The sequence below is a fragment of the Protaetiibacter intestinalis genome, from assembly GCF_003627075.1.
Classification (GTDB): domain Bacteria; phylum Actinomycetota; class Actinomycetes; order Actinomycetales; family Microbacteriaceae; genus Homoserinibacter; species Homoserinibacter intestinalis.
The window spans coordinates 1,583,352-1,638,940 of sequence record NZ_CP032630.1 but is presented as its reverse complement, the minus strand read 5'-3'; the positions used below and the strand labels follow the sequence as shown (position 1 = coordinate 1,638,940).

Below are 55,589 nucleotides of genomic sequence, written 5' to 3'. Positions count from 1 at the left end.
CGGTGGAGCCGGTCTAGAGCTTCGTGACCTGGTCGAACGACAGCTCGACCGGGGTCTCGCGCTCGAAGAGCGAGACGAGCACGGTGAGCTTGCCCGACTCCGGCTTGATCTCGGAGATCGTGCCGGGAAGGCCCGCGAACGAGCCCTCCTTGATGGTGATGGTCTCGCCCACCTCGAAGTCGATCTCGGCCGGGATGACGCGCGGGGCCGCCTTGCCGCCCTTCGCCGCAGCGCCGCCCTTGACGGGGGCCTCCACGACCTGCACGAGGCTCTTCAGCATGTTGAAGGCCTCCTCGAACCGCAGCGGGGTCGGATTGTGCGAGTTGCCGACGAAGCCGGTGACGCCCGGCGTGTGACGCACGACCGACCAGCTGTCCTCGTTGAGGTCCATGCGCACGAGCACGTAGCCGGGGATGCGCACGCGGTTGACGAGCTTGCGCTGGCCGTTCTTGATCTCGACGACGTCCTCCATCGGCACCTGGACCTCGAAGACGTAGTCCTCCATGGCCATCGAGGTGCGACGGGACTCGATGTTCTGCTTGACGCGCTTCTCGAACCCGGCATAGGAGTGGATCACGTACCACTTGCCGAGCTTGGCGCGCAGCTCCGCACGGAACTCGGCGTAGGGGTCGACCTCGACCTCCTCGGGCTCCTCGTCGACCTCCTCGGCGGAGGTGGCGGCGAAGGCGGCCTCGGCCTCCTCCGCGGAGTCGATGTCGAGCGCGTCGTCGACGATGGCATCCGCCTCGGGGTCGGATGCGGCCTCGAGGGCGTCGAGGGCGCTCTCGAGACCCGACTCGATGTCCTCGGACTCGTCCACGATGTGCAGGGCGCGGTGCTCGGCGGACTCGCTGGCGCGCTCCTCCTCGGCGAGCACGTTGCCCTCCTGGGCCTCGTCCTCCTCGGAGGACTGCTCGGCTGCGGTCGCGAGGTCGATGTCGCGCTCTTCTTCGGTCACAGTGCTTTCTTTCCTTGCGTGGGGGGTCGTCGCGTCGCTATCAGCCGAGGGTGTCGCTACCGAACATCCAGTTCACCAGCGCCGCGAAGCCCTGGTCGAGGCCCCACACGAGCGCCATCATGATGATCACGAACACCAGCACGACACCGGTGAAGCTGAACAGTTCGCGGCGGGTCGGGGTGACGACCTTCTTCAGTTCGGCGATGACCTGCCGCACGAAGAGGGCGATCCGGGCGAACGGGTTCTTCCGCTCCGCGCGCTCGCGCTTGGCGGTCGCGACGACATCCTCACTGGGCTCGTCGATCACCTTGCGTGCCACTCTCACTACCCTTTCGGCCGACGATCCTGCGCACTCGCGTACGCAGGACTTGCAGGGCGGACAGGACTCGAACCTGCAACCTGCGGTTTTGGAGACCGCTGCTCTACCAATTGAGCCACCGCCCTATGTCGCTCGCCTCCCGTTTCCGCCCTCCCGCATCCGGGCATGACGAAGTATGGGGTTCGAGGCAACCTGCACAAGCATACGGCATCCGCCGGTACCCGCTGTCAGCGCCTCCACCCAGGTCGCTGAGTGGTCGGTTTCTGGCCCCATCGGATGGCTTTGGGGCCAGAAACCGACCGGTCAGCGATGGGGGCGCGGGATCAGCGGGGGCGCAGGGAGGCGCGGGCGGATGCGATGACCGCCTCGGCGACGGCGTCGAGCGTCGGAGAGTGCAGCTTCCACTGCTGCCAGAACAGCGGCACCGCGACGCCCGGGCCCGCGGGATCGAGCTCGACGAAGGCGCCGGGCGCGGCATCCGCGAGCTGGGAGTCGAGCAGCATGCCCCAGCCGAGGCCGAGCGCGATCGCCTGCAGGAAGTCGCCCGAGCCCGAGACGTAGTGCCGCGGAGGGTCGAGGGCGCGCCTGCTCGCGCGGCGCAGGTAGCGCGACTGCAGCTCGTCGTCGTGGTCGAAGTCGACGAGCGGGGCGCGCGCGAGGGAGGCCGCATCCGCCCCCCCGGGGAACCACCGCGCCGCGAACTCGCGGGATGCCGCGGGCCGGTAGACGAGCACGCCGAGCGGGGTCGAGGTGCAGCCCGGCACCGGCTCGCGCTGCGAGGTGACGGCCGCCATGACCCGGCCCGAGACGAGCAGCTCGGCGGTGCGGTCCTGGTCTTCGCGATGCAGGTCGAGCACGATGCGGTGCGCGGCGCAGACGGGCGCGAGCGCCGGCAGGAACCAGCTCGTGAGCGAGTCGGCGTTGACCGCGAGCGGCACGGTCGTCCAGCCCGCCTCGGCGCCGTCGAGCCGCAGGGCGGATGCGGCATCCGCCTCGAGCAGCGCGACCTCGCGTGCGAGCCGCAGCAGCACCTCGCCCGACTCGGTGGCGCGCACCGGCTTGCTGCGCTCGACGAGCACCCGGCCGAGCTGCTGCTCGAGCGCCTTGATGCGCTGGCTCACGGCCGAGGGGGTGATGTTGAGGGCGCCGGCGGCCGCGTCGAAGGTGCCCGCGTCGACGACGGCGCGGAGCGTGGCGAGCTGTTCACGGTCGAGATTCATCTGAAGCGATGCTAATGCTGGTGAAGAATCCTGAGCTGGATTGATGTCTATGGTGCGCTTAGCGTCGTCACCGTGACCGCATCCGCCGCCCTCGCCGCCGCCCTCGCCGGGCTCGGCCTCGGCTTCGCCACCATCGTCGCCATCGGCGCGCAGAACACCTTCGTGCTGCGGCAGGGGCTGCGGCGCGAGCACGTCGTGGCGATCGTGGCGATCTGCGCGCTCTCGGATGTGGCGCTCATCGCGCTCGGGATCGCCGGCACCGGCGCCGTCCTGCAGGCCGCACCGTGGCTCGTGACCGCCGTGCGGATCGGCGGGGCCGTGTTCCTCGCGAGCTACGGGGTGCTCGCGGCCCGGCGGGCGCTGCGGCGCACCGCGCAGGCGCTCGAGGTGACGGACGCGCCGGATGCCGCCGCCCGCCGCCGCTCGCTGCTCACCGCGGTCGCGACGTGCCTCGCGGTGACGTGGCTGAATCCGCACGTCTACCTCGACATCGCGATCATCGGCACTATCGCGAACGGGCACGGCGACGGCCGCTGGCTGTTCGGGGCGGGCATCGTGGCGGCGTCCGTGCTGTGGTTCACGACGCTCGGCTTCGGCGCCCGGGCGCTGGCGCCGGTGTTCGCCCGCCCGCTCGCCTGGCGCATCCTCGACGGCGCGATCGCGGCCGTGATGCTGACCCTCGCGGTGCTCGTGGCCCTCCCGCTGCTGGCCCCCCGCTGACTGGTCGGTTTTTGGCCCCAAACCGGCGGTTTGGGGCCAAAAACCGACCCATCAGCGATGTGGGCTAGAGGAGGCGGCGCTCGAGGGCCCAGGCGGTGAGCTCGTGGCGGGAGGAGAGCTGGAGTTTCCGCAGCACCGAGGAGACGTGCGTCTCGACCGTCTTGATCGAGATGTAGAGGTGCGACGCCACCTCCTTGTAGGCGTAGCCGCGCGCGATCAGCCGCATCACCTCCTGCTCGCGCGCCGACAGCCGGTCGAGCTCGTCGTCGGATGCCGCGACGGCGGGCGCGCCGGCCGCGGTCCCGAAGGCGTCGAGCACGAAACCCGCCAGGCGCGGCGAGAACACCGCATCCCCCGCCGCCACCGTCGCGACCGCGGAGGCCACCTCGGCCCCCGAGGACGCCTTCGTGATGTAGCCGCGGGCGCCCGCACGGATGACGCCCACGACATCCTCGGCCGAGTCCGACACCGAGAGAGCCAGGAAGCGCACCTCGCCCAGCAGCGCAGCCGAGCGCCGCACCACCTCGGCGCCCCCGCCGCCGGCGCCACCCGGCAGGTGCACGTCGAGCAGCACCACCTCGGGTCGCAGGGTCTCGATCGCGCGCACCGCGGCATCCACGTCGCCCGCCTCGCCGACCACCTCCACGGCATCGCCCAGGTCGGTGCGCAGCCCGGTGCGGAAGATCGAGTGGTCGTCGACGATGATGACGCGCGTCATGCTGTGCCCCCCTTCGCGCCGAGCGCGCGCCGCGGCATCCGCAGCTGCACCTCCGTGCCGTCCGGCCCCGACACGACGACGGCCGTGCCGCCGGCCCGCGCCATGCGCCCCACGATCGACTCGCGGATGCCGAGCCGCCCGGCCGGGACCGCATCCGCGTCGAACCCCGCACCCCGGTCGCGCACGAACACCTCCACCGCATCCGGGGTCGCCTCCGCGTAGACGGTGACATCGCCGCCCGCGTGCCGCGCCGCATTCACGAGCGCCTCGCGCGCGGCCGCCGCCAACGCGTGCGACTCGACGGCCGCGACCTCGCCGACCGTCACCACCTCGATGCGCACCGCATGCTCCAGCTCGAGCTCGCGCGCCATGGTGCGCAGCGCCGTCGCCAGGTCGCCCGCGAACGGGTCGGTACCGGCGAACAGCCAGTCGCGCAGCTCGCGCTCCTGCGCACGGGCGATGCGGGCCACCTCGGATCCGGCCCCCGCGCGGTTCTGGATGATGGCGAGCGTCTGCAGCACCGAGTCGTGCAGGTGGGCGGCGATCTCGGCGCGCTGCTCCTCGCGGGCGTGGGCGGCGCGCTCGGCGCTGCGCGCGCTCCAGCGCGCAACGATCGCCGGCACCACGAAGCCCGCCACCCCGAGCAGCACGAGCAGGGCCGCGACGACCACCGCGAGGCTGTGCGAGGAGCGGAAGGCGGCGAACATCAGCACCGCCCCGAACAGGATGACGAAACCGGCGACGAGGGAGCGCACGAGCGGGGCGCGCACTGCACGCACCGGGTCGCGCGCGTCGACCGTCGCGGCCCAGAGGAACGCCGCCAGCAGCAGCGCGACGCTCTCGACCAGACCGATCGGCAGCGGCCGGGCGCTGGGCGCCCAGCTGAGCGGGGTGAGCAGGGCGAGCAGCACGCCGCCCGAGAACAGCAGCACCGCGACGGGCGCGCGGCGCGTGCGGGCGGCATCCGGGGTGGCTGCGGTGCGCGGCACGAGCACCCACAGCCACCCGTAGAGCAGTACCGGCACGAAGCCGAGAAGGGTGAGCGAGGGAGCGCCGATGAGCCAGAGGGTGACGACCGCCCACACGGTCCCGATCACCGCCGGCACGGCGAACAGGATGCGGATGAGCGCGAGCGGCGCACCGAGGTGGGTGGCGAGCGCGAGGCTCACCCCGCCGAGCAGCACGGCCCGCGGCCGCACGAGCGGCGGGCGCCGCCGCGGCTCACGCGCCGCGCCCGGGGCGGCTTGCGGCGCGGCGGGCGCGGATGCGGTCGTCATGCGACGATCCAAGCACGCGGGGGCGACGCTGTGTCCAGGGTTCAGGGGACGATCAGGGCATCCCCCCATAGAGCGGTCGCCGCCCGCCGGGCGACGATCGAGGCATGGCTCGACGCACCACCGCATCCACACCGCCGCCCGAGGAGACCCCGGACGAGGCACCCGCCGCATCCGCGACGACCACCGCGACCACTGAAGACGAGGCCGCGCCCGAGGTCACGCCCGGGACGCCGCCTGTCGAGAGCCGTTTCTTCGCCTGGATGCGCGGGCTCGCGCTGCCGCGCCGCGCCGGCTGGCTCGGCGGGGTGTGCGCGGGCGTCGCCGACCGTCTCGGCATCGACCCGCTCATCGTGCGCGGCATCGCCGTCGTGCTCGCCGTGGTCGGAGCGCCCGTGGCGCTGCTCTACGCGATCGCCTGGTTCCTGCTGCCCGACGAGCAGGGCGTCATCCACGCCCAGCAGCTCGGCCACGGGCGCGTCACGCGGGCGCTGCCCGGCATCCTGGGTGTGTTCCTGCTGTCGTTCCTGCCGCTCACGCAGAGCTTCTGGTACGCGGGGGCGCTGTACTGGAACGACCTCGGATGGGGCGGCGCCTTCGGACGGATCGCCTGGACCGGGGTGCTGCTGATCGGCGCGATCGTGGTGGTCGTGTGGCTGGCGAAGCGGTCCACGAGCGCGGTTCCGGTGCCGCGGGTCGCGCCCGAGACGGTGCCGGCGGATGCCGCCCTGGCATCCGCGGCCGCCCCGGCGAGCGCCCCCGTGACCGACCCGGGCGAGCCGCCCGCGCCGCCGGCCGACGTCTCCGACGAGGAGCTCGCGGCGTGGCGGGAGCGCCAGGACGCCTGGCAGACTCAGCGCGCCGCCTGGGCCGCCGAGCAGCGCCGCAGCGAGCGCGAACGGCGGCAGGCGGAGGCGAGCGCGCGCGCCGCCGAAGCGCTCGCGGCCTCCCGCGAGCGCACCCGGATCCGCACGCTCACCCGCCCGCGCGCGAGCGCCGGGGTGGTGTTCCTCTCGCTGGGTGTCGCCCTCGTGGGCGGCGCCCTCGCCGCGTTCGCGGCGTCCGGCGACCCGGCGACCGCCGACTCCGCCTGGGTGATCGGCGCGGGAGTGCTCGTGCTCGTGCTGGGGGTCGCCACGGTCGCCGTGGGGATCGCGCGGCGCCGGAGCGGCGCCCTCGCGTTCTTCTCGATCCTCGCCGTGCTCGCGCTGCTCGTCGCGGTGGTGCTGCCGAGCGATCGTGTCGTCATCCCGCCGGGCGCCTCCATGGGGATCAGCGGCGCGGAGGACGGGCGCTTCGCGCAGCTCGCGGGGAGCACCAGCCTCTACGTGCCCGACCGCGACGGCGACACCGCCACAGTCGACCTCTGGCAGCTCGCCGGCTCGGTGTACCTCGAGCTGCAGGAGGGCGCGACGGTGCGCCTCGAGATCGCGAGCGACGACGGCGTGCGGTACGTGACCGTGGACGAGCTGAACTACGACGGTTCCGGGCGCACCTCGCAGTTCCGGATCACGGACCGCGCGTGGAAGCTCACGCTGGGCGAGGGAACACCCGACCTCGTGCTGCGACTCTGGGCGGGGCGATCGACGAGCGTCTACGTGAACAGCTGGAGCGAGAACGCGTCGAACCTGCTGTTCAGCATCCCCCCGGACGAGACCTGGTCGACGACGACCGACGGTTCCGTGATCGAGGGCGAGCCGACCCCCACCGCGACGCCCATGCCGGGCGCCGACACCGACTCGACCGAGACCGGAGGCAACTGATGACCGACACGACACCGCTCGACGCGCCCGCGGCATCCGAGACGGAGCCCGCCGCTGCCGCGCTGCCGCGCCCCCGCATCCGCGTCGGAGCCGTGCTGTGGGGCCTCGTGCTCGTGGCGCTCGCCGCGTTCGCCCTCTGGCTCGGCGCGGGCCCTGACCGCCGCCTCGAGCTGCTGCAGAGCCTGCTGGCCCTCTCCCCCCTCGGCTGGACGGTCGTCGTCCTGGTGGCCCTCGGCTCCCTCACCACCCTCCTCGCCCTCGCCGCCGTGCTCCGCCGCCTCCAGCACCGCCCTCGCTGACCGGTCGGTTTCTGGCCCCATTTCCGGGTTTTGGGGCCAGAATCCGACCACTCAGCGTTGTGCACAGGGGGAGTTGTCCACGGATCCCGGGCACGGCGCGAGGGGCGGATGCGGGAGGCGCTTGGGTGGGGGCATGTCACGAGCCGCCGCACCCCTGCCCGAGGAGTGGGCCACCGAGCCGTTCCGGGTCCGCGACGCACTCCGCCGCGGCCTGCCACCCGGGCGGATGGCGGGCCCCGACCTCATCCGCCCCTTCAACTCGGTGCGCACCCTCACCCCCGTGCGCGCCCCGCGGGAGATCGTCGAGGCCTACGCGCTCCGCCAGCACCCCGGCCAGGTGATCAGCCACACCACGGCGCTCCTGCTGTGGGGTGCGCCTCTCCCCCGCTCGGTCGAGACCGAGGAGGCGATCCACGTCTCCTCGGTCGGCGCCGCGCGCCCGCGAACCGCCCACACCATCCCGCACCGCCTCTACCCGCAACGCACCCCGGTGACGATGCTCGGCGACATCCACCTCACCTCGCCCGAGGTCAGCTGGGTGATGAGCGCGCCGCTGCTCGGGCTCGACGCGCTCATCGCGGCGGGCGACTTCCTGGTCACCGGCAGCGAGCCCTACGACGGCGCCCCGCCGCTCACCACCATCGACGCGCTCGCGGCGACGGTCGCGCGCCGCCCCGGCGACCGCGGCATCCGGCGGGCCCGCGAGGCTCTCGAGCAGGTGCGCTACGGGTCGCTCTCGAACGGCGAGACGCGGATGCGGTTGATGGTCGTGCGGGCGGGCCTCCCCGAACCGGAGCTCAACTACTGGGTGCTCGGCCCGCTCGGCGACCGGGTGGCGATGCTCGACGGCGCCTACCCCGAGTTCCAGCAGGCGCTCGAGTACGAGAGCCTGCTGCACCAGAGCCCCGAGAAGTTCCGCCGCGACATCCGCAAGCAGCAGGAGCTCGCGGCGATCGACTGGAACCTCCACCGCCTCACCTCCGAGGAGGTCGACCCTCGTCTGCGCACCCCCGCGTCCCGCGCCGCCGTCGCCCGCATCCGGGCAGCCCTCCGCGCCCGCGGCTGGACACCCCCGCGCTGAGTGGTCGGTTTCTGGCCCCAAAACCCGGAAATGGGGCCAGAAACCGACCGGTCAGCGCGGGATCAGTGGAGGCGGACGGTGGTCAGGGTGGGGAGGAGGGACTCGAGGCCCGCCACGCCGGGGGATGCGGCGATGTCGCGGCCGATGGCGGCGCTGCGCTCGCGGAAGGTGGGGTCGGAGAGGAGGCGGCGGACGGCGGAACGCACGGATGCGGCATCCGCGCGGTCGGTGCGCAGGTTGATGCCGGCGCCGCTCCAGGCGACACGCGCCGTGACCTCCGCCTTGTCCTCGGTGAGGCCCGCGGTGACGAGCGGCACCCCGTGCTCCATCGCGAAGTGCACCCCGCCGTAGCCGCCGTTGGTGACCATCACGTCGGTGAGCGGCAGCAGCTTGTCGTACGGCAGGTAGGAGGCGATGCGCACGTTGGCCGGGTACGCGCGCTCGGGCACCTCGCGGCCCCCCATGCTCACGACGACGAGCACGTCGTCGTCGGCGAGCGCCTCGATCGTGGGGTCGATGAGCGCACCCAGGTCGGTGTTCGCGACGGTGCCCTGGGTGACGTGCACGACGGGCCTCGAACCGTCGAGGTCGCCCCACCACTCCGGCAGCGGCATCGTCGAGGGCGTCGTACGCGAGACCGGGCCGACGAAGTGCACGCTCGCGGGCAGGTCGCTGCGCGGGTACTCGAACGACGGCACGGTGAACTGCACGATCGCGTCGGCGAGCGCGGCGCTGCCCATGAAGTCGCGCGTGAGGGTGCCACCCGCCCGCTCCACCAGCTCGCGCGCGTAGCGCTGCACCGATCCGAACACGATCCGCTCCGCGACGAAGCGCAGCATCCGGTTGCGGATGCGGCCGGCGAGCCCCGGCTTCGGCGGGATGCCGAGGCCGAAGGGCGCGGTGTCGCGGCTCGCGAGGCCGAGCGGAACGATGCCGAGGTTGACGACCGGCGGCCGCTCGCCGGGGCGGCACAGCAGCAGCAGGGCGCCCATGAACATGCTCTCGACGAGCACCGCATCCGGGCGCTCCTCGGCGATCGCGGCGTCGACGGCGGCGAGCTGGGCGGGTCCGGGGCGCAGGAAGATCTCGCGCAGGTCGTAGCGGATGCCGGCGGGGCCCGACAGGCCCTCGCGCCCCGGGAAGGCGGCCGTGATGTCGCGGTCGTCGTAGTCGGCCTCGGCGGGCAGTGGCACCCAGCCGGCACCGGCGGCCTCGACGGCGTCGCGATAGCGCGTGCCGGTGAGGAAGCGCACCCGGTGACCGGATGCGATGAGGTGCCGGGTGACGGCGAGCAGCGGCGTGACGTGGCCGTGCACGGGGGTCGAGCAGATGAGCAGGTTCAGGGAGGCGGTGGTCATGGCGTCGTTCTCAGCGGATAGGGTATTGGTGGACTCGTCAGAGTATTCACCACCCTGTTAGGAAAGTCAAATGACATCCCGCGCCTACAGCTCCCCCCTGCGCGCCGCCCAGGCCGCCCAGACCCGCCGCCGCATCCTCGAGGCCGCCGCCGAGCTCTTCGCCCGCGACGGCTACGCCGCCACCTCGCTCGCCCGGCTCGCCGAGGCATCCGGGGTATCGCTCGAGACGGTGAAGGCCAACGGTCCCAAGAGCGCCCTCATCCTCGCCGCCTTCGACGTCACCTTCACCGGCGAGGACGGCGGCGCCACCACGATCGGCGAACGCGAGATCGGCGCGCGGCTGCTCGCCACGCCCGCCGAGGAGCTGCTGCCCGCGTGGGTCGAGTTCATCACGGGCGCCAACGAGCGCATCGCACGGCTCTGGATCGCCCTGCTCGACGCATCCATGGGAGACCCCGCCGTCGCGGAGGGGCTCGAACGGCTGCAGGAGCGCCGCCGCAAGGACTTCCGCGACTCGATGGCGGGCTTCCGCGCCAGGGGCCTCGCCCGCCGCCCGGGCGATGACGAGGAGTTCGCCGCCGCGCTGCAGTTCCTCGTCTCCCCGAGCGGCTACGTGCAACTCGTGCTCGACTCCGGCTGGAGCATGACCCGCTATCGCGACTGGCTCGTCGACACGATCGAGCGCACCGTCTTCACCCCCTGACTCCGCCCCGCATCCGCTGACCGGTCGGTTTCTGGCCCCAAACAACGCGAATGGGGCCAGAAACCGACCGGTCAGCGTCATGGGTGGAGGGGATCCACCGAACGGTGGAGGGCGAACCCACCGGGATGCGGGTGGTGCGGGGCGCGCGGCGGGCGCACGATGGGCACATGACCACCCAGAACGTCGTCGAGGTGCGCGGGCTCACCAAGAGCTACAAGGGGTTCGAGGCCGTGCGCGGCATCGACCTCGACATCCGCCGCGGCGAGACCTTCGCCCTGCTCGGCCCCAACGGCGCCGGCAAGTCCACCACGATCGAGATCCTCGAGGGGTACCGCGCCCGCACGGGCGGCGAGGTGCGCGTGCTCGGGGTCGACCCCGCCCACGGCGGCCTCGCCTGGAAGGCCCGGCTCGGCATCGTGCTGCAGTCGACCGGCGAGCAGGGCACCGCCACCGTGCGCGAACAGCTGCGGCATTTCGCGGGCTTCTACCCGAACCCGCGCGACGTCGACGAGGTGATCGCCGCCGTCGGCCTCGACGAGAAGGCGAACACCCGCATCGCGAAGCTCTCCGGCGGCCAGAAGCGCCGCGTCGACGTCGCCCTCGGCATCATCGGCCGCCCCGAGCTGCTGTTCCTCGACGAGCCGACGACGGGCTTCGACCCCGAGGCCCGCCGCCAGTTCTGGCGCCTCATCCGGCAGCTCGCCGACGAGGGCACGAGCATCCTGCTCACCACCCACTACCTCGACGAGGCCGCCCAGCTCGCCGACCGCGCCGGCATCATCGCCCGCGGCGAGCTCGTGGCGCTCGGCGCCGTGGACGAGCTCGGCGGGGCGGATGCGCGCACGCCGATCGTGCGCTGGGTCGAGCGGGGCGTCGTGCGCGAGGAGCGCACCCACGAGCCCGGCGCGCTCGTCGCCCGGCTCGCCGCCGCCGGCGAGCCCGAGCGGCTCGAGGTGATCCGCCCGAGCCTGGAGGACATCTACCTGGAGCTCGTCGGCGACAGCGCCGACGCATCCGCCACCGCCGAAGGGACCCTCGTATGACCGCCACCGCCCCCGCCCCCGCCCCGGCCGCCTTCGGCCTCGGGCACGCCCTCCGCCTCGGGATCTCGCGCGTCGGGTACGAGGTGCGCTCCTACTTCCGGCAGGGCGACACGGTGTTCTTCACCTTCCTGTTCCCGCTGCTCATGCTCTCGATCTTCTCGGTCGCGTTCAGTTCGATCGAGTTCGGGCAGACCCCCGACGGCGAACCGCTCACCGCCGCCCAGTACTACCTGCCGGCGATGCTCGCGGCCGGTGTGCTGCTCTCGGGGCTGCAGAACCTCGCGACCGACATCGCCATGGAGAAGGGCGACGGCACCCTCAAACGCCTCGCCGGCACCCCGCTGCCGGTGGTCGGCTACTTCATCGGCAAGATCGGCCAGGTGCTCGTCACCGCGACCCTGCAGGCGGCGCTCATCATCGTCGTCGCGTGGCTCGCCTTCGGGGTGACGCTGCCGACCGACCCGGAGGCCTGGCTCACCTTCGCCTGGGTGTTCCTGCTCGGCGTGACCACGTGCGCGATCCTCGGCATCGGCCTCTCGGCCCTGCCGCGCACCGGCAAGAGCGCGACGGCCGTCGTCATCCCGATCGTGCTCGTGCTGCAGTTCATCTCGGGCGTCTACATCCAGTTCTCGATGCTGCCCGAGTGGCTGCAGAACATCGCGAACGTCTTCCCGCTGGCCTGGCTCGCGCACGGGATGCGGGCGGTGTTCCTGCCCGACAGCTACGCGGCGATGGAGGCGGGTGGCGAGTGGAACCTGACCGGCATCCTGCTCGTGTGCGGCATCTGGCTCGTCGCGGGGCTCGTGCTGACCCGGCTCACCTTCCGTTGGATCCGCAAGGATGGCTGAATGCTGAGGTCGCGTTGGTGGCTGGCGGTGCTCGCCACCGCCACGATCGCCCCCGTCGTGTTCCTCCTCGTCGGGGGCGCCCCCGCCGCGTCGATCGCGACGGGGGCCGGCGTGGGTGCGGGCTATGCGATCGCCTTCCTGCTGCTGTTCCGCCACACGAGCGAGGGCAACGCCCCGGCGATCGCCCTGACCGCCCTGACCGTGCTGTTCGCCGGGGCGCTCACCGCGCTCGAGCCGATGTTCGCGATCTCGCAGGCCCTCGCCTACCCGCTCGCCTGGGTGCTCGCCCGCGGCCGGGGGCCGGCGATCGTCGCGAGCGCGGCGGTCGCGGTCGCGGTGGGTGCGGGGTTCTTCGTGAGCATCCCGGGCCCGGATGCCTGGCAGGCGGTGCTCGTGAGCCAGGTGGTGTCGTTCGGGTTCGCGATCATCATGGGCACCTGGATCTCGCGCATCGCCTCCCTCGGCGAGGAGAAGGCGCGGCTGCTCGACGAGCTCACCGCCGCGCAGGACGAGCTCGGCCGACTGCACCGGGATGCCGGGGTCACCTCGGAGCGGGCGCGCATGTCGCGCGAGGTGCACGACACGGTCGCGCAGTCGCTCACCGGCCTCGTGCTGCTGGCCCAGCGCGCCCGACGCGAGGCGGCATCCGGCGCGGTCGACGACGAGACGCTCGAGCTCATCGAGACGGGGGCCCGGGATGCGCTCGCCGAGACGCGCGCGCTCGTCGCGGCGGCCGCGCCCGTGGAGCTCGCCACCGGCGGCATCGGCGAGGCGCTCGAGCGCCTGGCGGAGCGCTTCGAGCGCGAGACGCGCATCCGCGTGACGGCGGCGACCTCGCTCGCCGCGCCGCTCGACCGCGACGCCGAGGTGGTGCTGCTGCGGTGCGCGCAGGAGGGGCTCGCGAACGTGCGCAAGCATTCGCGTGCGGGCTCGGCGCGGCTCGAGCTCGTGGCGGATGCGCGCGAGGCGCGGCTGCGGGTGGCGGACGACGGCCGCGGCTTCGCGTCGGATGCGGAACCCGGCGGCTTCGGGCTCGCGGGCCTGCGCGAGCGGCTGGCGCTCGCGGGCGGCACCCTCGAGGTCGACGGCACGCCGGGCGCGACGGCGATCGTGGCGACGCTGCCGATCGGGGGTGCCGCGTGATCCGCATCCTCGTGGTCGACGACCACCCGGTCGTGCGCGCGGGCATCGTGGCGCTGCTCGAGGCGGCGCCCGACGTGGAGATCGCGGGCACCGCGGCGAGCGGCGAGGAGGCGCTCGCACTCGTCGCGTCGACGGCGCCCGACCTCGTCGTGATGGATCTGCGGATGCCGGGGATCGACGGCGACGAGGCGACCGCCCGCATCCTGGCCGCGCATCCGGGGGTGCGGGTGCTGATCCTCACGACCTACGAGTCGGATGACGCGATCCTGTCGGCGATCGCCGCGGGGGCGAGCGGCTACCTGCTGAAGGCGGCGCCCGAGGAGGAGCTGCTCGCGGGGGTGCGCGCGGTGGCGGCGGGCGAGGTGGCGCTCGCGCCGAGCGTCAGCCGGATGCTCGTGGCGCGCACGCGGGCACCCGAGCCGCCGCGCGGTCCGGAGCTGAGCCCCCGGGAGCTGGAGGTGCTGCGGCTCGTGGCGGAGGGGCTCTCGAACCGCGAGATCGGCGCCCGCATCCACCTCGGCGAGGCCACGGTGAAGACGCACCTGCTGCACGCCTTCGCGAAGCTCGACGTGAACGACCGCACCCGCGCCGTGACGCGCGCGATGGAGCTGAAGCTCCTCTAGCCGAGGAGCGGCGCCACCTCGGACCAGGTGGGCATCGAGGGGGATGCGCCGGGGCGGGTGGTCGCGAGGGCGGCGGCGACGGATGCGGCGCGCAGGGCCGCGGGCTCGGTGTCGCCGAGCGCGAGGCGGGCGACGAGCACGCCCGTGAAGGTGTCGCCCGCGCCGGTCGTGTCGACGGGGGTCACCGGGTGCGCCGGCACCTCGGTGACGAGCTCGCCGCCGCGTGCGACGAGCGCCCCGCGGGCGCCGCGCGTGACGACGACGGTGCCGGCGCGGCGCGAGAGCGCGCGGGCGGCATCCGCCTCGTCGTCGACGCCCGCGAGCGCGCGCGCCTCGGCCGCGTTCGGCACGAGCACGTCGACCTGCTCGAGGAAGCCCTCCGGCAGCTCGAGCACGGGCGCCGGGGTCACCACGGTCGTCACCCCGACGGACCGCGCGAACGCGACGGCCTCGGCGACGAGCTCGAGGGGCCGCTCGAACTGCACCGCGAGGTAACGCGCCGCGCGGATCGCGGCCCGCTGCACGTCGTCGAGCGGCAGCCGCACGCCGTTCGCATCCGGCACCACGACGATCGCGTTCTCGCCGCCGTCGAGCACCGAGATGTGCGCGGTGCCGGTGGGACGCTCGACGAGCGCGATCCCGGCGGTGTCGATGCCGTCCGCCTCGAGGGTGGCCCGCAGGGTCGCCCCGAACTCGTCTCCCCCGAGCGCGCCGAGGAACGCGACCGACGCCCCGGCCCGCGCCGCCGCGACGGCCTGGTTGAGCCCCTTGCCGCCCGCGACGGTCGCGAACGACGAGCCGAACATCGTCTCGCCGGGCTCCGGCAGGCGCGGCTGGCGCACCACGAGGTCCATGTTGGCGCTGCCGAGCACGACGATGTCGGTCACAACGAGACCCCGACGAACACCGGCTCGGGCTGCAGCCGCACGCCGAACTCGGCGAGCACCCGGGTCTGCACGTAGCCCGCGAGCTGCACGATCTCGGATGCCGTCGCGCCCCCGCAGTTCACGATCGCGAGCGTGTGCTTGGAGGAGATCGCCGCGCGCGAACCGGGCAGCGCGAAGCCGCGCGCGATGCCCGAGCGCTCGATGAGCCAGGCGGCCGAGAGCTTCACCCGGTACTCGGCGGATGCCAGGGGCGGCACGTCCTCGCCCGGCGCGAGCACGCGATCCGCCTCCTCGTCGGCGACGGGCCAGCGCGGCGCCTCCGCGGGCAGCGCGCGGGCGAACGACTCGGAGACGATCGGGTTGGTGAAGAAGGAGCCGGCGCTCACCGAGTCGGGGTCGGCGGCATCGAGCACCATGCCCTTCGAGGCCCGCAGCGCGAGCACGGCGCGGCGCGCGTCCGCGAGCGGCACGCGGTCGCCGAGCGCCACCCCGAGCGCGGTCGAGAGCTGCGCGTAGGCGACGGGGCCGGAGTGCCCGCCCGCGTCGAGGTCGAGCTCGACCGCGAGCACGATGCCCGCGCGGCCGCGCTTGAGCGCGCTCGTGCGGTAGCCGAGGCCCAGCTCGCGGGCGTCGAGCCGCAGCACCTCACCCGTCGCGTAGTCGAGGAAGTCGATGCCGACGAGCCGCTCGCCGAGCTCCTGCCCGTAGGCGCCGATGTTCTGCACGGGCGCCGCGCCCACCGTGCCGGGGATGCCGGAGAGCGCCTCGACGCCCGCGAGCCCCGCCTGCACGGTCGCCGCGACGAGCCCGTCCCAGCTCTCCCCCGCGGCGGCGCGCACGCGCGCGTGGCGCCCGTCGGCGTCCACCGCGATGTCGATGCCGCGCGTCGCCACCCGGATCACGGTGCCGTCGAAGCCCTCGTCGGCGATGACGACATTGGAGCCGCCGCCGAGCAGCAGCCAGTCCTCGCCCGTCTCCCACACCTCGCGCGCGGTCGCGACGAGCTCGTCGCGGGTGCCCGGGGCGCGCAGCTCGCGCGCCGGGCCGCCGACCCGCAGCGTCGTGACGTCGGCGAGTTCGACCACGGTCACGCGTCCAGCCGCACGACCGCCTGCGCCTTGCCGAGCACGGTCTCGCCGTTGAAGCTCACCGTCAGGTCGATGCGCGCGCCGGCCTCGTCGATGCGGCCTACCTTGGCGACGACGGTGACGACGGCGCCGTCGACGGGGTCGACCACGACGGGGCGTGTGAACCGCACCTGGTAGTCGAGCACGCGGCCGGGGTCGCCCACCCAGTCGACGACCGGCTGCACGGCGAGGCCCATGGTCAGCATCCCGTGCGCGAGCACGCCGGGCAGGCCCACGGATGCGGCAACGTCGTCGCGGTAGTGGATGGGGTTGAAGTCGCCGGATGCACCCGCGTAGCGCACGAGGGAGTCGCGGTGGAGCAGGAACTCCGCCTCGGCGACGACCTCGCCGAGGGCGAGCGCGGAGACGGCGGGGGCGCTCATTCGTCGCCCCGCACGACGAGGCTGGAGGTGGCGGTGACGACGTGCTCGCCCGCCGCGTCGGCGATGAGCGCGTCGGCGGTGACCATCGAGTGGCCGCCGAGCGTCTTGACGCTCGTGACGGTGAGGGTGGCGGTGAGCTCGTCGCCCGCGACGATGGGGCGGCTGAACGCGAAGCGCTGGTCGCCGTGCACGACGCGCGAGAAGTCGATGCCCGCCTCGGGGTCGGCGAGCAGCACCGCGAGCGCGTGCTCCTGCACGACGACGCCGAACGTCGGCGGCGCCACGACGTCCGCGTAGCCGGCGGCGCGCGCCGCCTCGGGGTCGTGGTGGAGGGGGCTGGTCGCGTAGACGGCCCGCGCGAACTCGCGCACCTTCTCGCGGCCCACGAGGTAGGGGGCGGTCGGCGGGTAGCTGCGGCCCTGCAGTTCGGGGTTGACGCTCACCCGACGAGCCTATCGGCGCACCCCGGCGCGCGACCCCCGGACAGACGGAACCCCGGCGACCGTCGCGGTCAGCCGGGGCTCCGGGGGGTACTTGGTGGCGCTGCCTACTGGCAGGACTCGCACATGAGGTCGTCCATCGGGTCGACCGGAACTGCGTAGCCACCGACGGTGTCGACGTCGTTCATGGCAACCTCCCTCGAAGTTCTCAACTGGTGGTTCCGGGGACGGGCCCCGGATGGGTTCTCACTATATAACGGGAACTTCACGGATGTCATTCCCCTAGATGTTGTGTTCTCGGCGTGTCGCGAATTCTCGTCCATTCAACCGCGCACCACTGACATCCGGGCCGTCGAGGGCCCTACCATCGAGCGAGGAGGACACCGATGACCGACCCCGCGAACACCGCATCCGCCGCCGCACCCGGCTGGTACCCCGACGCCTCGGGTGCCCAGCGCTGGTGGGACGGCCGGGGCTGGACCGACCACGTCGCGGCGCCCGCGACGCCCACCGGTTACGCGCAGGCTCAGCCGCTCGTGCGACCGGCGCTGCCGGAGGGCACCCGCGTCGACACCGTGTGGGTGTGGCTCGTCGCGACCGTCTCGCTGCTCGCGTCGAGCGCGGTCTTCCTGTTCGACTTCTCCGGCTACATGCGCGTCGTCATCGGCCTCTCGTACGGCCTGGGCGGCACCGAGGCGCTCACCCGCTTCTTCGCCGTCTACTTCCTGATCATGGGCCTCTCGGTGCTCGCCTATGCGCTCACCGTGATCGCCGCATACCGCGACTACCGACACCTCACGGCGGTGGGCGTCGTGCGCCCGTTCCATTGGGCGTTCGCCTTCATCCCGATGCCGCTCGTCTACCTCATCGGTCGCCTCGTCGTGCTGCGCAAGGTGATCCGCACCGCGGGCTGGCCGCTGTGGGTGCACGTCGCGCTCTACGCCGCGCTGCTCATCGGCTCGATCGTCTGGTCGGTCGCGCTGACCATGCAGATGCTGAACGAGTTCCCCGGCTACTTCGGCGTCTACTCCTCCAGCTGAGCGGGCGCGCTCAGCCGTCGAACTCGAGCTCGACGACCCGCGACGTCAGGTGCATCCGCGCGCCGGGGAAGATGCTGCGCACCATCGCCTGCAGCTCCGGCCCGATGCGGCCCGGGCCGCCGCGCTCCCAGCGCAGGGTGAGCAGGATGCGGTCGCCCGACCTCCCGACGACGGCGCTCGGCCGCCGGCGGGCGAGCGCCGCGCAGACCGCCTCGAGGGCCGCGCGTTCGGTGTCGTCCATGCGCGTCGCGAGGCCGTCGGGGTCGTCGAGCGAGACGACGAGGTCGTCGAGCCAGACGCCGTCGGCCTCGCGCACGAGGGCACCGCGCAGCGCCTCGCCGAGCTCGCGCGCCCGGATCGCGCTCGCCGCATCCGTCTCGCCGCGGGCCAACAGCTCGCGCAGGAAGGGCGCCACCTCGCCCTCGATGAGGGTGAGCCGTTCCACCCGCAGGTCGGCGCGCACGCGGCTGCGCAGCCGGGCGGCGTTCTCGGCGCGCAGCCCGCTGGTGTGCTCGCGCCAGCTCAGCAGTCGGCTCACGAGGGTGGCCGAGAACGCGGCGGCACCCGCGCCGGCCGCGAGCAGCGGACCCGCGGTGAGCCCCCCGTAGACGCCGGGCGGCAGCGTCGCCTGGGCCGCGATCGACCCCGCCATCGTCGTGCCCGCGACGAGCACCGAGCTCACCGCGGTCATGGCGAGGATCTCGACCGCGGGGCGGAAGCATCCGGTGGCCATCACGAGCAGCGCGAAGGCGATGGGGCCCCAGTCGGAGCGAACCGTCGCGTTCGCACCCCACTGCGACGCGGCCTCGAACCCGACCGCCGCGAGGCACAGCAGGTGCAGGGCGAGCGCGCTGCGCCAGGTGAACGGCGCCCGCCGCGGCGCGCTCGACATGACCAGCACAAGGCCCGCCGCCACGAGCGCCGCGAACGCCGCGACGAGAGGAGCGGCCTGCCGGTACTCCTCGCGGTGGATGATCGTGAGGGCGATCGAGGTGGCGAACGCGCCGAGGGTGAGCACCCAGGTGAACGCCTGCGCGGTGACGCCGCCGAGCGGGTCGAGCAGTTGCGGGGAGAGGCGATGCGGCATCCCTCAGCCCTCCGTCGGCACGACGATGTTGACGGAGGTGCCGGCTCCGGGGCTGCTCCACACCCGCACGCTGCCGCCGCAGCGCTCGACGCGCCCGCGCACCGACTCGCTGAGGCCCAGACGGTCCGCGGGCACCGTGTCGGGGTCGAAGCCGACGCCCTCGTCGACGACCGTCACGCTCAACTGCCCGGCGGATGCGGTGACGGCGACCCAGGCCTCGGAGACCCCCGCGTGACGGGCGACGTTGACGATGCACTGCTCGAGGGAGGAGCGCAGCGCACCGGCCGCGGGCTCCGTCAGCTCGTCGAGCGCCGCGATGTCGCCCTCGAGCCGCACCCGCACCCCGCCGGCGACGCCGATCGAGGTGAGCCACGCGCCCACGCCCGGCGCATCCGGGGTGCGCTCCCCGCGCAGCACGGGCAGCATGGCGCTCGACTCGAGCCCGCGTTCGAGCCGGGCGCGCTCCTCGGCGCCGAGCGGGCCGGGCTCGCGGAGGGCGAGGGCGGCCAGCTCACTCAGCAGGGTGTCGTGCAGTTGCGCGATCGACTCGCGGCCCTCGAACTCGCGCAGGGTTCGGGTGCGCGTGCGGTTGTCGGCCTGCTCGAGCAGCGCCGTGCCGCGTCGCCCGCGCGCCCGCGCGAGCGGGAACATCGCGTAGGCGAGGGCGAGTCCGACCGCGATCGCGATGGGCGGCACGTCGAGCCGCCACGGCAGCCCCACGAACGCGGCCGTGATCGCGATGGTGCCCTCGCCGACCACCCAGCCGCCGATCGCGCCGAGGATGCCGCCCGTCCACCGGTCGGAGGTCGCGCCGATCAGCACGACGATGTTGGTCGACATGGAGAGGAAGAAGCTCGCCGTGCCGGCGAACGCCTGCGCCGGCGACCCGACGACGGCGACGGTGAGGGCCACGAGCGAGCCGACCGCGGCCGCACCGATCGCGACGTAACCCGCGGGGGTGATCGGATCCCATCGCCAGGCGGCGACGCAGCACGCGGCGAGCGGCACGAGCGCGAGCGGCGTCCACACGACGAGGCTGCCCGGCTCGCCGAGGATCAGGATGGCGCTCAGCAGCCAGAGCACCCCGAGCAGCACGAGGCTCAGCGTCGCGGCCGCCGCCACCAGTGCCGAACGGGTGGCGAGGGCGGCATCGCGCACCGGGAAGATCCAGGTGCCGTCCACGGCCCCGCCTCCCACGTGCGGACCGGGCGACGGTGACGACGCTGCGGTCATGCGTGAAGAGTAGCGAGCGTCGGCGCCGCCCGGGCGTCACCTCACCGCGGACCGAAACCCTTCTCGTCGAGCCAGGCCAGCACATCCTGCGCGACGTCGCGCCATCCGGCGTCGAGCGTCAGCGAGTGCCCCTTGCCGGGGTACTCGTGGTAGTCGGTCGTCGAGGAGGTGTTGTCGGCATACAGCTTCGCGACGGCCGCCGTCACGCTCTGCGGCACGGTGTGGTCCTCCGTGCCGGAGGTGAGCAGCAGCGGACCGCGGACGGCCGTGTGGGTGTCGACCGCGGCGGGCGAGTTGCGCACGAAGTTGGCCGTCGCATCCTCGAACAGCGGGCGCCCGGGGCCGGGGATCGTCCACGCCGCGTGCAGGGCGTTCGACTCCTCGTCGCTCAGCACGTTGCCGAAGGCGTACTTGAACTGCTTCTCGTCGAGGGCGACCGTCTTCGACTTGTTGCCGGGGTTCGACAGCACCGGGAAGCCGGAGCGCAGCTGCGAGAACGGCAGGATCTTCACGCCCTTGACGGGCGCCGGGTCGATGGCGACGGCGGCCGCCACGATGTCGTTCGCAAGCAGCTCCTGTGCGATGAGGCCGCCGAAGGAGTGCCCCACGACGACCGGCTTCTCGTCGAGCGTCTCGATGAGGTCGGCGTAGTGGTGGCAGATCTCGGCGATGCCCTGGTTGTTGAGGCCGTCCGGGTTCGCGCGGGTGGCCTCGACCGAGTCGAGGTCGCCCGGCCAGCCGGGCGCATCCGTCGTGTAGCCCTGCGCCTCGAAGAGGTCCTGCCAGGGGCGCCAGGCGGAGGCGTGGATCCACAGACCGTGGATGAAGACGACGCGCGTCATGGGGGTTCTCCTTCTGTCGGGGGTGGGGCGTTGCGGGGGATCACAGGGTCTTGATGAGGCCGCCGTCGATGAGGAAGTCGGCGCCGGTGACGTTGCCGGCGCGGTCGCTCGCGAGCAGCAGGGCGAGATCCGCGACCTCGGAGGGCTGGGTGAAGCGGCCCGTCGAGAAGCCGCCCTGGCTCGCGACCACCCGGTCGCGCGCGGTGTCGACGTCGACGCCCATGGCGCGGGCGGCGGTCGCGGCGACGCCCTGCTCGCCGAGCCACAGCTCGGTCGCGACGGGGCCCGGGCTGATCGTGTTGACGCGGATGCCGCGGTCGCCGTACTCCTTCGACAGCGACTTCGAGAGGTTCCACACCGCGGCCTTCGCGGCCGAGTAGTCGACGACGGGCGGGTCGGGCAGGTAGGCGTTGACCGAGCCGATCGTGACGATGTTGCCGCCGCCGCGGTCGATCAGCCGCGGGATCGCCGCACGGGTCGTGCGCACCGCGGCGAGGAAGCTGAGGGTGAGGGTCTGCAGCCACTGCTCGTCGGTGATCGCGAGGAAGCCGTCGAAGCGCAGGCTCACGGCGCCGACGTTGTTGACGAGGATGTCGAGTCCGCCGAGCTCGTCGGAGCGGGCGACGAGGCGCTCGGGCCCGTCCGCGGTGGTGAGGTCGACCGGCTCGAAGACCACGGACCCCGCCGCGACCAGCTCCTCGAGCTCGGGCGTGATGCGGCGGGCCCCGGCGACGACCGTCACGCCCTCGTCGACGAGCCCCTGCACGATCGCGAGCCCGATGCCCTTGCTCGCGCCCGTCACGACGGCGGTCCTGCCACGCAATCCGAGGTCCATGGGCGCGACGCTAGGGGTGGGCGCGGGCGCCGCGCGTGGGCGGGTTGTGACTGGTAGCCGCGCTACCCCTCTGCGGCGAGCGCGGCGAGGGCCGCGGCCGTGGGGGTGCCCGGTTCGGCGTAGTAGAGGAAGATCGAGTGCTCGCCGGGCCCGATGAGGGGCAACCGGGCGAAGCGCAGCGCGAGCGTCCCCATCCGCGGATGCGTGATGCGGTGCACGCCGTCGCCCGCCCCGTGCACGTCGTTGCGCGGCCACACCTCGCGGAAGCGCGGGCTCTCGCGGGTGAGCTGTGCGATCAGTTGCTGGGTGCGCACGAGGTACGGCTGCGGCCCGGAGTTCGCGCGCAGCAGCGCGACCGAGCGGGCCGTGAGCCCCTCCCACTCCTCGCCGTAGAGCTCGCGCACCTCGGGGTCGAGCAGCAGCGCGGCGAGGCTGTTGGAGCCCTCGCGGTAGGCCGGGATGAGCGCCCGCATGAGCGCGTTCGTCGCGAGCACGTCGTTGTACCGGTCGTGCACGATCGCGGCGGTGAGCGGCCACCCGTCGATGAGCCAGCGGATGTGGCCGAGCTCGCGCCGCGGCGCCGTCTCGTGCTGCGGCAGGTGCACGAGCGAGGCGAGGTAGCTGCGCGCCGTCGCATCCAGCTGCAGCGCCCGCGACAGGGCCTCGAGCACCTGGTCGGTGGGGTGGATCTCGCGCCCCTGCTCGAGCTTCACGTAGTACTCGGTGCTGATCCCGGCGAGCATCGCCACCTCGGAGCGGCGCAGCCCCGCGACCCGGCGACGGGCTCCGCCATCCGGCAGCCCCGCATCCTCGGGTCGGATGAGCTCCCTGCGTGCCCGCAGGTACTCGCCGAGGGGCCGACCGGCCGTCATGGCGAGAGTGTAGTGCGGATGCGTGAGGGTACTAGACGCGCAGGGTCACCTCGGCGGCGTGGAGCTCGCCGCGGAGCAGGGCCGGCGTCAGCGGGAACCCTGAGATCCGTTCGGCGAGCGCGAACTCGCCGCGCGGGATCCACGAGTACTCGACGTCGACCTCCGGATCGATCGGCAGACCGTACTCGGTCACGCGGGCGCGAACCTCGTCGATCGGCTCCACCTCGACGTAGCCCGTGACCGCGTCGAAATCGAGCACGGGTGCGCCGTCGCGCCACCAGACGAACCGGGATGCCGCGTTGACGTTCCGATAGTGCGCCACGACGTCCCGCCCCGCGGAGAGCGGCGGAATCCTGGAGTCACTCACACCGACGAAGCCGTTGCCTTCCAACAACAGCACGCCCGCGTCGGACTCCACGAAGCCGACGAGCTGGACGTCACCGGCGGGCCCATCGTTCTCCCAGTACCTGCCCGCGGCCTGATCGAGCGCCGCGAACCCCGCGACCGTCCCGACGCTGGTGGCGTCCAGCGCAGCGAGCACGTCGTCGAGCGAGATCCGACTGATCGATGTGACGCAGTAGCCGAACTCCGGCACCCACGACCAGTCGTCGTCCTCAAGCCAGGCATAGTCATCGGGACTCACGGTCATCGCGCCACTGTAGCGATTGGAGAACCCGGATCGTGGTAGCTGAGGCGGGACTCGAACCCGCGACCTCACGATTATGAGTCGTGCGCTCTCACCAACTGAGCTACTCAGCCACGAGTTCGCCGGGGCAGGGGTGGAGCCCCGCTCCGACGAACAGAGCCCCGAGTCAGGATTGAACTGACGACCCCTTCCTTACCATGGAAGTGCTCTACCACTGAGCTATCGGGGCGGACGCGGACACGCCGCGGCACCGGAAGAGCCTAGCATCCCGGCGAGCGCGCACAGAACGCGGCCACCACCGCAACTCAGGACATCCCGCCGCTCCCGGCGCATCCACCCGCGAAGGCGGCGGATCTCCTGAGTTGCGGAATCGGGCGGGATCGCAACTCAGGATCGCGGGGCGATGGGGGACGGATGCGGGGCGTTTCGCGGGGTTCTTCCTGAGTTGCGGAATCGGTTCCTGAGTTGCGAGAACCCGCGGTCACCAGGCGGGGAGGGTCACGCCGGGGAGGCGCCACGCGAGGAAGGCGGGGCCGTCGACATGCACGAGGCCGGCGCCCCACACGGCCGCACCCTCGAGGGGCTCGGCGTCGTCGGGGAGCTCGCCCGCGAGGTCGACCTCGCCGGCCGAGCGGGCCGCGACCACCAGCACGCACTCCGAGGCGCCCTCGCGCACGAAGGCGACCGCCTCCTCCGAGACGTGCAGCCAGCGGATGCCGCCGCCGTTGAGCGCCGGATGCGAACGCTTGAGCGCGATGAGGCGCCGGTAGAGCGCGACCTCGTCGACGTACTCGCCCGCCGCATCCCACGGCATCGGGGTGCGCGCCTGCTCGCCGTCGGCCGCGGTCAGCCCGAACTCGTCGCCCGCCCACACCACGGGGATGCCGGGCATCGTCATCGCGAGGCCCACCGCGACCGGCACCACGCCCTCCCGCGCCGAGGTCGTGAAGCGGGGGGTGTCGTGGGTGTCGAGCGCGTTCATGGTGTGCAGCCGGGTGCGCCACGGGAACGCCGCCGCGAACTCGCGGTGCGCCGCGTAGAAGTCGAGGCCCGAATAGTCGGTGGTGCGCCCGAGCGTCATGCCGAGGCCGCCGCCCGCGGGCGAACCCGGCACCGAGAGCCAGTTCCAGAGCGGCCGGGTGAAGTTCGCGTAGGTCATCGCGCCGTGCCAGGCATCCCCCGTGAAGTCGCCGCCCGAGGCGTCGTTGGTCGACTCCCCCACGAGCAGCGTGTCGGGGTTCGCCTCGACCATGGTGCGGCGGATGGTGCGCCGCACCTCCTCGTTGAGGTCCTCCTCGCGGTAGCGGCCCGTCATGTTGGCGACGTCGATGCGCCAGCCGTCGAACGAGAACGGCGGCTTCAGGAACCGCGCCACCACCGAATCCGGCCCCTCGATGAAGCGGGCGCGCAGCTCGGGCGAGTTCCAGTTGAACTTCGGCAGGCTCCTGAAGCCGAGCCACGAGACGTAGTCGCTCTGCGCGCCGTCGAGCCACAGGTAGAAGCCCGACTCGAGGGCCCCCGGGTTCTCGAACGACGCCCGGAACCACTCGTGCGCGTCGCCCGAGTGGTTGGTGGTGAGGTCGCCGATCACCCGGATGCCGCGCTCGTGCGCCGCCTCGACGAGCCGCACGAGCGCCTCGTCGCCGCCGAGCAGCGGGTCGACGTGGTCGAAGGAGAGCGCGTCGTAGCGGTGGTTCGACCGCGCCGGGAAGACGGGCGTCAGATACAGCAACGTCACGCCGAGGTCGACGAGATGGTCGAGGTGCTCGCGCACCCCGTCGAGGTCGCCGCCGTAGAACTGCTCCCCCGTGCCCGGCCCCTGGTGGATGACGGGGTCGCCCCAGGATGCCGGCCACGCCCACGCGGGCGCCTCGCGATCATCCGCCGCCGCCGACCGCGCGAAGCGGTCGGGGAACACCTGGTACATGATCTGCTCGCGCCCCCACGCGGGCGGCGCGGCGAAGGTGACGAGCCGGAAGTCGTCGATGTCGCGCGTCTCGACGGTCGAGATGCCCTTCGAGGTGAGCCACCAGGTGTTCGCCTCGCGGTCTTCGAGCAGCCAGCGGTAGCCGTGCACCGGGTTCTCGACCACGACCTCCGCCTGCCACCACACGGCCTCCGGGGTCTCGTGCACGATGCGCGCGTCCGCGTACGAGGGCTCGCGGTCGGGGTTCGAACGCACCCGCACCACGCGCAGCGGCGCGAAGCCGCGCGGCACCCGCAGCCGCACCGACACCGCCTCGCCGAGCACCGGCTCCTGGGTGGAGACGTACAGCGGCGAGCCGTCGTGATGCGGCAGCCCCGCGGGGGATGCGGTCATGCGGGCACCCTACTCATCTCATGTGTCGGAGGGATTACTTCACCGCGCCGGCCGTGATGCCGCCCACGATGTAGCGCTGCAGGGCGAGGAACAGCGCGACCACCGGGATGGCCGCCATGATCGCGCCCGCCGAGAAGGCGCTCCAGTCGGCGTAGCGCGGGTTGGAGACGAGCTTCACGAGGCCCACCGCGAGGGTCTGGTTCTCGGGGTCGATGAGCAGCACGCTCGCGATGAGGTACTCCGAGAAGGAGGCGATCACCGACAGCAGCGCGACGACCGCGAGGATCGGCGCCACGAGTCGCAGGATGATGGTGAAGAAGATGCGCGCGTGGCCCGCGCCGTCGATCTTCGCCGCCTCGTCGATCTCCACCGGCACCGTGTTGAAGAAGCCGTACATGAGGTACGTGTTCACGCCGAGCGAGCCGCCGAGGTACACCATGATGAGGCCGATGTGGGTGTTGAGCCCGAACGCCGGGAACACGTCGCCGATCGCGCTCATCATGAGGAAGATGGCGACCGCGCCCAGCAGCTGCGGGAACATCTGGATGACGACGATCGTGATGAGGCCGAAGCGGCGCCCGGCGAACCGCATCCGCGAGAACGCGTAGGCGGCGAGCGCGCCCATGAGGGTCGAGGCGACCGCGGTGACGCCCGCGACGAGCAGCGTGTTGCCGAACCAGCGCAGGTACGGGTTCTGCGGGTCGGAGAGGATGCGCCAGAAGCTGTCGATGCCGATGCGCGAGAACAGCGCGTTCGATCCCGTGAGGGTGCCGTTGGGGTTGAGCGCGCTCGAGACCACGAACAGCAGCGGGAACACCGCGAACACCGAGACGGCGATCGCGACGACGTGCCGCCATCCGGTGTCGACGAACCAGCGTCCCGCGGTGCGGCGACGGTGCGGCGCCCGGCGGGCGGTGTTCCGCAGGTGGGTGAGGTCGGTGGTCGTCATCGCTGGATCTCCTCGAGGGCCTTGGTCCTGCTGAAGCTGATCACCGCGATGCCGGCGACGATGAGGAAGATGATGATCGAGAAGGCGGATGCCAGACCGTAGTCGCGGTTCTGGCCGGTGAACGCCACCTTGTAGACCATCGAGATGAGCAGGTCGGTGTGCCCGACCGGCAGGCTCGTCGTCGTGTCGCGCGGACCGCCGTTGTTCAGCAGGTACACGAGGTTGAAGTTGTTGAAGTTGAAGGCGAACGACGCGATCAGCACGGGCGCCGTCGTCGAGAGCAGCAGCGGCAGCTTGATCTGCCGGAACACGCCCCAGCCGCGCGCGCCGTCCATCGTGGCCGCCTCGGTGAGCTCCTCCGGGATCGCCTGCAGCGCACCCGTGCAGATGAGGAACATGTAGGGGAAGCCGAGCCACACGTTCACGAGGATCGCGCTCACCTTGGCGAGGTTCGGATCCGAGAGCCACGGGATCGAGGCGCCGCCGAACAGCACCTGGTTGATGAAGCCGAAGCTCTCGTTCATCATGCCGTTCCACACCAGGATCGACAGGAACGCGGGGAACGCGTACGGCAGGATCAGCAGCAGCCGGTAGTACTTGACCCCGCGCATCCGGGCGTTCTGGAAGGTGATCGCGAGCAGCAGCCCGAGCCCGAAGCACAGGGCCACGGAGGCGATCGCGAAGACGAAGGTCCAGATGGTCACGTAGACGAGCGGCCCGCGGATCGAGGACTCGGTGAAGGCGCGCACGAAGTTGTCGAAGCCGACCGTGATCTGCCAGCCGGGGCGCAGCTCCTCGCCGCTGTCGGCCACGAAGGCGCCCGTGCCGATGTCGGAGTAGACGACGCCCGTCTGGGTGTTGGTCATCGTGCCGGCGGATGCGTCGTACTCGAGGGTGGAGAGGTAGCGGTAGGCGTTGCTGCCGTCGGGGGTGCGCAGCGCCCCGTCGTTGGGGTCGTCCGAGTAGGGCACGGCGAGGGCCGTGATCTCGGCGGTGCGCGCGATGACGTCCTGGAAGGTGAGGCTCGTCCAGCCGGGGGCGGCGACCGCGCGGCCGCCGTCGAACTCGGCATCCGGCACGCGGCTGAGCGGCTCGTCGGCGGTGCCGACGAAGGCGTCGCCCTCCGGGTCGGTGACGAGCAGGCCGAGCTCGCCGAAGCGGTCGACGACCGTCACGGGGTAGCTGGGCGAGTCCTCGACGCGCTGGAGGGAGGAGGCGAGCAGCGAGTTCACGGCCTGGTCGCGCGTGCCGTTGTGGCCCGTGCCGTAGTTGGTGAAGCCGACGTAGCCCGTGTACAGCAGCACGAACACCTGGAAGACGGCGAGGAAGATGAGGCCGGGCGTGAGGTACTTGGCCGGCAGGAACCGGCGCGAGAGGTAGATCCAGTTCACGAGGGCGCTGACGGCGACCACGACGATCGCGACGACCCAGTTGTCCTGGAGCACCAGCATGAACACGGCGTAGAGCGAGATCGCGTCGACGATGCCGAGCAGCACGATCTTCACGAGCAGCGACCGGACGGTGCCGGGGCTGGGCGGGGCGACCGCGCGCGCGGGGCGCGACGCGGTGGAGGTCTGAGCCATCTGGTTCACGTCTCTTGTTCGCAGGGGTGGATGGTGAGGGATGCGGGGCGCGTCCACCCCTGCGGCGGCGCGCCCCGCATCCGTTCTCTGTGCGGGCCGGCTCAGCCGATCGCGGCGGCGACGTCGGCGGCGAGCTTCTCCCACGTGGCGTGCGGGTCCTCGCCGTTGATGATGGCGGCCTGGGCGACACCCCAGTACTGCCACACCGAGCCCATCGCGGGGATCGCCGGCATCGCGACGGCGTCCGCACCGACGGCGGAGAAGCCGGCGATGATCGGGTCGCTCGAGGCGGTCTCGGCGGCGGCGCTCAGGGCCGGGAGGATGTTGCCCGACTTGTAGAGCTCGAGCTGAACGTCCTCGGAGCCGAGGTAGTTCACGAGGAAGTCGGTCGCGGCGACCTTGTTCTCCGACTCGGCCGAGAGGAAGAAGCCCTTGACGCCGGCGAACGGCTGGGCGGCCTCACCTGTGGGGCTCGGGATCGGGTCGACGGCCACGTTGATGCCCGCGTCGACGGCCGAGCCGACGTTCCACGGTCCGGTCAGCCAGAAGGCGGCCGTGCCGTCGAGGAAGGCCTGCTTGGCGATCGCGCCGTCGATGTCGGTGTTGAAGACGCCGGTGCCGTTCTTGCCCTGGCCCGAGAGCCAGTCGGCGAACGCGAAGCCGCCCTCGTTGCCGAGCTGCAGGTCGCTCGGGTCGTAGGAGCCCGAGGCGTCGGTGCCGAAGACGGGGGCGCCGAACGCGGTCTGGAACGGGTAGAGGTGGTACGGGTTGCCCTCGGCACCCTGCTCGACGACGAACGGCTGGGTGAGGCCGGCGGCCTGACCCTTGGCGATCATGTCGTCGAAGCTCGTGGCGGCCTCGGGGACGAGGTCGGCGTTGCGCAGCAGGGCGATGTTCTCGACCGCGTAGGGCAGCATGTAGACGGTGCCGTCGTAGGTGGCGGCCTGGATGGCCACGTCGAGGTAGTCGGCGGCGGAGTCGCCGAGCTCGAGCGGCGCCACGACGCCGTTGGTGGTCAGCTCGCCGAGCCAGTCGTGCGCGCCCATGGTGATGTCGGGGCCCTCGCCGGTCGGGACCTGCTGGATGAAGTCGTCCTTGATGGTGGCGTTGTCCTTCGAGACGAGCTCGACCTCGACGCCGGTCTTGTCGGTGTACGCCTCGGCCGCGCCCTTGAGCGCGTCGACGCGCTCCGCGTCGACCCAGACGGTGAGCTTCCCGCCGGCGGGCGCGTCCCCACCGTCGTCCGTGGCGGCCTGGCAGCCGGTCAGCACGAATGCGGAGGCGATGGCGATCGACCCGAGTCCCAGGATGCCTCGCTTGGTCACCTTCATTGGTGTTCCTTTCCCTGTGTGCGGATGCGGGCCGCCGGGGTGGAGGCCGTTCTCCGGAAACGCTCGGTGCAAGCGTTTGCAATCGGCATTGCACCCCACGATCCGCAAGATGTCAAGTCGATCTCGCAGGCGAGACGCGATCGTTGTGCGAAGTTGACACCAATGTTGCAAGCGTTTACAAATAGGAAACACATTGGGACCATCCGCCGCCGACACGTCGGCGTAACAGGGGCTCGCTAGCATCGGGAACCCGAGGATGCTCCCCGACCGAAGGATCCAAGCCCGTGACTCAGGCCCACGATCGCGCGATGCGGCGCGACGACTGGTGGCGTACCGCCGTCATCTACCAGGTGTACCCCCGCTCCTTCGCGGACGGCGACGGCGACGGCGTCGGCGACCTGCCCGGCATCACGCACCGCCTCCCGGCGCTCGCCGAGCTCGGGGTCGACGCGATCTGGCTCTCGCCGTTCTTCACCTCGCCGCAGGCCGACGCCGGTTACGACGTGGCCGACTACTGCGACGTCGACCCGCTGTTCGGCACCCTCGCCGACTTCGACACGCTGCTCGAGACCGCCCACGGCCTCGGCCTGCGGGTCATCATCGACCTCGTCCCCAACCACTCCTCGAGCGCGCACGCCTGGTTCCAGGCGGCCCTCGCCTCCGCCCCCAGCTCCCCCGAGCGGGCCCGCTACATCTTCCGCGACGGCACCGGCAAGCTCGGCGAGCTGCCGCCCAACAACTGGGAGTCGGTGTTCGGCGGCCACGCCTGGACGCGCGTGCACGAGGCCGACGGCACACCGGGCCAGTGGTACCTGCACCTCTTCGACACCTCGCAGCCCGACTTCGACTGGACGAACCCCGAGGTGCGCGAGTACTTCCGCGGCGTGCTGCGGTTCTGGCTCAGCCGCGGCGTCGACGGCTTCCGGGTGGATGTCGCGCACGGTCTCGCGAAGGCCGAGGGGCTGCCCGACTACACCCCGCCCGCCGACTCCGGCAGCATGGGCGGCGACGAGGCGGATGTGCCGTACTGGGCACAGGACGGCGTGCACGAGATCTACCGCGACTGGCACGGGGTGCTCGCCGAGTACGGCCCCGACCGCATCCTGGCCGGCGAGGCCTGGGTCGAGCCGATCGAGAAGCTCGCCCGCTGGGTGCGCCCCGACGAGATGCACCAGACGTTCAACTTCCGCTACCTCGAGACGCCGTGGCAGGCCGAGCCGCTGCGCGCCGTCGTCGACGACTCGCTCGCCGCGTTCGGTTCCGTCGGCGCCCCGAGCACCTGGGTGCTCTCCAACCACGACGTCATCCGGCACGCCACCCGCCTCGGCCTCACCCCGCCGCCCCCGCAGGGCCAGGGGCTCGGACCGCGCTCGGAGTCGCATCCGGATGAGGTGGTGGGCCTGCGCCGGGCGCGCGCCGCGACCGCGTTCATGCTCGCGCTGCCCGGCTCGTCGTACCTGTACCAGGGCGAGGAGCTGGGGCTGCCCGAGGTCATCGACCTGCCCGACGCCGCCCGCCAGGACCCGAGCTTCTTCCGCACCGGCGGCGAGACCTACGGGCGCGACGGATGCCGCGTGCCGCTGCCCTGGGAGGCGGACGCGCCGAGCGTCGGCTTCGGTCCGGGCGAGGCGAGCTGGCTGCCGCAGCCCGACGGGTGGGGCGACTACGCCCGCGATATCCAGCAGGGCGTGCCGGACTCGACCCTCGAGCTCTACCGCGGCCTGCTCGCGCTGCGTCGCGAGCACGGGCTCGGGGCTGGCGAGGTGGAGTGGCTGCCCTCGGCGGCGGCCGACGTGCTCGCCTTCCGCAACGGCGCCGTCACCGTCGTCGCCAACACGGGAGCCGGCACCACGGAGCTGCCCGCCGGCACCGTGATCGCCGCGAGCGGCCCGGTCGCGGGCGACCGCATCCCGGGCGACACGACGGTGTGGCTCACGGACTGAGCCCGCAGCTCAGCTCGCGTTGGCCTTGAGCCAGACGAGGGGGTCGACGTATTCGCCGTCGACCTTGATCTCGAGATGCAGGTGCGCGCCGGTCGCCTGACCGGTCGCGCCCACCAGCCCGAGGAAGTCGCCCACCTTGACGGTGTCGCCGAGCTGGATGGGCGAGGAGTCCCACTGCATGTGCGCGTAGCTCGAGGTGACGACGTGCCCGTTGATGTGGTGCTCGATCGTGAGGTTGTTGCCCCAGCTGGCGCCGTGCGGCTCGCGGCGGATGACGACGCCGTCGGCGATCGCGTAGATGGGGGCGCCGGCGCCGGGCGTGAGGTCGATCGCGTTGTGCACGGTCGAGCAGCCGCGGCAGGGGGCCACCCGCTCGCCGAAACCGGACGAGATGGGCACGGTGTAGGGGAACGGCCAGCGCACCGGTCCTGTCCAGCCCGACATCGAGTAGCTGTAGTTGCGCGTGCCGTACTGCTCGCGCAGCACCTCCGCCCACGACTTCACCGAGAAGCCGTCGCGGGCCTCCACGTCGACCGCCTCCTCGGCATCCACCTCGAGCACCTGGCCGGGCACGGTGCTCGCGACGGCGAGCTGTGCGGGGTCGTCGATGTCGGATGCCGCGAACACCTCGAGCGCGTTGGTGGGGAGCGTCGTGCCGACGATGAAGGCGCCCGCGAACAGCAGCGCGGTGGCCGACATCAGGCGGCGGCCGAGGGTGCGGCGCGGGGCGGGCCGTGCGGGGCGCGAGGGCGCGGGCGCGGGCACGGGCACGTGCGCGGGCGCGACGACGTGCTCCGCCGCCGCGCGCTCGCGTTCGCGGAGCTCGCGTCGGGTGGTCGCCGGGGGGAGCGAGTGGTCGGTCCCCGTCACGATCTCGGAAGCCGGATGCGGGGTTCGCCGAAGGGCGCGACACGGATCACTGCGCTCTCCTTCGGACTGCCCCGTCGGACGGGTTCGGGTCGGCAGCCGGCGGACGATGCCGACCTCGGGAATCCTTCGATGTTACCCAAGCGATACCGAACCGGCCACTCCCGAGATCGGGTCACACCCCCAGCTCGACGAGCAGCGCCTCGAGCGGCCCCACGACGTCCGGATGCCCCGTGATGAGGAACTCGCGGCTCGGGCGGTCGACGCCGAGCCCCTTCACGACGGCCCCCGCCTCCGCGGCGACGAGCGCGCCCGCCGCGTGGTCCCACGGGTTGAGGGTGCGCTCGTAGAAGGCGTTGAGCCGGCCGGCGGCCACGTAGGCCAGGTCGAGGGATGCCGTGCCGTTGCGGCGGATGTCGCGCACGAGCGGCAGCAGCCGCGCCGCCACGGCGCCCTGCACCCCGCGCATGGTGGCGTCGTAGGCGAAGCCGGTGGCGACGAGCGCCTGCTCGAGGGGCACGGCATCCGCGATCCGGATGGCGGTGCCGCCGAGGTGCGCGCCGCCGCCGCGGGCGGCCGTGTACAGCTCGCCGTTCGCGGGGTTGAACACGGCGCCCGCGAGCGCCTGCCAGACGAGCGGGTCGGCGTCGCCCTCGACGACGGCCACCGAGACGGCGTAGTGCGGGATGCCGTAGAGGTAGTTGACGGTGCCGTCGATCGGGTCGACGACCCAGGTGACCCCGCTCGTGCCGCCGGACGCGCCGCCCTCCTCGCCGAGGATCGCATCCTGCGGCCGGGCCTCGGCGATGCGACGGCGGATGAGCTCCTCGACCTCGCTGTCGGCGGCCGTGACGACGTCGACGATGCTCGACTTCGTCGCCGCCACCTCGACGCCCTCACGCCGTCGTCGCGCCGCCAGCTCCCCCGCCTCGACGGCGATCGAACGGGTGAGGTCCAGCAGCTCGGTGCTCATGCCCCCAGCCTGGCACGCGCCTCAGAGCGCCGCCGCCATCGCGCGGCCCGCGCTGCGGCCCGAGAAGATGCAGCCGCCGAGGAAGGTGCCCTCGAGCGCCCGGTAGCCGTGCATCCCACCGCCGCCGAAGCCGCTCGCCTCACCCGCCGCGTAGAGGCCGGGGAGCGGCACGCCGGATGCCGTGAGCACCCGCGCGGCGAGGTCGGTCTCGAGGCCGCCAAGGCTCTTGCGCGTGATGATGTGCAGCTTGACGGCGATGAGCGGGCCGGACTTCGGGTCGGCGAGCGGTCGCGGCGACGCCACCCGCAGCAGCCGGTCACCGCGGTAGCGGCGGGTCTGCCGGATGGCGTTCAGCTGCGCGTCCTTGCCGAACTCGTTGACCATCGCGAGGTCGCGCGCCTCGATCTCGGCGCGCACCCGGCCGATGTCGAGCAGCTCGGGCGAGGCCCGCTGCATCGCGGCGAGCAGCTCCGTCACCGTGTCGGCGACGATGAAGTCGGCGCCGCGCTCTTTGAACGCCTCGACCGGCCCCGGGGCCCCCGGGCCGATGCGGCGCAGCAGGAGGCGGAGATCCTTGTCGGTGAAGTCCGGGTTCTGCTCGCTGCCGGAGAGCGCGACCTCCTTCTCGAGGATCTTCTGGTTCATGACGAACCAGCTGTGCGCGTACCCGGTGCCGAGGATGTGCTCGAGGGTGGCGAGCGTGTCGAACCCCGGGAACAGCGGGGTCGGCAGTCGGTTGCCGCGCGCGTCGAGCCACAGTGCCGAGGGTCCGGGCAGGATCCGGATGCCGTGCAGCGGCCATACCGGGCTGTGGTTGCGGATGCCTTCGACGTAGTGCCACATCCGGTCGCCGTTGACGAGCCGGCCGCCCGCCTCGGCGGCGATCCCCAGCATCCGCCCGTCGACGTGGGCGGGCACGCCGGAGAGCATCGAGACGGGCGCGCGCCCGAGGCGCGCGGGCCACTGGGCGCGCACGAGCTCGTGGGCGCCGCCGATGCCGCCGCTCGCGACGAGCACCGCACCGGCGCGCGCGGCGAAGTCGCCCACCGCCTCGCGCCCGCTGGGCGCCCCGCGCTCGGCGGCGTCGGCGGCGAGGATCGCCCCGCTCACCCCGACGACGGTCCCCGCCTCGACGTCGATCCGGTCGACCCGGTGGCGGAAGGCGACACGCACGCGTCCGCTCGCGATGCCTTCGCGCACACGGCGCACGAAGGGTTCGAGCACGCCGGGGCCGGTGCCCCAGGTGATGTGGAAGCGCGGCACCGAGTTGCCGTGGCTCGAGGCGCGGTCGCCCCCGCGCTCGGCCCACCCGACGACGGGGAAGAAGCGCACGCCGCGCTCGCGCAGCCAGGCGCGCTTCTCCTGCGCCGCGAACTCGAGGTAGGCCTCGGCCCAGCGGCTCGGCCAGCGGTCCTCGGGTCGGTGGAAGCCGGCCGAGCCGAACCAGTCCTGCCGGGCCAGTTCGAGGGAGTCGCGCACGCCCATCCGACGCTGCTCGGGCGAGTCGACGAGGAAGATGCCGCCGAACGACCACCACGCCTGCCCGCCGAAGCTCGCCTCGGGCTCCTGTTCGAGCACGAGCACCGTCTTGCCCGCGTCGAGGAGCTCGCAGCTCGCGACGAGTCCGGCGAGTCCGGCCCCGACGACGATCGCGTCGGCGGCGAGGGCGCCCGCCGGGTCGCTCATGATGCGGATGCCGCGGGGATCGCCTCCGGCACCTCGATCGCGGCGAGCAGCACGTGCTGCTGGCCGGAGTGCATGTCGCGGTCGGCGAAGGAGCCCTGCGTGACCGGCCGCGGGAAGGAGATCTTGATCGCCCGCAGGGCGGGCATCGGGAACACCCGCACGGCGTCGGCGCTCGTACGGTAGAGCCGGGCGACGACGGCGGGGTCGACGACGTCGGAGGCGAGCACGCGCTCATAGCTCTGCTCGTCGGGGAGGAAGACGTCGAGCGTGAGCCAGAACGGTCCGGCGTTCTTGGCGCGGACGAGGTCGGCGACCTCGTCGAGGGTCTGTCTAGCCACGGGCGTGGACCTCCTCGTACTCGGTGCGGAACAGCTCGCCCTCGTCGTCGACGGCGATCGTGTGCTGCAGCACGAACTCGTAGCTGGCGCCTCGCTCGATCTCGGCGGGCGAGGTCGCGAAGGCGAAGCTCGGCAGGTGGGTCATGCCCTCGAGCGGCAGGTGCAGCATGAGCGGGTTGGCGACCTTCGCGATCGCGGTGGCCGTGGCCTGGTCGGCGGCGCGCGCACGGAACAGCACCCCGACCTCCCGCGGCGGCTCGCCGCCCGGCTCGAGCGCGCCGAGCACGGCGTTGTAGCCGTAGGCGCGCAGCTCGGCGTCGTACTCGCCGTCCTCGAGTCCGAGATGCGAGCGCACCCGCCGAGCGAGTTCGCCCGCGAAGCGCGCGAGCCAGGCGTCCATGTGGGCGAGCACGTGCGGGTCGCGGATGCCGACGAGCGACACGGTCTCGTAGCCGCCGACGGCCGCCCCCTCGAGCTTGATGGTCGCCTGCGCGGCGGGCTCGAAGACCGATCCTTCGACGCGCGTGACCCGCTCGTCGAGGGCGGTGTAGACGGCGGCGCTCGTGTCGAGGGTGCCGCCGGGCTCGCGCAGGCGATACGGGTCGGCGTTCTCGTAGAGCATGTGGGCGGCGACCGTCATGGGTGTCGCGGCCGCGGAGTCCGTGAGCGGGTGCACGGTGAAGCCGGCGTCGTCGATCTCGACGAGCACGCCGCCGCCGATCGGGTCGGTCGTGCACTGGCTGCCGCATTCGACGGTCTTCGCGGCGTGCCAGACGGGGCCGGGCGCGATGCCGCGGCCGAGCGCGATGCCGGCGACGGAGGCGGTGTCGGATGCGCGCCCGGTGAGCACGAGGTCGGCCCCGGCCGCGAGCGCCGCCGTGATGGGCTCGTGCCCCATGAGCCCCACGATGTGCGCGCAGGACTCGACGGTCGCCGCCTCGAGCGGACCCGCGGGCTCGAGCGCCTCGACGCGTCCCGCGGCGAGCGCCTCGAGCACCGTCGCCCGGCTCAGCTCGCTGTAGATGCGGGCGAGGGTGAAGTCGATCCCCTCCTCGGCGGCGATCTCGCGGGCGATGTCGGCGACCCACTCGACCCCGGAGTCGGTGCCCGAGGTGCCGCACGTCGTGACGACGACGGGGATGCCGGCCTGCCGTCCCGCGACGAGGATGGCGCGCAGGTCGCGCTTGAGCGAGCCGCGGGAGGTCTTCGCCACACCCGAGCCGAGGTAGTGCGGTCCGGAGTCGGTCGAGCCGCCGTCGACGGCGATCGCGTCGGCCCCGAGGGCGATGCCGTGCGCGAGGGTCTCCTCCGTGATGCCGCCGCCGAGCATGCCGATGGGGAAGATGATCCGGACGGACTGCGATGTCATGCGGGCGCTCCTTGCTTCCGCTTGAATCTATTTGCTATAGCAAATGGTGTCAAGCGGGTCGTCGGAACGCGGCCCCCGCGTGCCGGTACCGTGGACGCGTGTCGAAGCGAAGGGGGGCGAGGTGAGCCTCGAGAACGCACTCCCCCAGGTCGCGCGCAGCGGCTCGCTCGCCGAGCAGGTCTACCGCGCGCTGCGGGAGAGCATCGCCGACGGCCGACTCCCCGCCGGCAGCCGCGTGACCGAGCGCCAGCTCGCGACCGCACTCGACGTGAGCCCCACCCCGGTGCGGGAGGCGCTCAGCAAGCTCGAGCACGAGGGGCTCGTCGAGCGCAGCGACTCGCGGCGCCTGCGCATCGCCGACCACCCCGCCGAGACGCTCCACGAGCTCATGGAGGTCGAGGTCATGCTCCGCGGCGCCGAGGCCCGCTTCGCCGCGCGCAAGATCACCGACGAGGCTCTCGAGCGGATGCGTCGCATCCTCGACGAGCTCGTCGCCTCGCGGGAGTCGCTGACGCTCGCCCAGCAGTTCGAGATGGCGCAGCGCTTCGACGCGGAGATCGCGCGGGCGGCCGCGAACCCGGCGCTCCGCAGCCTCATCGAGAGCTACGCCATCTACGCGAGCGACTACCGTCTGAGCCTCGCCGCCGAGGACGCGAAGAACCCGGACTGGGTCGCCTCGCGCATCGCCGACCACCGAGAGATCCTCGCGGCGCTCGCCGCGCGCGACGAGGACGCCGTCGAACGCACGATGCGTCGGCACGCGCGCTCGTCGATCCGCACGCTGTAGCGCGGCTCAGCCGCCGTAGCCGCGCACCTTCTTGTAGCCGTCGAGGGTGAAGTCGGGCCCGTCGATGTAGTCGAGGTCGCGCCGCTCGGAGGCCTGGATGGCGGCGACCGCGTCGCGGAGCTCGGGCAGGCTCTCCCACGGCACGGTGACGACCCCGTTCGCGTCGCCGTGCAGGATGTCGCCCGTGCGCACGAGCTGCCCGTCGAGGAAGACGGGGTCGCCGACCTTCGAGAGCTCGAAGTTGGCGTGCGAGACGACCGGATACCGCATGAAGTAGTGGAAGCCGCGCGCCCGCACCTCGGGCAGGTCGCGCAACGCCCCGTCGGTGACGATGCCGACGGCGCCGAGTCGGCTGGCGAGGGTGACCATGATCTCGCCCGCGTAGGCGAGCCGGGTGGGCGTGCCGCTGGCATCCTTCATGACGATGACGACAGGACCCTCGGCGCGCTCGAGCGCCTCCCAGAGCTGCCAGTAGCCCTCCTGCCGCGCGGGGCGTCCGACGGCGTTGTCGACGGTCACGGTGAGCGCGACGCCGACCATGGTGCCGAGCTCGGGGAAGGCGCATCCGATCGAGCCGCCCAGGTAGCCGTCGCTGCGGTCGCGCAGTTGGAGCCGCTCGAGGGCGTTGGCGATCGTGGGGCTGTCGACCCCGCGGAGGTAGTCGAGGTCGGGCGCGGAGAGCGCGGGCGATCCGGTCATCGGGACACTCCTTCGTGTAGCGGGACGCATTTACTATTTGCAATATCAAATGCTAGCATCTGGCCCCATCATCGAAACGGTGATGCCCATCCCGCTGACAATGGAGTCGACGTGACCACTGCGCATGACATCCGCACTCCCCGGAGGCGCTTCCAGCTGCGCCTCGCCCTCATCGTCGCGCTCGGCGTGTTCGCGCAGGAGACGGTCTGGAACTTCCACGACTCGCAGACGCCCGTCACCCTCGCGGGCTACACCACGAGCGTCGCCCTCATCGGCCTCATCATGGGTCTCGACAACATCATCGGCATCTTCGTGCAGCCGCTCATGGGGTTCTTCAGCGACCGCACCCGCAGCCGCCTCGGGAGGCGCACCCCGTACATCCTCGTCGGGGTGCCGGTCGCCGCCCTGCTGTTCGTGCTCATCCCGCTCGTGCCGAGCTTCCCGATCCTCATCGTCGTCATCGTGCTGTTCTCGCTGACGGCCAACTCCTTCAAGCCCATCGCCGAGGCCCTGCTCGCCGACCAGCAGCCGCCCGAGCACCGCAGCAAGGCGAACGCGATCGGGCGTTTCGCCTCCGGGCTCACCATCATCGTGTCGGCGCTGCTGAGCCTCTTCGTGGTCGACCGGAGCGTCGAGCTCGCCTACGTGATCTCGGCCGGCGTCATGGTGGTGTGCTTCGTGATCCTCGCGCTCACGCTGCGCGAGTCGCGCACCGTCGCCTACCGCGCGGTGCTCGACGAGGATGCCGCCCAGGGTCGCGAGACCACCGGCTTCTTCGCGGTCTTCCGCGACATCTTCACCGACCGCGACCGCAGCCGGCTGTTCATGATCCTCGCGATCGTCGTCACCTGGGGGGCCTGGGCCGCGGTGCGTGCGCTGCTCACCCTGTACGGCGTCGAGCAGCTCGGGCTGACGCGCGGCGAGGCGGGAGGCCTCACCCTGCCCGCGAGCGTCGCGTTCCTGCTCGTGATCATCCCCGTCGCGATCGTCTCGGACCGCTTCGGCCGGCGGCGGGTCATGCGCATCGGCATCGTCGTGTTCGCCCTCGGCGCGCTCGTCGCCTTCCTCTTCAACGACTCGCTCACCGCGACCCTCGTCGGCATCCTCATCGCCGCCGCCGGGTTCGCCGGGTTCGCCGCCAACGCCGCGGTCATGCTGTGGAACCTCGCCCCCTCGCAACGGCTCATCGGCGTCTACACCGGCATCTTCGCCGTGGCGCAGGCGGTGGGCTCCTCGGCGGGGCCGGCGGCGCTCGGCGGCCTCGTCGACCTCACCGACTGGCACTACCTCATGCTGTTCCTCGTCGTGATGTCGCTGCTCGGGCTGCTCATCACCTTCGGGGTGCGGCGCGAGTACGCCCCCGGTCAGCTCGTCGAGGAGTCGAAGGCCGCCGACGCCGAGCCGGTCGAGTGACCTCCGTCGTCCTCCCGAGCGAGGCGATGCGGACGCGCCTCGCCCCGCAGCTCGGCGACACGGCGGCGACGGTGTGGACGCTCGGCACGGATGCGCCGTTCCCCGGGCCCGCAGACCTGCTCGTGCTGCCGTACATGATCCCCGCGGCCGAGCTGGGGCGGCTGAACGGGCTCCCCGTCGCGCTCGTCCAGAGCCAGACCCTCGGCTACGACGGCGTCGCCGAGCACCTCCCGGCGGGCATCACGTACTGCAACGCGCTCGAGGTGCACGAGAGCTCGACCGCCGAGCTGGCGCTCGCGCTGACGCTCGCGGCGCTGCGCGGCATCCCCGCGGCGGTGCGCGACGCCGCGGAGGGGCGCTGGGCGCACCGACGTCGGCCCGGGCTCGCCGGCAAGCGCGTCGTGCTCGTCGGGGTCGGCGGGGTGGGCGCCGAGATCTCGCGGCGACTCGAGCCGTTCGGGGTGGAGCTCGTGCGGGTCGCGCGCACGGCCCGCGCCGATGTGCACGGGATCGACGAACTGCCCGCGCTGCTGCCGGATGCCGACGTGGCGATCGTCGCGGTGCCGCTCACGGCCGAGACCCGGCACCTCGTCGACGCCCGGCTGCTCGCCGCCCTTCCCGACGGCGCCCTCCTCGTCAACGTCTCCCGGGGCGAGATCGTCGACACCGACGCCCTCCTCGGCGAACTCACCCGTGGCCGCATCGTCGCGGCCCTCGACGTCACCGACCCCGAGCCGCTGCCCCCCGGGCATCCGCTGTGGACGGCGCCCGGCGTCCTCATCACTCCGCACCTCGGCGGCGACACCGACGCCATGGACGCCCGCATCGACCGCGTCGTGCTCGAGCAGCTGCGGCGGCTGCGCGCGGGCGAGCCGCCGCTTAACCTGGTCTTCGATGCGGATCGCGCCGACGCCTGACGCCCGGACGGGAACGCCCTCCGGCGGGCGGCTCCGCGTGCTCGTCGCACCCGACAGCTTCAAGGGCAGCATCCGCGCCGCCGGCGCCGCCGAGGCGATCGCCGAGGGTTGGTCGAGCGTGCGCCCGCACGACGAGCTGGTGCGGATGCCGATGGCCGACGGCGGCGAGGGCACCCTCGATGCGGTCGCGGCACGCGTGCCCGGCGCCCGCCGCATCCCGGTGCGCGTCGAGGGTCCCGTGGGGGCGCCGCTCGAGTCGAGCTGGCTGCTGCTGCCCGCCACGGCGGAGGCGCCCGCGTGCGGGTTCGTCGAGCTCGCCGCCACCTCCGGGCTCGAGCGCGTCGAGGGGCCGCTGCGGGCACTCGACGCCGGCACCGTCGGCTTCGGCGAGGCGATCGCCGCCGCGCTCGACCACGGCGCCGAGCGGCTGCTGCTCGCGCTCGGCGGCAGCGCGTCGTCGGATGGCGGGGCCGGGGCGCTGCAGGCCCTCGGCGCCCGGCTGCTCGACGCCGCGGGCCGCCCGATCCCGCGCGGCGCCCGCGGCCTCGAGACGCTCGCCGGGGTCGACCTCGCGGGCCTGCGCCCGCCGCCGCCCGGCGGGGTGCTCGTGCTGAGCGACGTCGACTCGCCGCTGCTCGGACCGCACGGCGCCGCCCGCGTCTTCGCCCCGCAGAAGGGCGCGACCCCCGACGAGGTGCAGCGCATCGAGGCGGCCCTCGCGCGCTGGGCGCGGCTCACCGGCATCGACCCCGCGGTGCCGGGCTCGGGCGCGGCGGGCGGCACCGCATCCGCCCTGCTCGCCTGGGGTGCGCGGCTCGAGCGCGGCGCCGAGTACATCGCCGACGTGGGGGGCTCGACGAGGCGCTGCGGGATGCCGCGCTCGTCATCACGGGCGAGGGCAGCTACGACGCGCAGTCCGCCGCGGGCAAGGCGCCCGCCCTCGTGCTCGCCCGGGCGCGCGCCGCCGGGGTCCCGGCCGCGATCGTCGCCGGCCGCGTCGACGCCGAACCGCCCGGCACCCCCGCGATCTCGCTCAGCGCCCTCGCCGGCGGCACCGACGCCGCGATCGCCGACCCGTCCCGGTGGCTGCGCCGCGCGGGCGCCGAACTCGCGACGCGCCTCTCCCCCGCCGACTGAGCGACCGACGAGAAGAGCCCCGCCGAAGCGGGGCTCACAGTCGTGGCGAGTGAGGGAATCGAAGCTCAGCCGTTCATCTCGCGGTGCACTGGAACAGTGCCCCTTAACGTGGTGTAGTTCGCGGTGGCCGGCGCGCGAGTGACGGATCCAACATTCCCGCACGTCGCACCCCACGACCTTCGCCACACGGCCGCGAGTCTGGCGATCTCGGCCGGCGCCACCCCAAAGGCGGTACAGCGCATGATGGGACAGGCCTCGGCCGCGATGACGCTCGACGTCTACGCAGAACTGTTCGAGGACGACCTCGATGCAGTGTCGGAGCGGCTCTACGCGCTGAGGGGCCGGGTGGTGCGGGCTTGACCGCTACGATGCCCGGTACTCAGAGGTCTCGAGCCACTAGTGGACCGTGACGTTCATCGCTCGACATGCGGCACGGAGATACGGGTCATTCGCTTCGATGGATCCGAACGATTTGGGTTCCACGCGGACTCCTTCAAAGATTGCCCATGCTTCATGGCTGCCGAACCGAGAGGCGTATCGAATACCCGAGTAGAGCGCCTCATCGTTGGAGTCAACCGCGGTGTAGATGTGGGAGGCGATGGCCCGAGTGAGGATCCGGTTGGGACCCCGGACGACGGACTGGTCCAGCAGCTCGATCTCGAGCGCGTGAAGCGTTTCCGCCATTGCTTCGGTGAGATAGGAGAGCGTCTCGTCTGCTTCAAGATCAATGAATGGAAGGTCGTCTTCCAGCGCAAAGGCAAGCAGGCGGCGACGAGCTCTCCAGTCAGCCGGCAGGTTGCCGGCGTTCATGTAGTGCTCGTCTTTGAGGGGCCCGTAGAGATGGCTCGAGGCCGACGGACGCGCAAAGGCGATGGTTTCCTTGTACGCCCCTACCTGTTCTGTCGACGCATACATGACCCCTGCCCCGAGCACGTCGAAGCGATTGCCAACATCGGGCAACTCGGCGGCGATCGGGTCGAGATGCGAGAAATGGATGGGGCCCTCGGACTTGCCTACCCGGTAAAGAAGGCTCGGTGCGGTCACGACCGCAGGTGCGAGAGCCTCAGGCATCCGCGAAGGATCGCGCCGCGGCAACCACGGCCCTTGCGCGACCCTCAACAAGCAGTTCGATGGGAGCACGGTCCCCCAGCGCGGGGTTCATCCCCAGGAACCAAGCTCGAACTGTGTGGTCACTATCGTTCTCGGCAAGGATCTCGTAGATCTGAAAGGTGTCCCGGAGGATCCGCTCCGCGTTCATTCCAACGCTGAGGTTCTTCTGGGCGAGCCAGCGCTCGACCGTGCGGACGTCTTTGGCCACGATGGCCGCCACAGCCTGCTTGCCAAGCGCCTTAGTCAGAGTCCTCAGGACGTCACCGATCTCGTTGCCGATGGAACGTCCGTGCGCCGTAGTGCGAGTAGGAGTTGAGAGGGTATTTGCCTTCGCCATGATGATCTTCTTGTGCTAGTTGTCAGTGCGTCTGTAATTGAGCGGTTCGCTGAGTATAGAAGATTCTTGCCGTGAGATCGTTCGTAAGTTTGTCGCTGTTATGTCGGTTTTTCTGTTCAGTCTATGTCGCTTGACTGGGTTCGTCACCCCCTAATCGGGGGTCACGAAGATCTGCTGGTTGGTGGCGACGCACGCCAGACTCGTCGCCAGGAGGAACGCGATGGAGCCCGAACCGTTGTCCGTCGATGACGAGTTCGCCTATGCGCAAGAACACACCGGGCCTAAGTGGAGAGCTCGTCAGTTCCTCCCCGGGAAAGAGAGCGCACTCGCCGACGCCCCGCCAACGACAGCCCAACAGGTGCTTGAGTCGTGGCCTGCCGGGCTGCTCTTCCGCGAAGAGGACAAGGGCGCTCCAGGGCTCCGCCGACCGCAGGCCGGCGCCGTCCATTCTCTGCACGGCTATTGGACCACCGATCCACGTCACCCAGCGACGGTCGTCATGCCGACCGGCACCGGCAAGACCGACACCATGGTCGCGGCCATGCTCTCGGCGCGCATCGAAAAGCTACTGGTTCTCGTCCCATCCGACGCTCTTCGCGACCAGCTCGCAACGAAGTTCGAACGACTTGGAGTGTTGCGCCAGTTGGGCCTTGTTGATCCAGGGCTACTGATGCCCGTGGTAGGTCGCCTCAGCGGCGCGTTGACGGGCCCAGAAGACGCGGATCGCTTCGCCGACTGCTGCAACGTGGTGATTTCGACACCTAATGCACTTGCCTACACCGAGAAGAGCGTCCGATCGCGCTTTCTCGAACGGTTCACCCACCTCTTCATCGACGAGGCACACCATGTGGCCGCTGAGACATGGCGGCAAGTACGTGATTCCTTTGCACCGCGCCCAGTGATTCAGTTCACAGCAACTCCGCATCGAACCGACGGACAGCACCTCGGGGGCAGCATGATCTATGCCTTCCCATTGAGGGAAGCGCAGAAGCAGGGGTACTTCTCGACCATCCGCTATCGCTCAGTGCTCGACCTGCTCGAGCCTGACCAGGCGATCGCCGTTGCGGCGATCGAACAGCTGCGGGCGGACCATGCAGACGGGTTGGATCACCTGGTCATGGCTCGAGCAAAGTCGATCCGGCGCGCCGAGGAGGTGCAGTCAATCTACGCGCAACGGGCTCCCGAATACGCCCCCGTGCTCGCCCACTCACAGCTCGGAAAGCGTCGACTTGCGGATGCACTCGATGCCCTCAAGGAGCGCAAGTCACGGATTCTGGTGTGTGTCGACATGTTCGGCGAGGGCTTCGACCTCCCGCAACTCAAGATCGCGGCGCTTCACGACCAGCATCGAAGCCTCGGGATAACACTGCAGTTCATCGGGCGTTTTGCGCGCAACGGCACCGAGAACGTTGGCCAGGCGACCGTTGTCGCGGCTCGCAGCGAGGTCCGACAAGATGAAGCGCTCCGACGACTCTATGCCGAGGATGCGGACTGGAACCTCCTCGTCGAGGACCTCAGTAACCAAGCCGTGGAAGACCGCGCGGAGCTCGACGAGTTCACGAAGGCGTTCAGCAGCCTCCCCGACGAGGTCTCGATCCATTCGCTGACGCCAGCGATGAGCACTGTCGTCTATCACGTGGGCGCACTCACCTGGCGTCCCGAGCGGGTACTCGACGTGTTCGGCGAGGACGATCTTCTCACCTATCCCGTACCGACCAGCCAACGCGATCACGTCCTCTGGTTTGTGACTCGCAAGAGCGTAACTCCACGATGGGGCGACGTGTCGGGCGTGGATGCTCTCGAACATCACCTCTACGTCGTGTACTGGGATTCCGAACGCGGGCTCCTCTACATCAACAGTTCCGACAACGATTCCGTCCACGAGGACCTGGCACGAGCGATCTCAGGAGATGCAGAAGCACATCCTCTGCGCGGGGAGGACGTCTACCGCGTCTTCGATCAGGTTCAGCGCCTTACGCCCAACAACATAGGGCTACTCGACGCGCGCAGTCGGAGCCGTCGGTACACCAGCTACGTGGGAAGCGATGTGACGGAAGCCTTCCCCGCGGCCGAAGCCCAGACAAAGAGCCAGACACATATCGCAGGGACCGGATTCCTCGAGGGAAAGCCGTTCTCGATCGCCGGTTCATTGAAAGGCCGGGTGTGGAGTCATCGGACAGCTTCCGATATCCGGGAGTGGGTGAAATGGTGCGACGTCGTGGGGCCGAAGATCGTCGACGAATCGATCGACGTCGATCACATCCTCGCCGGCTTCATTCGTCCCGTGGCTTTGACCAACTGGCCGGCGCTCCGACCGCTCGCGGTTGAGGTCCCGCATCGCCTGTCGGAGATCCTCGAGGACGCCGGAGTGGAGTTCAGCGGGTCGACTGTCGACTTCTCCGAAGTTGACCTTGTGCTCGGCGACGAGATCTCATTGTCCGAGCGACGCATCTACGTGTCTTGCGACGCATGGCGAGCGAACTACTCACTCCGCATCACCGATGCCGGCCTGTCGTTCCAACCTGAGCGAGGCGATCAAGAGGTGAGCGTGCATCGCACACGGGCATCTACACCGCTCTCTGAACTTGTTCGGCCCTACGGTTTGCGGGTGCTGCTCGAGAGAGACGCGATCATCGAACCGCCGGGCCTTCTTTTGCAGCCGAATCGCGTGCTTCCGGCTTTCCCCCTCGATCGCCTGACGGCGATGGATTGGGTGGACGTGGACATCCGAAAGGAATCCTGGGGCTCAGACCGCAACCCGGCAACCGTTCAAGGCAGGATGGTTGCTCAGCTGCTAGAGGCAGATTGGGACATCGTGGTCGACGATGACGGCCCGGGCGAGATCGCGGACATCGTGGCTGTTCGAGAGGTCGACGATGCCCTCGTTGTCCGCCTGGTTCACTGCAAGTTTTCGAGCGCGGACACACCGGGCGCTCGGCTCGATGATCTCTATGAGCTTGCTGGGCAAGGACAGCGATCGGCTGGGTGGCGTCGGAACGTCGGGCACATGGTGGCTCAGCTGATCCGCCGCGAACGAAACCGAGCCAAACGCGGTCGGAGCGGCCTCATCCACGGCACGATCGAGGACCTCGTCCGGCTAAGCGAACGTGCGGCCTACCTTCGCCCTCGCCTCACCATCGTCTTGGCGCAGCCCGGCCTCAGCAAGACCGCGGCGAGCCCAAATGTCCTCGAGCTGCTTTCGAGCGTCGATCTCTATGTGGCTGAGACGGCCCTATCCGAGCTCGAGGTCTACTGCTCCAGCTAGATGGCGACAAATCCTCTTGACGAGCAAATGCTGGGGTTTTGTTGGGGATCGCCACCTCCGCGCACAGAATCCCCCAGAGATCCTTGGGTTCTGGGGGATTCGTTCCGTGGCGAGTGAGGGATTCGAACCCCCGAAGTCGTAGACGGCTGATTTACAGTCAGATCCCTTTGGCCACTTGGGTAACTCGCCAGGTGCGCGCCCGACCCGTGTGTTCACCAACCGGATGCGCCAGATAAGGATACAAGGTCGCGCGGGCGCCCGAGACCATGCCGGGTGCCGACGGCCCCGCTCGCTAGGATGCGAGGGTCCACGTCCAGCGCAGGAGGTCGCGTGCCCGGCATCCACGAGGTCGCCCGCCTCGCGGGCGTCTCCGCCGCGACGGTGTCGCGCGCGCTCTCGGGCCGCGGCTCCGTCTCGCCCGCCACGCGGGCGCGCGTGCAGGCGGCGGCGAACGAGCTCGGCTACGTCGTCTCCTCGAGCGCCTCGGGCCTCGCGACGGGCCGCACCCGCAACGTCGGCGTCGTCATCCCGTTCCTCAACCGCTGGTTCTACGGCGCCGTCGTCGAGGGGGCCGAGTCGGCGCTGCTCGAGCAGGGCTACGACCTCACCCTCTACAACCTGGGCGGCAGCGACGAGGAGCGCCGGCTGGTGTTCGAGCACTTCCTGCTGCGCAAGCGCGTGGATGCGGTGATCGCCGTGTCGCTCGAGCTCACCCCCGACGAGGTAAAGCGCCTCATCGACCTCGACAAGCCCATCGTCGGGGTCGGCGGCCCGCTGCCCGGGGTGCGCACCCTCAGCCTCGACGACGTCGAGCTCGGGCGCCTCGCCACCGAGCACCTCATCGCCCTCGGCCACACCGAGATCGCCCACATCGGCGGCGACGCCCTCGAGATGGACTTCCACCTGCCCACCAACCGTCGCCACGGCTACGTGGAGGCGATGGAGGCGGCCGGCCTGCACGCCCACGACCACCACTTCCACGCGGCCGACTTCACGATGGAGGGCGGCTACCGGGCGGCGAAGCAGCTGCTCGGCAACCCGGTGGGGCGTCCCAGCGCGATCTTCGCCGCATCCGACGAGATGGCGATCGGCGCGATCCTCGCCGCCAAGGACCTCGGCATGCACGTGCCGGGCGACGTGTCGATCATCGGCATCGACGACCACGAGCTCGCCGAGTTCTTCGGCCTCACCACGATCGCGCAGTTCCCCGACATGCAGGGCCGGATGGCGGTGGAGGTGCTCATGGACGAGCTGCACCCGGGCCACCGCGAGGCGGAGGAGCTCAACATCGACCTGCCGTTCGAGCTCGTGGTGCGCTCGTCGACCGCCCGCCGCTGAGCGGGGATCAGCCGACCGCGACCGCCTCGGCGTAGCGGGTCGCGTACTTCGCGACCGTGCCGAGGTAGACCTCGGGCGAGTTGTAGGAGCGGATGCCGGCCCGCCAGCCGTCCTCCGTGTCGAAGGCGGTGCTCGCGCGGCACAGGTAGTTGGCGGCGGCCATGACGGCGTCGTCGATGTTCTGCGGGTCCTCGACGCCGTCCGCGCCGCCGTCGGTGTGCCAGTTGCGCCACGCCTGCGGGATCAGCTGCATCGGCCCGACCGCGCGATCCGCCTCCGCGTCGCCGTCGATCTCGCCGCCGTCGCTGTCGGCGACGAGTGCCACGCCGTCGCCGTCGAGCGCCACCCCGAAGATGCCGGGCGTCGCGGTGCCGTTCCCGTCGAGGCGCGAGCCGCCGTGCCGGCCGTGGTCGGATTCGGTGGCCCCGATGCCCGCGAGGGTCGCCCAGCTGAGCCCGCACTCGGGCATCGCCTGCGCCTTCACGATCGCGGCGCCCGCGTAGGCGGCGAGCGCGCGGGCCGGGATGCCGGTCGCCTGCGCCGTCTCGGCGACCCACACGGCATCCGCGAGTCCCGCGATGCCGGGCACCTCGGGCGTGACGGCCGCGACCGGGGCGGGCGCGGGCGGGGCCCAGCTCGGCAGCGGCTCCTCGGCGACCGGCGCCCCGCCGGATGCGGTGCCGCGGGGGGCGAGGAACCACACGATCGTCAGCACGAGCACGCCCGTCACGGCCACCGCCGCGACGGCGAGGCCGATGATCCCGAGGCGGTCGCGCATGCTCCACGCCTACCATGTCCACATGGCAGATTCCTCATTCGACATCGTCAGCAAGGTCGACACGATGGAGACCCAGAACGCTCTCAGCCAGGCGCAGAAGGAGATCGCGCAGCGCTACGACTTCAAGAACGTGGGCGCCTCGATCGAGTTCTCGGGCGAGAAGATCCTCCTCAAGGCGAACGCCGAGGAGCGGGTCAAGGCGGTGCTCGAGGTGTTCGAGCAGAAGCTCATCAAGCGCGGCATCTCGCTGCGCTCGCTCGACGCGGGCGAGCCGTTCGCCTCCGGCAAGGAGTACCGCATCGAGGCGCGGATGAAGGAGGGCATCTCGAGCGAGGATGCGAAGAAGATCTCCAAGATCATCCGCGACGAGGCCCCGAAATCCGTCAAGAGCCAGATCCAGGGCGACGAGCTGCGCGTGCAGTCGAAGAGCCGCGACGACCTGCAGGCCGTGATCGCCCTCCTCAAGGGCAAGGACCTGGATGTGGCCCTCCAGTTCGTGAACTTCCGCTGATGTATCACCGGGGGGTTGTGGCCGCTCTTTGAGAGCGGTGAAGATTCAATCCATGAGCGACGGGGACACCGTCCGCAACCCCGGCCCCCCCGACCACGGCGAGGCCGACCCCCTGTGGGCGCGCGCCGGCGAGCTCTTCGAGGAGTGGCGTTCGGGGCGAGCGGGCCGCATCGACGGTCTCGTGCGCCTCGTCTCACCCGTGCTCTGGCACGTCGTGCGCGCCTACGGTCTCGGCCGTGAGGAAGCCGAGGACGTCATCCAGACCACCTGGCTCGCCCTCGTGCGCAGCCGCGACGGCATCCACGACCCCCGCACCGTCGTCGCGTGGCTCACGACCACCGCCCGCCGCGAGTCGTGGCGCGTGGTCAAGGCCGACAGCCGCGTCGACCCGGTCGACGACGAGGTGCTCGAGCGCGCGGGGGGCTCCTCCCCCGCGGCCGAGGCCACCGCCGAGCAGCACCTCGACGACGCCCGGCTCTGGCGCGCCGTCGACTCGCTCTCGGAGCGCTGCCGCCGCCTGCTGCGGGTGATCGCCTTCTCGGCGCGCCCCGACTACGTGCACCTCGCCGCCGAGCTGCAGATGCCGGTCGGCAGCATCGGCCCCACCCGCGGGCGCTGCCTCGACAAGCTCCGCGGGCTGCTCGACGAGAAGGAGGTCGGATGATGCCGAACCCGGACGACGCCCAGCTGTTCGCCTCCCTGCGCACCATGTGGGAGCGCCACGACCCGATGCCCGAGCACCTCGTCGAAGACGTGCTCGTGGCGCTCGAGACCCGGCACCTCGCCGAGGAGTACCGCGAGCTGCTGCTCATGTCGGATGCGCGCGAGCTGACGGGTGCGCGCGGCGAGGCGCCCCGCATCCTCGAGTTCGGCATCGAGACCGTGACGCTGCTGCTGCGCATCGACTCGGACGGCGACCGGCACCGCATCGACGGCTGGCTCGCGCCGCCGCGCACCGGTCGCGCCGCGCTCGAGCGGGACGGCGAGGTGGTCGCCGAGGCCGAGATCAGCCCCGAGGGCCGCTTCGAGTTCCCGGATGCGTCGGCCGGCTCATACCGGCTCGTCATCCGCTCCGTCGACGACGACGGCCACAGTGTGACCGGCGAGTTCATCGTCTAGCCGACGACCCACCCCCATGAGAGGACGTGCCATGACCCCCCGCGACGGAACGCCCGACTGGCGTCGACGTGCAGAGCGCGAACTGCCCCGAGGGGTGGTGCGCGTCGTCACGAAGGACGATGCGGCGCTCGACCCCGCGCTCTCGACCGCGTACGTGCCCTCGCGGCTGCTCGTGTCGACGCTGCTGCCGCCGGACGCCCCCACCCGGGTCGACCTCGACACGCTCGTGGCCGAGCTCGGCTGGGCGCTCGAGCCGGAGCGCGACCGCCGGCGCCCGCGCCTCGAGGAGCCGGACGAGGTGCGCAAGGAGCGCCTCACGCGCTACCCGTGGGCCGCCGGGACGCCCGGCACCGAGCGTTTCGTGCTGCGCAAGGCGCAGCCGGCCGCGCCGACACCGGATGCCTGGGACGTGCTGCGCGAGGCGCGCGCCCGCGGCATCGAGCTGCCGGGCGTCGGGCTGGAGCACGTCGGCTTCGTCGAGCCCTTCCACTCGACCGCGCCGTTCCATTCCACCGCCCCGTTCCACTCGACGGCCCCGTTCCACTCCACGGCGCCCTTCCACTCCACCGCCGCGAGCCCCGTCGCCGAGTACGACACGGTCGGCGGGGGCGGGCGCCAGGTGGTCGACTACGTCGGCCCCGATCCCGCCACGTCGGCCCGCAAGCCGGCAGGCGGGGCGGTCGTCGCCGTCCTCGACACCGGATGCGGCGCGCACCCCTGGCTCGACCCGGTCGTCGACCGCACCACCTTCGCCGGGGTCGGGCTCACCGACCCGGCCGACGACCCGGAGCGCCACCCCGACCAGCTGGGACCGCTCGACGGGATCATCGACTCCGGATCGGGTCACGGCACCTTCGTCTCCGGGCTCGTGCACCAGAAGGCCCCGCACGCCCGCATCGTCCCCATCCGGATCGCCGGATCCGACGGCGAGTGGGAGGAGCAGGACCTCGTCGACGCGCTCGTCGAGCTCGTGCAGCGGGTCGAGCAGGGCGAACGCATCGACGTGCTGAACCTCTCGCTCGGCTACTACCACGAGACCCCCGTGCGCAGTCAGTTCGACATCACCACCGCCGAGCTGCTGCTGCGCCTGCGCCGCGCCGGCACCGTCGTGGTCTGCTCGGCCGGCAACGAGTCCACCGACCGGCCGTTCTTCCCCGCCGCCTACGGCCCGTGGGATCCGGAACCCGCGGAGGGTTCGCCGTGGATCGACCCGGGCGACGGCGCCCCGCTCATCTCGGTGGGCGCGCGCAACCCCAACGGCACCGTGGCGCTGTTCAGCAACCTCGGGCCGTGGGTGCAGGTCTACGAGCGGGGCGCGGCGATCGTCAGCACCCTGCCCGTCGTCCGCGAGCGCGGGGCCGAGGCCTTCGCGGGCGGGGTGCAGGCGGCGGGCGCCGACCCCCTCGGGGGGCTGCAGCGCGAGACGATCGACCCCGACGACTTCACCGGCGGCTTCGGCATCTGGAGCGGCACCTCGTTCGCGGCGCCCGTCGTCGCGGGCCTCGTCGCGGCCGAGCTCCAGGCGGCCGCCGCCGAGCCGGGCATCGAACGCTCTCGCGACGCCTCCCGCAAGGTGCTCGACCGACTCCGAGGCTGAGGCCCGTGGCGGTGCGACTGACCCCGGCCGAGCTGTACGCGCGTGCGGTGGTGTCGGGCAACGCCGGTCGTCACGCCTCCGCGCGGCGCGACCTCGAGCGGGCGCTGGCGCGCGATCCGGATGCCGACACGGCGGCGCTCGTCTCCGGCTCGCTCGCCTACCTCGACTCCGAGCGCGGCTCCCCCGACGTGGCGATCGCGGGCATCGACCGCGCGCTCGAGGCGGAGGGGATCTCGCCGCAGACTCGCGCCGTGCTGGTCGGACAGCGGGGCCTCCTCGAGCTGCGCCGGGGCCGCGGCGACGCCGCCATCCGCGATCTGAGCGACGCGATCGACGAACTGCACGAGGTGCCGCTGAGCCTCGGCCGCGTGCTGCTCAACCGCGGGCTCGTCCGGCTCGACCGCGCCGAGGTCGACGCGGCCGAGCGGGACTTCGCGGCCGCCGCCGAGGCGTTCGCGCGGGCGGGCGAGACGGTGGAGGAGGCGAAGGCGCACAGCAACGCCGGCTACGCCGCGATGCTCCGCGGCGACCTCGCCGAGGCGATCCGCACCATGGACGCGGCCGCGCAGGTGCTCGGCGCCCTCTCCCCCGTCATGCAGGCCGTGTGCGACGGCGACCGCGCCGAGGCGCTGCTCGCCGCGGGGATGGCGGCGGATGCCGTGCCGCTGCTCCAGGAGGCCGCCCGCATCTACGGCGCCCGGCGCCTCCGCCAGACGCAGGCCGAGGCGGAGCTGCTGCTCGCCCGGGCGCTGCTGCTCGACCGACCCGCCGAGGCCGCCTCCACCGCGCTGCGCGCCGCCCGCCGCTTCCGCGCGCGCGGCAGTCAGAGCTGGGCGACGCGCGCCGACGCGGTCGTGGCGACGGGCCAGCTGCGCGCGGGCGCCGCATCCGCCGAGACCCGCCGCCGCGCCCGCGAGGCGGCGCACGAGCTCGACGCGCTGCACCGCCCCGAGGACGCCGCCCTGCTGCGGCTCGAGCTCGCCCTCGCCGAGGTGGCGGCCGGGCAGCTCGCCGCCGCGACGGCGACGCGCGCGTCCGCCCCCGCGGAGGCGGACGCCTCGATCGCGGTGCAGTTGCGCACCGCCGAGGTCGACGCCGAGCTCGCGCAGGCGCGCGGCGACGCGGAGGCCGTGCTCACGGCCGCCGCGCAGGGCATCGAGACCCTCACGACGTGGCAGTCGAGTCTCGGCAGCCTCGAGCTGAACGCGGGTGCGGCCGTGCACGGGCACCGGCTCGCGGTGCTCGGCATCCGGGCGGCGCTCGCCGACGGCGCCCCGCAGCGGGTGCTCGACTGGTCGGAGCGGGTGCGAACGATGAGCGGCAGCTTCGTGCCGCTGCGGCCGCCCGCCGACGACCGGGTGGCCGCGGCGCTCGTCGAGCTGCGCGAGCTGCGCCGCCTCGAGGTGGTGACACCGGAGGCGGCCGCCCGCGAGGCGCGCCTGCGCGACGAGGTGCGCCGCATCCACTGGGCGGATGCCGCCCGCGGCGCTGGCCCCGGCGGCACCGTCGCGCTGGCCGAGCTGCACGCCGCGCTCGCGGCCGACGACGCCGCGTTCGTGGCCCACCTGTGGGTGGGCGACCGCTTCGCGGCCCTCGTCGTGGCGCCCGGCGCCGCGCCCGAGGGCCGCATCGTCGACCTCGGCCCCGCCTCCCGCGTGCAGCAGCTGCTCGCGGGCCTGCTGGCCGACCTCGACGTCGCGGCTGCCGAGCTGCCCGCCGCGTTCCGGGCGAGCACGGATGCCGCGCTCGCGGCCCGCCTCGCGGCCCTCGACGAGCTGCTGCTCGCCCCGTTCGCACACGAGCTCGCCCGCACCTCGCGGCTCGTGCTGACGCCCGCGGGCGCCCTCGCGGGGATCCCGTGGCCGCTGCTGCCGGGCGCCGACGGCCGTCCGCTCGTGGTGGCGGAGTCGGCGGCCCGCTGGCTGGCGCTCCGCGGGGCACCTGGTGCCGTCGGCACCGCGGGGTTCGCCTCCGGCCCCGGGGTCGCGCGCGCCGACGCCGAGCTCGACGCGTCAGCCGCATCCTGGGCCCCCGACGCGCGCGTCGTGCGCCACGAGGCCGACGCCGCCGAGGTCACCGAGGTCGCCTCCCGCGTCGAGCTGCTGCACATCGCGGCGCACGGCCGCCACTCGGCCGAGCACCCGCTGTTCTCGGGCTTCGAGCTCGCCGACGGGCCGTGGTTCGGCTACGACATCGACCAGCTGGCGCGCGTGCCCGCCGTCGTCATCATGTCGGCGTGCGAGCTGGGCCGCTCCAGCAGCCGCTGGGGGCTCGAGGCGCTCGGCATGGCGCGCGCCTGGCTGCACGCGGGGACGCGCTCCGTGGTCGCGTCTCCTGCTGCCGTCGCCGACGTGGCGGCCTCCGAAGTGCTCCCGGCCGTCCATCGCGAGCTCGCGAGGGGGGCGGGGGTGGCGGACGCACTCAGCGCCGCCACGTCGGCGACGGGGTTCAGGACGCCGCTGCTGGTGCGCGGCGCAGGTTGGTGACCGCCGGGGGCTCGTCGGGCAGCACCGTCAGGCCGCCGAACCACCACCGACCGCCGTCGACCACGAGGTCGACGCCGGCCCGCGTGCAGTCCGGCACGAGGATCTCGACGAGCCGCTCGGCGCCGACGATCGTGCGCTCCGGCACGGGCTCGCCGAGCAGCATGTGGATGCGGTGGGCGCCGACCACCCGGCCGTCGAGCAGCACGAGCTGCACGACCCGCCCCTCCGGACCTCCGGCGCGGAGGGCGCCTTCGAGCAGGGCGTCCGGAGAGGCGAGGTCGTCCCAGCGCACCGGGGGGCAGTCGAGCCCGATCCGCGATGCGGCGAAGGCCGCCAGCATGGGATCCGGTGACCGGGGCGCGACGGCGGGTTTCGCGATGGTGATCGGTTCGTCGACGAGGGACATCTCGGCTCCTTCGGCTGGCTGTCGCGGTGTGCCCGCGATACCACTCAGGAGTGCGTCGCGCCGCGCCTGATACATCCGGGCGGATGCGGATTTCCGGCCCCCGCTCGGCGGCACCGGCTGCCAGACTGAGCCCATGGACGATCGCCTCACCGCCTGGCTGTCGCTCGCGATCGTCGTCCTGCTGATCCTCGTCGACCTGGCGGTGCGCATCACGGCCCTCATCGTCGTGCCGCGCAACCGCCGACCGCAGACCGCGATGGCCTGGCTGCTGGCGATCTTCTTCATCCCCTACGTCGGCATCCTGTTCTTCCTGCTGTTCGGCAGCGCCCGGCTGCCGAGGGGGCGCCGACGCAAGCAGCGCGAGATCGACGAGTACATCGTCGAGACCACGGAGGGAATCGAGCTCGTCGAGAAGGACCCGGCCTGGCCCCCGTGGCTGGAACCCCTCGTCGAGCTCAACCGCACGCTCGGTGCGATGCCGCTCGTCGGCGGCAACAGCGCGCGGATGTGGCAGGACAACCAGGCGTCCTTCGACGCCATGACGGAGGAGATCCGCCAGGCGAAGCGCGTCGTGCACGTCGAGTTCTACATCCTCTCGCTCGACGACACGACGCGGCCGTTCTTCGAGGCGCTCGCGGCGGCCCGCGCGCGGGGCGTCAAGGTGCGCGTGCTGCTCGACCACCTCGGCAACCTGCAGTACCCGGGCTACCGGCGCACCAAGCGGTTCCTGGATGCGGCGGGCATCGAGTGGCACCTCATGCTGCCGCTGCAGCCCCTCAAGGGGAAGTTCCAGCGCCCCGATCTGCGCAACCACCGCAAGCTGCTCGTGATCGACGGCACGGTCGCGTTCACCGGCTCGCTCAACGTC

The 55,589-nt window shown here is 72.0% G+C and carries 53 protein-coding genes, 4 tRNA genes and 2 pseudogenes (2 of these 59 cut by a window edge); 25 read left to right on the top strand and 34 right to left on the bottom strand.

The window, feature by feature from the left end:
• A protein-coding gene (locus tag D7I47_RS07770) for a YbjQ family protein (protein ID WP_120762507.1) crosses the window boundary here: on the top strand, positions 1–17 show its final stretch. The gene continues 301 nt to the left of window position 1, outside the view; the window shows 17 of its 318 coding nt (coding positions 302–318); the start codon falls outside the window, past its left edge; the stop codon is at positions 15–17.
• On the opposite strand, the gene nusG is transcribed toward D7I47_RS07770, so the two are convergent.
• From nusG to D7I47_RS07750, 4 genes are all read right to left on the bottom strand, one after another.
• Positions 14–958: a transcription termination/antitermination protein NusG gene (gene nusG / locus D7I47_RS07765; protein ID WP_120762506.1), complete on the bottom strand. Its 945-nt coding sequence runs from the start codon at positions 956–958 to the stop codon at positions 14–16. The two genes, D7I47_RS07770 and nusG, sit on opposite strands and share 4 nt — an antisense overlap.
• 40 nt (positions 959–998) lie before the next feature.
• Positions 999–1,277 (bottom strand): preprotein translocase subunit SecE, encoded by a 279-nt coding sequence (gene secE / locus D7I47_RS07760; protein ID WP_120762505.1) that lies wholly within the window; start codon positions 1,275–1,277, stop codon positions 999–1,001.
• A 52-nt stretch (positions 1,278–1,329) separates the two neighbouring features.
• A tRNA-Trp gene (locus D7I47_RS07755) sits at positions 1,330–1,402 on the bottom strand.
• Positions 1,403–1,600: 198 nt separating this feature from the next.
• Positions 1,601–2,497, bottom strand: coding sequence for a LysR family transcriptional regulator ArgP (locus D7I47_RS07750; protein ID WP_120762504.1), 897 nt, complete (start codon positions 2,495–2,497; stop codon positions 1,601–1,603).
• Between the two features lie 72 nt (positions 2,498–2,569).
• Between D7I47_RS07750 and D7I47_RS07745 the strand changes: the two genes are divergently transcribed.
• Positions 2,570–3,217 carry a LysE/ArgO family amino acid transporter gene (locus D7I47_RS07745; RefSeq protein ID WP_120762503.1) on the top strand — a complete coding sequence of 216 codons (648 nt, stop codon included), beginning with the start codon at positions 2,570–2,572 and terminating at the stop codon, positions 3,215–3,217.
• A gap of 64 nt (positions 3,218–3,281) precedes the next feature.
• Here the strand turns inward: D7I47_RS07745 and D7I47_RS07740 are convergent, their stop codons facing one another.
• Both D7I47_RS07740 and D7I47_RS07735 read right to left on the bottom strand, forming a co-directional pair.
• Positions 3,282–3,935 (bottom strand): LuxR C-terminal-related transcriptional regulator, encoded by a 654-nt coding sequence (locus D7I47_RS07740; protein ID WP_120762502.1) that lies wholly within the window; start codon positions 3,933–3,935, stop codon positions 3,282–3,284.
• Positions 3,932–5,212 carry an ATP-binding protein gene (locus D7I47_RS07735; RefSeq protein ID WP_120762501.1) on the bottom strand — a complete coding sequence of 427 codons (1,281 nt, stop codon included), beginning with the start codon at positions 5,210–5,212 and terminating at the stop codon, positions 3,932–3,934. The genes D7I47_RS07740 and D7I47_RS07735 overlap by 4 nt, the downstream gene beginning before the upstream one ends.
• 104 nt (positions 5,213–5,316) lie before the next feature.
• On the opposite strand from D7I47_RS07735, the gene D7I47_RS07730 reads away from it, so the two are divergent.
• The 3 genes from D7I47_RS07730 to D7I47_RS07720 all read left to right on the top strand — a co-directional run bounded on the left by D7I47_RS07730 (position 5,317) and on the right by D7I47_RS07720 (position 8,352).
• Positions 5,317–6,972, top strand: a complete 1,656-nt coding sequence (locus tag D7I47_RS07730; protein ID WP_120762500.1) for a PspC domain-containing protein — start codon at positions 5,317–5,319, stop codon at positions 6,970–6,972.
• Positions 6,972–7,271, top strand: coding sequence for a hypothetical protein (locus D7I47_RS07725; RefSeq protein WP_120762499.1), 300 nt, complete (start codon positions 6,972–6,974; stop codon positions 7,269–7,271). Before D7I47_RS07730 ends, D7I47_RS07725 begins: the two co-directional genes overlap by 1 nt.
• Positions 7,272–7,404: 133 nt before the next feature.
• The gene (locus D7I47_RS07720) at positions 7,405–8,352 is read left to right on the top strand and encodes a hypothetical protein (protein ID WP_157981670.1); all 948 of its coding nucleotides are present in this window, start codon (positions 7,405–7,407) and stop codon (positions 8,350–8,352) included.
• Positions 8,353–8,414: 62 nt separating this feature from the next.
• On the opposite strand, the gene D7I47_RS07715 is transcribed toward D7I47_RS07720, so the two are convergent.
• Positions 8,415–9,710: a glycosyltransferase gene (locus tag D7I47_RS07715; RefSeq protein WP_120762497.1), complete on the bottom strand. Its 1,296-nt coding sequence runs from the start codon at positions 9,708–9,710 to the stop codon at positions 8,415–8,417.
• A 70-nt stretch (positions 9,711–9,780) separates the two neighbouring features.
• Between D7I47_RS07715 and D7I47_RS07710 the strand changes: the two genes are divergently transcribed.
• The 5 genes from D7I47_RS07710 (at position 9,781) to D7I47_RS07690 (ending at position 14,070) form a co-directional block, all read left to right on the top strand.
• Positions 9,781–10,413 carry a TetR/AcrR family transcriptional regulator gene (locus tag D7I47_RS07710; RefSeq protein WP_120762496.1) on the top strand — a complete coding sequence of 211 codons (633 nt, stop codon included), beginning with the start codon at positions 9,781–9,783 and terminating at the stop codon, positions 10,411–10,413.
• A gap of 167 nt (positions 10,414–10,580) precedes the next feature.
• Complete coding sequence (locus tag D7I47_RS07705) at positions 10,581–11,456, top strand: ABC transporter ATP-binding protein (RefSeq protein ID WP_120762495.1); 876 nt, start codon at positions 10,581–10,583, stop codon at positions 11,454–11,456.
• Complete coding sequence (locus D7I47_RS07700; RefSeq protein WP_120762494.1) at positions 11,453–12,304, top strand: ABC transporter permease; 852 nt, start codon at positions 11,453–11,455, stop codon at positions 12,302–12,304. The genes D7I47_RS07705 and D7I47_RS07700 overlap by 4 nt, the downstream gene beginning before the upstream one ends.
• Positions 12,305–13,447 carry a sensor histidine kinase gene (locus D7I47_RS07695; protein WP_120762493.1) on the top strand — a complete coding sequence of 381 codons (1,143 nt, stop codon included), beginning with the start codon at positions 12,305–12,307 and terminating at the stop codon, positions 13,445–13,447.
• A complete protein-coding gene (locus tag D7I47_RS07690) occupies positions 13,444–14,070 on the top strand; it encodes a response regulator (RefSeq protein WP_120762492.1) in 627 nt (208 codons plus the stop codon). The genes D7I47_RS07695 and D7I47_RS07690 overlap by 4 nt, the downstream gene beginning before the upstream one ends.
• On the opposite strand, the gene D7I47_RS07685 is transcribed toward D7I47_RS07690, so the two are convergent.
• From D7I47_RS07685 to D7I47_RS07670, 4 genes are read right to left on the bottom strand one after another with little or no spacing between them, the layout of a single operon-like run.
• A complete protein-coding gene (locus tag D7I47_RS07685) occupies positions 14,067–14,957 on the bottom strand; it encodes a ribokinase (RefSeq protein WP_120762491.1) in 891 nt (296 codons plus the stop codon). The genes D7I47_RS07690 and D7I47_RS07685 overlap by 4 nt on opposite strands.
• Complete coding sequence (locus tag D7I47_RS07680; protein WP_120762490.1) at positions 14,954–16,048, bottom strand: UDP-N-acetylmuramate dehydrogenase; 1,095 nt, start codon at positions 16,046–16,048, stop codon at positions 14,954–14,956. Before D7I47_RS07680 ends, D7I47_RS07685 begins: the two co-directional genes overlap by 4 nt.
• Positions 16,045–16,467, bottom strand: coding sequence for a MaoC/PaaZ C-terminal domain-containing protein (locus tag D7I47_RS07675; protein WP_120762489.1), 423 nt, complete (start codon positions 16,465–16,467; stop codon positions 16,045–16,047). The genes D7I47_RS07680 and D7I47_RS07675 overlap by 4 nt, the downstream gene beginning before the upstream one ends.
• A complete protein-coding gene (locus D7I47_RS07670; RefSeq protein ID WP_120762488.1) occupies positions 16,464–16,910 on the bottom strand; it encodes a MaoC family dehydratase N-terminal domain-containing protein in 447 nt (148 codons plus the stop codon). The genes D7I47_RS07675 and D7I47_RS07670 overlap by 4 nt, the downstream gene beginning before the upstream one ends.
• A gap of 383 nt (positions 16,911–17,293) precedes the next feature.
• Here D7I47_RS07670 and D7I47_RS07660 point away from each other — a divergent pair, with 383 nt between their 5' ends.
• Positions 17,294–17,947 carry a DUF2510 domain-containing protein gene (locus D7I47_RS07660; RefSeq protein ID WP_120762486.1) on the top strand — a complete coding sequence of 218 codons (654 nt, stop codon included), beginning with the start codon at positions 17,294–17,296 and terminating at the stop codon, positions 17,945–17,947.
• A 10-nt stretch (positions 17,948–17,957) separates the two neighbouring features.
• Here D7I47_RS07660 and D7I47_RS07655 read toward each other — a convergent pair whose 3' ends face one another.
• The 12 genes from D7I47_RS07655 to D7I47_RS07600 all read right to left on the bottom strand — a co-directional run bounded on the left by D7I47_RS07655 (position 17,958) and on the right by D7I47_RS07600 (position 29,645).
• Positions 17,958–19,034 (bottom strand): hypothetical protein, encoded by a 1,077-nt coding sequence (locus D7I47_RS07655; RefSeq protein WP_120762485.1) that lies wholly within the window; start codon positions 19,032–19,034, stop codon positions 17,958–17,960.
• A gap of 3 nt (positions 19,035–19,037) precedes the next feature.
• Positions 19,038–20,267, bottom strand: coding sequence for a sensor histidine kinase (locus tag D7I47_RS07650; RefSeq protein WP_157981669.1), 1,230 nt, complete (start codon positions 20,265–20,267; stop codon positions 19,038–19,040).
• 41 nt (positions 20,268–20,308) lie between these two features.
• Positions 20,309–21,109 (bottom strand): alpha/beta hydrolase, encoded by an 801-nt coding sequence (locus tag D7I47_RS07645; protein ID WP_120762483.1) that lies wholly within the window; start codon positions 21,107–21,109, stop codon positions 20,309–20,311.
• 40 nt (positions 21,110–21,149) lie between these two features.
• Complete coding sequence (locus tag D7I47_RS07640) at positions 21,150–21,944, bottom strand: oxidoreductase (protein ID WP_120762482.1); 795 nt, start codon at positions 21,942–21,944, stop codon at positions 21,150–21,152.
• A gap of 62 nt (positions 21,945–22,006) precedes the next feature.
• A complete protein-coding gene (locus D7I47_RS07635; RefSeq protein ID WP_120762481.1) occupies positions 22,007–22,816 on the bottom strand; it encodes a helix-turn-helix domain-containing protein in 810 nt (269 codons plus the stop codon).
• Between the two features lie 31 nt (positions 22,817–22,847).
• On the bottom strand, positions 22,848–23,465 hold the full coding sequence (locus D7I47_RS07630; RefSeq protein ID WP_120762480.1) for a DUF6461 domain-containing protein: 618 nt from the start codon (positions 23,463–23,465) through the stop codon (positions 22,848–22,850).
• A gap of 33 nt (positions 23,466–23,498) precedes the next feature.
• A tRNA-Met gene (locus D7I47_RS07625) sits at positions 23,499–23,575 on the bottom strand.
• Between the two features lie 44 nt (positions 23,576–23,619).
• Positions 23,620–23,691 (bottom strand) — tRNA-Thr (locus D7I47_RS07620).
• Positions 23,692–23,943: 252 nt separating this feature from the next.
• Positions 23,944–25,782: a glycoside hydrolase family 13 protein gene (locus D7I47_RS07615; RefSeq protein WP_120762479.1), complete on the bottom strand. Its 1,839-nt coding sequence runs from the start codon at positions 25,780–25,782 to the stop codon at positions 23,944–23,946.
• A gap of 34 nt (positions 25,783–25,816) precedes the next feature.
• The gene (locus D7I47_RS07610) at positions 25,817–26,731 is read right to left on the bottom strand and encodes a sugar ABC transporter permease (RefSeq protein ID WP_120762478.1); all 915 of its coding nucleotides are present in this window, start codon (positions 26,729–26,731) and stop codon (positions 25,817–25,819) included.
• Positions 26,728–28,314, bottom strand: coding sequence for an ABC transporter permease subunit (locus D7I47_RS07605; protein WP_120762477.1), 1,587 nt, complete (start codon positions 28,312–28,314; stop codon positions 26,728–26,730). The genes D7I47_RS07610 and D7I47_RS07605 overlap by 4 nt, the downstream gene beginning before the upstream one ends.
• A 101-nt stretch (positions 28,315–28,415) precedes the next feature.
• Positions 28,416–29,645 (bottom strand): sugar ABC transporter substrate-binding protein, encoded by a 1,230-nt coding sequence (locus tag D7I47_RS07600; RefSeq protein WP_120762476.1) that lies wholly within the window; start codon positions 29,643–29,645, stop codon positions 28,416–28,418.
• 308 nt (positions 29,646–29,953) lie between these two features.
• Here D7I47_RS07600 and D7I47_RS07595 point away from each other — a divergent pair, with 308 nt between their 5' ends.
• Positions 29,954–31,588, top strand: a complete 1,635-nt coding sequence (locus D7I47_RS07595) for a glycoside hydrolase family 13 protein (protein WP_120762475.1) — start codon at positions 29,954–29,956, stop codon at positions 31,586–31,588.
• 9 nt (positions 31,589–31,597) lie between these two features.
• Here the strand turns inward: D7I47_RS07595 and D7I47_RS07590 are convergent, their stop codons facing one another.
• From D7I47_RS07590 to D7I47_RS07570, 5 genes are all read right to left on the bottom strand, one after another.
• Positions 31,598–32,458, bottom strand: a complete 861-nt coding sequence (locus D7I47_RS07590; RefSeq protein WP_120762474.1) for a M23 family metallopeptidase — start codon at positions 32,456–32,458, stop codon at positions 31,598–31,600.
• 172 nt (positions 32,459–32,630) lie between these two features.
• The gene (locus D7I47_RS07585; protein WP_120762473.1) at positions 32,631–33,428 is read right to left on the bottom strand and encodes an inositol monophosphatase family protein; all 798 of its coding nucleotides are present in this window, start codon (positions 33,426–33,428) and stop codon (positions 32,631–32,633) included.
• Positions 33,429–33,449: 21 nt separating this feature from the next.
• The gene (locus D7I47_RS07580; RefSeq protein ID WP_120762472.1) at positions 33,450–35,114 is read right to left on the bottom strand and encodes an FAD-binding dehydrogenase; all 1,665 of its coding nucleotides are present in this window, start codon (positions 35,112–35,114) and stop codon (positions 33,450–33,452) included.
• On the bottom strand, positions 35,111–35,452 hold the full coding sequence (locus D7I47_RS07575) for a DUF4387 domain-containing protein (RefSeq protein WP_120762471.1): 342 nt from the start codon (positions 35,450–35,452) through the stop codon (positions 35,111–35,113). Before D7I47_RS07575 ends, D7I47_RS07580 begins: the two co-directional genes overlap by 4 nt.
• Positions 35,445–36,821, bottom strand: a complete 1,377-nt coding sequence (locus tag D7I47_RS07570) for an acyclic terpene utilization AtuA family protein (protein WP_120762470.1) — start codon at positions 36,819–36,821, stop codon at positions 35,445–35,447. The genes D7I47_RS07575 and D7I47_RS07570 overlap by 8 nt, the downstream gene beginning before the upstream one ends.
• A 121-nt stretch (positions 36,822–36,942) precedes the next feature.
• Here D7I47_RS07570 and D7I47_RS07565 point away from each other — a divergent pair, with 121 nt between their 5' ends.
• On the top strand, positions 36,943–37,608 hold the full coding sequence (locus D7I47_RS07565) for a GntR family transcriptional regulator (protein WP_170154371.1): 666 nt from the start codon (positions 36,943–36,945) through the stop codon (positions 37,606–37,608).
• 6 nt (positions 37,609–37,614) lie between these two features.
• Here the strand turns inward: D7I47_RS07565 and D7I47_RS07560 are convergent, their stop codons facing one another.
• Positions 37,615–38,307 carry an RraA family protein gene (locus D7I47_RS07560; protein ID WP_157981668.1) on the bottom strand — a complete coding sequence of 231 codons (693 nt, stop codon included), beginning with the start codon at positions 38,305–38,307 and terminating at the stop codon, positions 37,615–37,617.
• A 111-nt stretch (positions 38,308–38,418) separates the two neighbouring features.
• On the opposite strand from D7I47_RS07560, the gene D7I47_RS07555 reads away from it, so the two are divergent.
• From D7I47_RS07555 to D7I47_RS07540, 4 genes and pseudogenes are all read left to right on the top strand, one after another.
• Positions 38,419–39,720, top strand: coding sequence for an MFS transporter (locus D7I47_RS07555; protein WP_227000518.1), 1,302 nt, complete (start codon positions 38,419–38,421; stop codon positions 39,718–39,720).
• Positions 39,717–40,637 carry an NAD(P)-dependent oxidoreductase gene (locus D7I47_RS07550; protein ID WP_227000517.1) on the top strand — a complete coding sequence of 307 codons (921 nt, stop codon included), beginning with the start codon at positions 39,717–39,719 and terminating at the stop codon, positions 40,635–40,637. The genes D7I47_RS07555 and D7I47_RS07550 overlap by 4 nt, the downstream gene beginning before the upstream one ends.
• Positions 40,615–41,774, top strand: a pseudogene (locus D7I47_RS07545) (glycerate kinase). Before D7I47_RS07550 ends, D7I47_RS07545 begins: the two are co-directional and overlap by 23 nt.
• A 144-nt stretch (positions 41,775–41,918) precedes the next feature.
• Positions 41,919–42,134 (top strand): annotated as a pseudogene (locus D7I47_RS07540) (tyrosine-type recombinase/integrase); the annotation flags it as partial.
• Positions 42,135–42,170: 36 nt separating this feature from the next.
• Here the strand turns inward: D7I47_RS07540 and D7I47_RS07535 are convergent.
• Complete coding sequence (locus tag D7I47_RS07535) at positions 42,171–42,845, bottom strand: RES domain-containing protein (protein ID WP_120762466.1); 675 nt, start codon at positions 42,843–42,845, stop codon at positions 42,171–42,173.
• Positions 42,838–43,221 (bottom strand): XRE family transcriptional regulator, encoded by a 384-nt coding sequence (locus D7I47_RS07530; protein WP_157981667.1) that lies wholly within the window; start codon positions 43,219–43,221, stop codon positions 42,838–42,840. Before D7I47_RS07530 ends, D7I47_RS07535 begins: the two co-directional genes overlap by 8 nt.
• A gap of 220 nt (positions 43,222–43,441) precedes the next feature.
• On the opposite strand from D7I47_RS07530, the gene D7I47_RS07525 reads away from it, so the two are divergent.
• Positions 43,442–46,486, top strand: a complete 3,045-nt coding sequence (locus D7I47_RS07525) for a DEAD/DEAH box helicase (RefSeq protein WP_120762464.1) — start codon at positions 43,442–43,444, stop codon at positions 46,484–46,486.
• Between the two features lie 107 nt (positions 46,487–46,593).
• Here D7I47_RS07525 and D7I47_RS07520 read toward each other — a convergent pair.
• Positions 46,594–46,675, bottom strand: a tRNA-Tyr gene (locus D7I47_RS07520).
• A 141-nt stretch (positions 46,676–46,816) separates the two neighbouring features.
• Between D7I47_RS07520 and D7I47_RS07515 the strand changes: the two genes are divergently transcribed.
• Positions 46,817–47,824 (top strand): LacI family DNA-binding transcriptional regulator, encoded by a 1,008-nt coding sequence (locus D7I47_RS07515; protein ID WP_120762463.1) that lies wholly within the window; start codon positions 46,817–46,819, stop codon positions 47,822–47,824.
• Positions 47,825–47,831: 7 nt separating this feature from the next.
• On the opposite strand, the gene D7I47_RS07510 is transcribed toward D7I47_RS07515, so the two are convergent.
• Entirely contained in the window at positions 47,832–48,602 is a 771-nt protein-coding gene (locus D7I47_RS07510) for a lysozyme family protein (RefSeq protein WP_120762462.1), read from the bottom strand.
• Between the two features lie 22 nt (positions 48,603–48,624).
• Between D7I47_RS07510 and D7I47_RS07505 the strand changes: the two genes are divergently transcribed.
• The 5 genes from D7I47_RS07505 to D7I47_RS07485 are packed head-to-tail and all read left to right on the top strand — an operon-like array spanning position 48,625 to position 54,315.
• A complete protein-coding gene (locus tag D7I47_RS07505; RefSeq protein WP_120762461.1) occupies positions 48,625–49,113 on the top strand; it encodes a YajQ family cyclic di-GMP-binding protein in 489 nt (162 codons plus the stop codon).
• A gap of 52 nt (positions 49,114–49,165) precedes the next feature.
• The gene (locus D7I47_RS07500; protein ID WP_120762460.1) at positions 49,166–49,777 is read left to right on the top strand and encodes an RNA polymerase sigma factor; all 612 of its coding nucleotides are present in this window, start codon (positions 49,166–49,168) and stop codon (positions 49,775–49,777) included.
• Entirely contained in the window at positions 49,774–50,232 is a 459-nt protein-coding gene (locus tag D7I47_RS07495; protein WP_157981666.1) for a hypothetical protein, read from the top strand. Before D7I47_RS07500 ends, D7I47_RS07495 begins: the two co-directional genes overlap by 4 nt.
• A gap of 31 nt (positions 50,233–50,263) precedes the next feature.
• A complete protein-coding gene (locus tag D7I47_RS07490; protein ID WP_157981665.1) occupies positions 50,264–51,829 on the top strand; it encodes a S8 family peptidase in 1,566 nt (521 codons plus the stop codon).
• A gap of 5 nt (positions 51,830–51,834) precedes the next feature.
• Entirely contained in the window at positions 51,835–54,315 is a 2,481-nt protein-coding gene (locus D7I47_RS07485; protein ID WP_120762457.1) for a CHAT domain-containing protein, read from the top strand.
• Here D7I47_RS07485 and D7I47_RS07480 read toward each other — a convergent pair.
• The gene (locus tag D7I47_RS07480; protein ID WP_120762456.1) at positions 54,278–54,721 is read right to left on the bottom strand and encodes a hypothetical protein; all 444 of its coding nucleotides are present in this window, start codon (positions 54,719–54,721) and stop codon (positions 54,278–54,280) included. The genes D7I47_RS07485 and D7I47_RS07480 overlap by 38 nt on opposite strands.
• A 133-nt stretch (positions 54,722–54,854) precedes the next feature.
• Between D7I47_RS07480 and cls the strand changes: the two genes are divergently transcribed.
• Positions 54,855–55,589: the 5' portion of a cardiolipin synthase gene (gene cls, locus D7I47_RS07475; RefSeq protein WP_120762455.1), read on the top strand. Its footprint extends 732 nt past the window's final position; the window shows 735 of its 1,467 coding nt (coding positions 1–735); it begins with the start codon at positions 54,855–54,857; its stop codon lies off the right edge, out of view.

Bases quoted from the DNA above. Each gene is read 5' to 3' on its own strand.
- D7I47_RS07750 (WP_120762504.1), bottom strand. From the start codon at position 2,497: ATGAATCTCGACCGTGAACAGCTCGCCACGCTCCGCGCCGTCGTCGAC.
- D7I47_RS07740 (WP_120762502.1), bottom strand. From the start codon at position 3,935: ATGACGCGCGTCATCATCGTCGACGACCACTCGATCTTCCGCACCGGG.
- D7I47_RS07735 (WP_120762501.1), bottom strand. From the start codon at position 5,212: ATGACGACCGCATCCGCGCCCGCCGCGCCGCAAGCCGCCCCGGGCGCG.
- D7I47_RS07730 (WP_120762500.1), top strand. From the start codon at position 5,317: ATGGCTCGACGCACCACCGCATCCACACCGCCGCCCGAGGAGACCCCG.
- D7I47_RS07725 (WP_120762499.1), top strand. From the start codon at position 6,972: ATGACCGACACGACACCGCTCGACGCGCCCGCGGCATCCGAGACGGAG.
- D7I47_RS07720 (WP_157981670.1), top strand. From the start codon at position 7,405: ATGTCACGAGCCGCCGCACCCCTGCCCGAGGAGTGGGCCACCGAGCCG.
- D7I47_RS07715 (WP_120762497.1), bottom strand. From the start codon at position 9,710: ATGACCACCGCCTCCCTGAACCTGCTCATCTGCTCGACCCCCGTGCAC.
- D7I47_RS07710 (WP_120762496.1), top strand. From the start codon at position 9,781: ATGACATCCCGCGCCTACAGCTCCCCCCTGCGCGCCGCCCAGGCCGCC.
- D7I47_RS07705 (WP_120762495.1), top strand. From the start codon at position 10,581: ATGACCACCCAGAACGTCGTCGAGGTGCGCGGGCTCACCAAGAGCTAC.
- D7I47_RS07700 (WP_120762494.1), top strand. From the start codon at position 11,453: ATGACCGCCACCGCCCCCGCCCCCGCCCCGGCCGCCTTCGGCCTCGGG.
- D7I47_RS07695 (WP_120762493.1), top strand. From the start codon at position 12,305: ATGCTGAGGTCGCGTTGGTGGCTGGCGGTGCTCGCCACCGCCACGATC.
- D7I47_RS07675 (WP_120762489.1), bottom strand. From the start codon at position 16,467: ATGAGCGCCCCCGCCGTCTCCGCGCTCGCCCTCGGCGAGGTCGTCGCC.
- D7I47_RS07660 (WP_120762486.1), top strand. From the start codon at position 17,294: ATGACCGACCCCGCGAACACCGCATCCGCCGCCGCACCCGGCTGGTAC.
- D7I47_RS07655 (WP_120762485.1), bottom strand. From the start codon at position 19,034: ATGCCGCATCGCCTCTCCCCGCAACTGCTCGACCCGCTCGGCGGCGTC.
- D7I47_RS07650 (WP_157981669.1), bottom strand. From the start codon at position 20,267: ATGACCGCAGCGTCGTCACCGTCGCCCGGTCCGCACGTGGGAGGCGGG.
- D7I47_RS07645 (WP_120762483.1), bottom strand. From the start codon at position 21,109: ATGACGCGCGTCGTCTTCATCCACGGTCTGTGGATCCACGCCTCCGCC.
- D7I47_RS07640 (WP_120762482.1), bottom strand. From the start codon at position 21,944: ATGGACCTCGGATTGCGTGGCAGGACCGCCGTCGTGACGGGCGCGAGC.
- D7I47_RS07635 (WP_120762481.1), bottom strand. From the start codon at position 22,816: ATGACGGCCGGTCGGCCCCTCGGCGAGTACCTGCGGGCACGCAGGGAG.
- D7I47_RS07630 (WP_120762480.1), bottom strand. From the start codon at position 23,465: ATGACCGTGAGTCCCGATGACTATGCCTGGCTTGAGGACGACGACTGG.
- D7I47_RS07615 (WP_120762479.1), bottom strand. From the start codon at position 25,782: ATGACCGCATCCCCCGCGGGGCTGCCGCATCACGACGGCTCGCCGCTG.
- D7I47_RS07610 (WP_120762478.1), bottom strand. From the start codon at position 26,731: ATGACGACCACCGACCTCACCCACCTGCGGAACACCGCCCGCCGGGCG.
- D7I47_RS07605 (WP_120762477.1), bottom strand. From the start codon at position 28,314: ATGGCTCAGACCTCCACCGCGTCGCGCCCCGCGCGCGCGGTCGCCCCG.
- D7I47_RS07600 (WP_120762476.1), bottom strand. From the start codon at position 29,645: ATGAAGGTGACCAAGCGAGGCATCCTGGGACTCGGGTCGATCGCCATC.
- D7I47_RS07595 (WP_120762475.1), top strand. From the start codon at position 29,954: ATGCGGCGCGACGACTGGTGGCGTACCGCCGTCATCTACCAGGTGTAC.
- D7I47_RS07585 (WP_120762473.1), bottom strand. From the start codon at position 33,428: ATGAGCACCGAGCTGCTGGACCTCACCCGTTCGATCGCCGTCGAGGCG.
- D7I47_RS07580 (WP_120762472.1), bottom strand. From the start codon at position 35,114: ATGAGCGACCCGGCGGGCGCCCTCGCCGCCGACGCGATCGTCGTCGGG.
- D7I47_RS07570 (WP_120762470.1), bottom strand. From the start codon at position 36,821: ATGACATCGCAGTCCGTCCGGATCATCTTCCCCATCGGCATGCTCGGC.
- D7I47_RS07560 (WP_157981668.1), bottom strand. From the start codon at position 38,307: ATGACCGGATCGCCCGCGCTCTCCGCGCCCGACCTCGACTACCTCCGC.
- D7I47_RS07535 (WP_120762466.1), bottom strand. From the start codon at position 42,845: ATGCCTGAGGCTCTCGCACCTGCGGTCGTGACCGCACCGAGCCTTCTT.
- D7I47_RS07530 (WP_157981667.1), bottom strand. From the start codon at position 43,221: ATGGCGAAGGCAAATACCCTCTCAACTCCTACTCGCACTACGGCGCAC.
- D7I47_RS07525 (WP_120762464.1), top strand. From the start codon at position 43,442: ATGGAGCCCGAACCGTTGTCCGTCGATGACGAGTTCGCCTATGCGCAA.
- D7I47_RS07510 (WP_120762462.1), bottom strand. From the start codon at position 48,602: ATGCGCGACCGCCTCGGGATCATCGGCCTCGCCGTCGCGGCGGTGGCC.
- D7I47_RS07505 (WP_120762461.1), top strand. From the start codon at position 48,625: ATGGCAGATTCCTCATTCGACATCGTCAGCAAGGTCGACACGATGGAG.
- D7I47_RS07500 (WP_120762460.1), top strand. From the start codon at position 49,166: ATGAGCGACGGGGACACCGTCCGCAACCCCGGCCCCCCCGACCACGGC.
- D7I47_RS07495 (WP_157981666.1), top strand. From the start codon at position 49,774: ATGATGCCGAACCCGGACGACGCCCAGCTGTTCGCCTCCCTGCGCACC.
- D7I47_RS07490 (WP_157981665.1), top strand. From the start codon at position 50,264: ATGACCCCCCGCGACGGAACGCCCGACTGGCGTCGACGTGCAGAGCGC.
- D7I47_RS07480 (WP_120762456.1), bottom strand. From the start codon at position 54,721: ATGTCCCTCGTCGACGAACCGATCACCATCGCGAAACCCGCCGTCGCG.